This is a genomic window from Mesorhizobium sp. M0816 (assembly GCF_040320005.1).
Classification (GTDB): domain Bacteria; phylum Pseudomonadota; class Alphaproteobacteria; order Rhizobiales; family Rhizobiaceae; genus Mesorhizobium.
The window spans coordinates 111,902-165,235 of record NZ_JAMYOT010000009.1; the positions used below are offsets into that span (position 1 = coordinate 111,902).

Annotated in this window: 60 protein-coding genes and 1 pseudogene (2 of these 61 only partly in view); 31 read left to right on the forward strand and 30 right to left on the reverse strand. The window is 63.1% G+C overall.

All coding sequences use genetic code 11. From position 1 onward, the window contains the following. The 3 genes in view from NKI17_RS16145 to mdh are tightly spaced (at most 41 nt apart) and all read right to left on the reverse strand, a layout consistent with a single transcriptional unit that may run on beyond the window. Nucleotides 1-118 carry the 5' end (the start) of a hypothetical protein gene (locus tag NKI17_RS16145; protein WP_352570012.1) on the reverse strand. It extends 374 nt beyond the left edge of the window, so only the first 118 of its 492 coding nucleotides appear in the window; its start codon is at nucleotides 116-118; the stop codon falls past the left edge of the window. After that, nucleotides 118-1,314, reverse strand: coding sequence for an ADP-forming succinate--CoA ligase subunit beta (gene sucC / locus NKI17_RS16150; protein ID WP_352570013.1), 1,197 nt, complete (start codon nucleotides 1,312-1,314; stop codon nucleotides 118-120). Before sucC ends, NKI17_RS16145 begins: the two co-directional genes overlap by 1 nt. 41 nt (nucleotides 1,315-1,355) lie before the next feature. Then, nucleotides 1,356-2,324 carry a malate dehydrogenase gene (gene mdh / locus NKI17_RS16155; protein WP_023679796.1) on the reverse strand — a complete coding sequence of 323 codons (969 nt, stop codon included), beginning with the start codon at nucleotides 2,322-2,324 and terminating at the stop codon, nucleotides 1,356-1,358. A gap of 232 nt (nucleotides 2,325-2,556) precedes the next feature. Between mdh and NKI17_RS16160 the strand changes: the two genes are divergently transcribed. After that, nucleotides 2,557-2,985 (forward strand): GNAT family N-acetyltransferase, encoded by a 429-nt coding sequence (locus NKI17_RS16160; RefSeq protein WP_352570014.1) that lies wholly within the window; start codon nucleotides 2,557-2,559, stop codon nucleotides 2,983-2,985. Between the two features lie 34 nt (nucleotides 2,986-3,019). On the opposite strand, the gene zapE is transcribed toward NKI17_RS16160, so the two are convergent. Beyond that, nucleotides 3,020-4,222: a cell division protein ZapE gene (gene zapE, locus NKI17_RS16165; RefSeq protein ID WP_352570015.1), complete on the reverse strand. Its 1,203-nt coding sequence runs from the start codon at nucleotides 4,220-4,222 to the stop codon at nucleotides 3,020-3,022. A 142-nt stretch (nucleotides 4,223-4,364) separates the two neighbouring features. Next, nucleotides 4,365-4,904 carry a protease inhibitor Inh/omp19 family protein gene (locus NKI17_RS16170; protein WP_023679800.1) on the reverse strand — a complete coding sequence of 180 codons (540 nt, stop codon included), beginning with the start codon at nucleotides 4,902-4,904 and terminating at the stop codon, nucleotides 4,365-4,367. Nucleotides 4,905-5,208: 304 nt separating this feature from the next. Here NKI17_RS16170 and NKI17_RS16175 point away from each other — a divergent pair, with 304 nt between their 5' ends. After that, nucleotides 5,209-6,219 (forward strand): MBL fold metallo-hydrolase, encoded by a 1,011-nt coding sequence (locus NKI17_RS16175; RefSeq protein WP_352570016.1) that lies wholly within the window; start codon nucleotides 5,209-5,211, stop codon nucleotides 6,217-6,219. Here the strand turns inward: NKI17_RS16175 and NKI17_RS16180 are convergent. Beyond that, on the reverse strand, nucleotides 6,216-7,475 hold the full coding sequence (locus tag NKI17_RS16180) for a flavin-containing monooxygenase (protein ID WP_352906326.1): 1,260 nt from the start codon (nucleotides 7,473-7,475) through the stop codon (nucleotides 6,216-6,218). The genes NKI17_RS16175 and NKI17_RS16180 overlap by 4 nt on opposite strands. A gap of 238 nt (nucleotides 7,476-7,713) precedes the next feature. On the opposite strand from NKI17_RS16180, the gene NKI17_RS16185 reads away from it, so the two are divergent. The 7 genes from NKI17_RS16185 (at nucleotide 7,714) to NKI17_RS16215 (ending at nucleotide 13,747) form a co-directional block, all read left to right on the forward strand. Then, nucleotides 7,714-7,875, forward strand: coding sequence for a DUF1328 family protein (locus tag NKI17_RS16185; protein WP_031195454.1), 162 nt, complete (start codon nucleotides 7,714-7,716; stop codon nucleotides 7,873-7,875). 74 nt (nucleotides 7,876-7,949) lie between these two features. Further along, nucleotides 7,950-8,834, forward strand: a complete 885-nt coding sequence (gene dapF, locus NKI17_RS16190; protein WP_352570018.1) for a diaminopimelate epimerase — start codon at nucleotides 7,950-7,952, stop codon at nucleotides 8,832-8,834. Continuing rightward, the gene (mtaB, locus tag NKI17_RS16195) at nucleotides 8,834-10,135 is read left to right on the forward strand and encodes a tRNA (N(6)-L-threonylcarbamoyladenosine(37)-C(2))-methylthiotransferase MtaB (RefSeq protein WP_031212717.1); all 1,302 of its coding nucleotides are present in this window, start codon (nucleotides 8,834-8,836) and stop codon (nucleotides 10,133-10,135) included. The genes dapF and mtaB overlap by 1 nt, the downstream gene beginning before the upstream one ends. A gap of 11 nt (nucleotides 10,136-10,146) precedes the next feature. Beyond that, on the forward strand, nucleotides 10,147-11,736 hold the full coding sequence (gene ftsY, locus NKI17_RS16200; RefSeq protein WP_352906327.1) for a signal recognition particle-docking protein FtsY: 1,590 nt from the start codon (nucleotides 10,147-10,149) through the stop codon (nucleotides 11,734-11,736). Nucleotides 11,737-11,796: 60 nt separating this feature from the next. Beyond that, complete coding sequence (locus tag NKI17_RS16205) at nucleotides 11,797-12,462, forward strand: septation protein A (RefSeq protein ID WP_023679806.1); 666 nt, start codon at nucleotides 11,797-11,799, stop codon at nucleotides 12,460-12,462. Between the two features lie 90 nt (nucleotides 12,463-12,552). Further along, nucleotides 12,553-13,173, forward strand: coding sequence for a pyridoxamine 5'-phosphate oxidase family protein (locus NKI17_RS16210; protein ID WP_352456344.1), 621 nt, complete (start codon nucleotides 12,553-12,555; stop codon nucleotides 13,171-13,173). Nucleotides 13,174-13,213: 40 nt separating this feature from the next. Next, nucleotides 13,214-13,747 (forward strand): NADPH-dependent FMN reductase, encoded by a 534-nt coding sequence (locus tag NKI17_RS16215; protein WP_352692123.1) that lies wholly within the window; start codon nucleotides 13,214-13,216, stop codon nucleotides 13,745-13,747. 106 nt (nucleotides 13,748-13,853) lie between these two features. On the opposite strand, the gene NKI17_RS16220 is transcribed toward NKI17_RS16215, so the two are convergent. Both NKI17_RS16220 and NKI17_RS16225 read right to left on the reverse strand, forming a co-directional pair. Further along, entirely contained in the window at nucleotides 13,854-14,063 is a 210-nt protein-coding gene (locus NKI17_RS16220) for a tautomerase family protein (protein WP_352623539.1), read from the reverse strand. 32 nt (nucleotides 14,064-14,095) lie between these two features. Next, complete coding sequence (locus NKI17_RS16225) at nucleotides 14,096-15,013, reverse strand: SMP-30/gluconolactonase/LRE family protein (RefSeq protein WP_352623541.1); 918 nt, start codon at nucleotides 15,011-15,013, stop codon at nucleotides 14,096-14,098. 263 nt (nucleotides 15,014-15,276) lie between these two features. Between NKI17_RS16225 and NKI17_RS16230 the strand changes: the two genes are divergently transcribed. Then, a complete protein-coding gene (locus NKI17_RS16230) occupies nucleotides 15,277-15,444 on the forward strand; it encodes a hypothetical protein (RefSeq protein WP_023721879.1) in 168 nt (55 codons plus the stop codon). Between the two features lie 88 nt (nucleotides 15,445-15,532). Here NKI17_RS16230 and NKI17_RS16235 read toward each other — a convergent pair whose 3' ends face one another. The 5 genes from NKI17_RS16235 to ccmA all read right to left on the reverse strand — a co-directional run bounded on the left by NKI17_RS16235 (nucleotide 15,533) and on the right by ccmA (nucleotide 18,212). Continuing rightward, the gene (locus NKI17_RS16235) at nucleotides 15,533-16,108 is read right to left on the reverse strand and encodes a DsbE family thiol:disulfide interchange protein (RefSeq protein ID WP_352450188.1); all 576 of its coding nucleotides are present in this window, start codon (nucleotides 16,106-16,108) and stop codon (nucleotides 15,533-15,535) included. Then, on the reverse strand, nucleotides 16,105-16,272 hold the full coding sequence (gene ccmD / locus NKI17_RS16240; protein ID WP_352593774.1) for a heme exporter protein CcmD: 168 nt from the start codon (nucleotides 16,270-16,272) through the stop codon (nucleotides 16,105-16,107). The genes NKI17_RS16235 and ccmD overlap by 4 nt, the downstream gene beginning before the upstream one ends. Before the next feature lie 155 nt (nucleotides 16,273-16,427). Then, the gene (locus NKI17_RS16245; RefSeq protein WP_352906329.1) at nucleotides 16,428-16,751 is read right to left on the reverse strand and encodes an Imm50 family immunity protein; all 324 of its coding nucleotides are present in this window, start codon (nucleotides 16,749-16,751) and stop codon (nucleotides 16,428-16,430) included. Beyond that, nucleotides 16,751-17,416: a heme exporter protein CcmB gene (ccmB, locus tag NKI17_RS16250; protein WP_352593799.1), complete on the reverse strand. Its 666-nt coding sequence runs from the start codon at nucleotides 17,414-17,416 to the stop codon at nucleotides 16,751-16,753. The genes NKI17_RS16245 and ccmB overlap by 1 nt, the downstream gene beginning before the upstream one ends. A gap of 196 nt (nucleotides 17,417-17,612) precedes the next feature. Beyond that, nucleotides 17,613-18,212: a heme ABC exporter ATP-binding protein CcmA gene (ccmA, locus tag NKI17_RS16255; RefSeq protein WP_352593772.1), complete on the reverse strand. Its 600-nt coding sequence runs from the start codon at nucleotides 18,210-18,212 to the stop codon at nucleotides 17,613-17,615. A 282-nt stretch (nucleotides 18,213-18,494) separates the two neighbouring features. Between ccmA and acnA the strand changes: the two genes are divergently transcribed. Then, the gene (gene acnA / locus NKI17_RS16260) at nucleotides 18,495-21,185 is read left to right on the forward strand and encodes an aconitate hydratase AcnA (protein WP_023679816.1); all 2,691 of its coding nucleotides are present in this window, start codon (nucleotides 18,495-18,497) and stop codon (nucleotides 21,183-21,185) included. Nucleotides 21,186-21,246: 61 nt separating this feature from the next. Here acnA and NKI17_RS16265 read toward each other — a convergent pair whose 3' ends face one another. After that, nucleotides 21,247-21,927: a ceramidase domain-containing protein gene (locus tag NKI17_RS16265; RefSeq protein ID WP_023679817.1), complete on the reverse strand. Its 681-nt coding sequence runs from the start codon at nucleotides 21,925-21,927 to the stop codon at nucleotides 21,247-21,249. A gap of 175 nt (nucleotides 21,928-22,102) precedes the next feature. On the opposite strand from NKI17_RS16265, the gene NKI17_RS16270 reads away from it, so the two are divergent. Together NKI17_RS16270 and NKI17_RS16275 are read left to right on the forward strand one after the other, a co-directional pair. Then, complete coding sequence (locus NKI17_RS16270; RefSeq protein WP_031212721.1) at nucleotides 22,103-22,852, forward strand: DUF1223 domain-containing protein; 750 nt, start codon at nucleotides 22,103-22,105, stop codon at nucleotides 22,850-22,852. Between the two features lie 613 nt (nucleotides 22,853-23,465). Then, nucleotides 23,466-23,852, forward strand: a complete 387-nt coding sequence (locus NKI17_RS16275) for a DUF2794 domain-containing protein (RefSeq protein ID WP_352906330.1) — start codon at nucleotides 23,466-23,468, stop codon at nucleotides 23,850-23,852. A 4-nt stretch (nucleotides 23,853-23,856) separates the two neighbouring features. On the opposite strand, the gene NKI17_RS16280 is transcribed toward NKI17_RS16275, so the two are convergent. From NKI17_RS16280 to NKI17_RS16295, 4 genes are all read right to left on the reverse strand, one after another. Continuing rightward, nucleotides 23,857-24,426, reverse strand: a complete 570-nt coding sequence (locus NKI17_RS16280) for a GNAT family N-acetyltransferase (protein WP_352906331.1) — start codon at nucleotides 24,424-24,426, stop codon at nucleotides 23,857-23,859. A 110-nt stretch (nucleotides 24,427-24,536) separates the two neighbouring features. Then, a complete protein-coding gene (locus NKI17_RS16285) occupies nucleotides 24,537-25,316 on the reverse strand; it encodes a Bax inhibitor-1/YccA family protein (RefSeq protein ID WP_254817871.1) in 780 nt (259 codons plus the stop codon). 218 nt (nucleotides 25,317-25,534) lie between these two features. Next, complete coding sequence (locus NKI17_RS16290; protein ID WP_352906332.1) at nucleotides 25,535-28,084, reverse strand: ABC transporter permease; 2,550 nt, start codon at nucleotides 28,082-28,084, stop codon at nucleotides 25,535-25,537. Next, nucleotides 28,084-28,794: an ABC transporter ATP-binding protein gene (locus NKI17_RS16295; RefSeq protein WP_352456355.1), complete on the reverse strand. Its 711-nt coding sequence runs from the start codon at nucleotides 28,792-28,794 to the stop codon at nucleotides 28,084-28,086. The genes NKI17_RS16290 and NKI17_RS16295 overlap by 1 nt, the downstream gene beginning before the upstream one ends. 107 nt (nucleotides 28,795-28,901) lie before the next feature. Between NKI17_RS16295 and NKI17_RS16300 the strand changes: the two genes are divergently transcribed. The 4 genes from NKI17_RS16300 (at nucleotide 28,902) to NKI17_RS16315 (ending at nucleotide 31,038) form a co-directional block, all read left to right on the forward strand. Further along, complete coding sequence (locus tag NKI17_RS16300; RefSeq protein WP_352593769.1) at nucleotides 28,902-29,546, forward strand: arylesterase; 645 nt, start codon at nucleotides 28,902-28,904, stop codon at nucleotides 29,544-29,546. A 137-nt stretch (nucleotides 29,547-29,683) separates the two neighbouring features. After that, a complete protein-coding gene (thpR, locus tag NKI17_RS16305) occupies nucleotides 29,684-30,280 on the forward strand; it encodes an RNA 2',3'-cyclic phosphodiesterase (protein ID WP_352456356.1) in 597 nt (198 codons plus the stop codon). A gap of 6 nt (nucleotides 30,281-30,286) precedes the next feature. Beyond that, the gene (locus NKI17_RS16310; protein WP_023679826.1) at nucleotides 30,287-30,583 is read left to right on the forward strand and encodes a 4a-hydroxytetrahydrobiopterin dehydratase; all 297 of its coding nucleotides are present in this window, start codon (nucleotides 30,287-30,289) and stop codon (nucleotides 30,581-30,583) included. Nucleotides 30,584-30,675: 92 nt separating this feature from the next. Next, nucleotides 30,676-31,038 carry a YkvA family protein gene (locus tag NKI17_RS16315; protein ID WP_031212728.1) on the forward strand — a complete coding sequence of 121 codons (363 nt, stop codon included), beginning with the start codon at nucleotides 30,676-30,678 and terminating at the stop codon, nucleotides 31,036-31,038. 45 nt (nucleotides 31,039-31,083) lie between these two features. Here the strand turns inward: NKI17_RS16315 and NKI17_RS16320 are convergent, their stop codons facing one another. Continuing rightward, nucleotides 31,084-31,692: a methyltransferase family protein gene (locus NKI17_RS16320; RefSeq protein WP_352906333.1), complete on the reverse strand. Its 609-nt coding sequence runs from the start codon at nucleotides 31,690-31,692 to the stop codon at nucleotides 31,084-31,086. A 359-nt stretch (nucleotides 31,693-32,051) separates the two neighbouring features. Between NKI17_RS16320 and NKI17_RS16325 the strand changes: the two genes are divergently transcribed. The 3 genes from NKI17_RS16325 (at nucleotide 32,052) to NKI17_RS16335 (ending at nucleotide 34,535) form a co-directional block, all read left to right on the forward strand. Then, the gene (locus NKI17_RS16325) at nucleotides 32,052-32,558 is read left to right on the forward strand and encodes an invasion associated locus B family protein (protein WP_023721899.1); all 507 of its coding nucleotides are present in this window, start codon (nucleotides 32,052-32,054) and stop codon (nucleotides 32,556-32,558) included. 268 nt (nucleotides 32,559-32,826) lie between these two features. Further along, nucleotides 32,827-34,059: a dual-specificity RNA methyltransferase RlmN gene (gene rlmN, locus NKI17_RS16330; protein ID WP_352782786.1), complete on the forward strand. Its 1,233-nt coding sequence runs from the start codon at nucleotides 32,827-32,829 to the stop codon at nucleotides 34,057-34,059. Next, nucleotides 34,056-34,535 carry a hypothetical protein gene (locus tag NKI17_RS16335; RefSeq protein ID WP_023679832.1) on the forward strand — a complete coding sequence of 160 codons (480 nt, stop codon included), beginning with the start codon at nucleotides 34,056-34,058 and terminating at the stop codon, nucleotides 34,533-34,535. Before rlmN ends, NKI17_RS16335 begins: the two co-directional genes overlap by 4 nt. Here NKI17_RS16335 and NKI17_RS16340 read toward each other — a convergent pair. After that, nucleotides 34,507-35,148, reverse strand: a complete 642-nt coding sequence (locus NKI17_RS16340) for a LysE family translocator (protein ID WP_352570033.1) — start codon at nucleotides 35,146-35,148, stop codon at nucleotides 34,507-34,509. The genes NKI17_RS16335 and NKI17_RS16340 overlap by 29 nt on opposite strands. 168 nt (nucleotides 35,149-35,316) lie before the next feature. Between NKI17_RS16340 and NKI17_RS16345 the strand changes: the two genes are divergently transcribed. Continuing rightward, nucleotides 35,317-36,540: an argininosuccinate synthase gene (locus NKI17_RS16345; protein WP_352570035.1), complete on the forward strand. Its 1,224-nt coding sequence runs from the start codon at nucleotides 35,317-35,319 to the stop codon at nucleotides 36,538-36,540. A gap of 76 nt (nucleotides 36,541-36,616) precedes the next feature. Here the strand turns inward: NKI17_RS16345 and NKI17_RS16350 are convergent. From NKI17_RS16350 to NKI17_RS16360, 3 genes and pseudogenes are all read right to left on the reverse strand, one after another. Further along, nucleotides 36,617-36,889 (reverse strand): annotated as a pseudogene (locus NKI17_RS16350) (IS5 family transposase); the annotation flags it as partial. Nucleotides 36,890-36,966: 77 nt separating this feature from the next. Continuing rightward, nucleotides 36,967-37,389 carry a DUF4279 domain-containing protein gene (locus NKI17_RS16355; protein WP_352906334.1) on the reverse strand — a complete coding sequence of 141 codons (423 nt, stop codon included), beginning with the start codon at nucleotides 37,387-37,389 and terminating at the stop codon, nucleotides 36,967-36,969. Between the two features lie 113 nt (nucleotides 37,390-37,502). After that, nucleotides 37,503-38,303, reverse strand: a complete 801-nt coding sequence (locus NKI17_RS16360; protein ID WP_352906401.1) for a lytic murein transglycosylase — start codon at nucleotides 38,301-38,303, stop codon at nucleotides 37,503-37,505. A gap of 185 nt (nucleotides 38,304-38,488) precedes the next feature. Here NKI17_RS16360 and NKI17_RS16365 point away from each other — a divergent pair, with 185 nt between their 5' ends. The 7 genes from NKI17_RS16365 to rpsP all read left to right on the forward strand — a co-directional run bounded on the left by NKI17_RS16365 (nucleotide 38,489) and on the right by rpsP (nucleotide 45,398). Continuing rightward, nucleotides 38,489-39,736 carry a flavin monoamine oxidase family protein gene (locus tag NKI17_RS16365; protein ID WP_023680727.1) on the forward strand — a complete coding sequence of 416 codons (1,248 nt, stop codon included), beginning with the start codon at nucleotides 38,489-38,491 and terminating at the stop codon, nucleotides 39,734-39,736. Nucleotides 39,737-39,826: 90 nt separating this feature from the next. Further along, the gene (locus NKI17_RS16370) at nucleotides 39,827-40,921 is read left to right on the forward strand and encodes a zinc-binding metallopeptidase family protein (RefSeq protein WP_023680728.1); all 1,095 of its coding nucleotides are present in this window, start codon (nucleotides 39,827-39,829) and stop codon (nucleotides 40,919-40,921) included. A gap of 63 nt (nucleotides 40,922-40,984) precedes the next feature. Next, complete coding sequence (locus tag NKI17_RS16375) at nucleotides 40,985-41,587, forward strand: DUF1236 domain-containing protein (RefSeq protein WP_352906335.1); 603 nt, start codon at nucleotides 40,985-40,987, stop codon at nucleotides 41,585-41,587. Nucleotides 41,588-41,738: 151 nt separating this feature from the next. Continuing rightward, nucleotides 41,739-42,707 (forward strand): CPBP family intramembrane glutamic endopeptidase, encoded by a 969-nt coding sequence (locus NKI17_RS16380; RefSeq protein ID WP_352906336.1) that lies wholly within the window; start codon nucleotides 41,739-41,741, stop codon nucleotides 42,705-42,707. 309 nt (nucleotides 42,708-43,016) lie between these two features. Next, nucleotides 43,017-44,618, forward strand: a complete 1,602-nt coding sequence (gene ffh, locus NKI17_RS16385; protein WP_352624822.1) for a signal recognition particle protein — start codon at nucleotides 43,017-43,019, stop codon at nucleotides 44,616-44,618. Between the two features lie 7 nt (nucleotides 44,619-44,625). Then, complete coding sequence (locus NKI17_RS16390) at nucleotides 44,626-44,952, forward strand: chorismate mutase (protein WP_352450211.1); 327 nt, start codon at nucleotides 44,626-44,628, stop codon at nucleotides 44,950-44,952. A 50-nt stretch (nucleotides 44,953-45,002) separates the two neighbouring features. Next, nucleotides 45,003-45,398 (forward strand): 30S ribosomal protein S16, encoded by a 396-nt coding sequence (gene rpsP, locus NKI17_RS16395; RefSeq protein ID WP_352906337.1) that lies wholly within the window; start codon nucleotides 45,003-45,005, stop codon nucleotides 45,396-45,398. A gap of 72 nt (nucleotides 45,399-45,470) precedes the next feature. On the opposite strand, the gene NKI17_RS16400 is transcribed toward rpsP, so the two are convergent. Together NKI17_RS16400 and NKI17_RS16405 are read right to left on the reverse strand one after the other, a co-directional pair. Then, nucleotides 45,471-45,734 (reverse strand): YMGG-like glycine zipper-containing protein, encoded by a 264-nt coding sequence (locus NKI17_RS16400; protein WP_023680734.1) that lies wholly within the window; start codon nucleotides 45,732-45,734, stop codon nucleotides 45,471-45,473. Nucleotides 45,735-45,925: 191 nt separating this feature from the next. Next, the gene (locus NKI17_RS16405; protein ID WP_023680735.1) at nucleotides 45,926-46,336 is read right to left on the reverse strand and encodes a DoxX family protein; all 411 of its coding nucleotides are present in this window, start codon (nucleotides 46,334-46,336) and stop codon (nucleotides 45,926-45,928) included. A 260-nt stretch (nucleotides 46,337-46,596) separates the two neighbouring features. On the opposite strand from NKI17_RS16405, the gene NKI17_RS16410 reads away from it, so the two are divergent. Next, nucleotides 46,597-47,004 (forward strand): ACT domain-containing protein, encoded by a 408-nt coding sequence (locus NKI17_RS16410; protein WP_352906338.1) that lies wholly within the window; start codon nucleotides 46,597-46,599, stop codon nucleotides 47,002-47,004. Nucleotides 47,005-47,400: 396 nt separating this feature from the next. On the opposite strand, the gene NKI17_RS16415 is transcribed toward NKI17_RS16410, so the two are convergent. Continuing rightward, entirely contained in the window at nucleotides 47,401-48,435 is a 1,035-nt protein-coding gene (locus NKI17_RS16415) for an aspartate-semialdehyde dehydrogenase (RefSeq protein ID WP_023680535.1), read from the reverse strand. A gap of 105 nt (nucleotides 48,436-48,540) precedes the next feature. Further along, nucleotides 48,541-48,690, reverse strand: a complete 150-nt coding sequence (locus NKI17_RS16420) for a hypothetical protein (protein WP_023680534.1) — start codon at nucleotides 48,688-48,690, stop codon at nucleotides 48,541-48,543. Between the two features lie 201 nt (nucleotides 48,691-48,891). On the opposite strand from NKI17_RS16420, the gene NKI17_RS16425 reads away from it, so the two are divergent. Together NKI17_RS16425 and NKI17_RS16430 are read left to right on the forward strand one after the other, a co-directional pair. Then, on the forward strand, nucleotides 48,892-50,724 hold the full coding sequence (locus tag NKI17_RS16425) for a DEAD/DEAH box helicase (protein ID WP_352906339.1): 1,833 nt from the start codon (nucleotides 48,892-48,894) through the stop codon (nucleotides 50,722-50,724). An 88-nt stretch (nucleotides 50,725-50,812) separates the two neighbouring features. Then, nucleotides 50,813-51,529, forward strand: coding sequence for a DUF805 domain-containing protein (locus NKI17_RS16430; protein ID WP_352906341.1), 717 nt, complete (start codon nucleotides 50,813-50,815; stop codon nucleotides 51,527-51,529). Between the two features lie 20 nt (nucleotides 51,530-51,549). Here NKI17_RS16430 and NKI17_RS16435 read toward each other — a convergent pair whose 3' ends face one another. The 3 genes from NKI17_RS16435 to NKI17_RS16445 form a co-directional block, all read right to left on the reverse strand. After that, nucleotides 51,550-51,906, reverse strand: a complete 357-nt coding sequence (locus tag NKI17_RS16435; protein ID WP_352906342.1) for a hypothetical protein — start codon at nucleotides 51,904-51,906, stop codon at nucleotides 51,550-51,552. Nucleotides 51,907-51,913: 7 nt separating this feature from the next. Beyond that, entirely contained in the window at nucleotides 51,914-53,017 is a 1,104-nt protein-coding gene (gene leuB / locus NKI17_RS16440; RefSeq protein WP_352782314.1) for a 3-isopropylmalate dehydrogenase, read from the reverse strand. Nucleotides 53,018-53,108: 91 nt separating this feature from the next. Then, on the reverse strand, nucleotides 53,109-53,334 hold the 3' portion of the coding sequence (locus NKI17_RS16445; protein WP_352782312.1) for a VOC family protein. Its footprint extends 128 nt past the window's final position; only the last 226 of its 354 coding nucleotides appear in the window; its start codon lies beyond the right edge, outside the window; the stop codon is at nucleotides 53,109-53,111.

Below are 53,334 nucleotides of genomic sequence, written 5' to 3' on the forward strand. Positions count from 1 at the left end.
TCATGAAGAGACTGACCCTCTTGCCGATCCAGGCGGGCGACTTCGAACTATCCGCGGCCGCAGCAGCGCTGGCCCAAAGGGCCATGCCGGTCAGCGCTAGGGCCAGCATCCGCTGCATCAGACGCCCTTCACCGCCGCGACGATCTTCTTGGCTGCATCGTCGAGATCGTCTGCCGACACCACGTTCAGCCCGCTGTCGTTGATGATCTTCTTGCCGAGCTCGGCATTGGTGCCTTCCAGCCGCACCACTAGCGGCACTTGCAGGCCGACCTCCTTGACCGCGGCGATCACGCCCTCGGCGATGATGTCGCATTTCATGATGCCGCCGAAGATGTTGATCAGAATGCCTTTGACCGCCGGATCCTTGGTGATGATCTTGAACGCCGCCGTCACCTTTTCTTTCGACGCGCCGCCGCCGACATCGAGGAAGTTGGCCGGCTCGGCGCCGTAAAGCTTGATGATGTCCATCGTTGCCATGGCAAGGCCGGCGCCGTTGACCATGCAGCCGATATTGCCGTCGAGCGCGACATAGGCGAGGTCGTATTTCGACGCCTCGATCTCCTTCTCGTCCTCTTCGGTGGTGTCGCGCAATTCGAGCACGTCGGGGTGGCGAAACAGCGCATTGTTGTCGAACGACACTTTGGCGTCGAGAACGCGCAGCCGGCCGCTCCTCATGACGATCAGCGGGTTGACCTCGAGCAGGCTCATGTCCTTCTCGACAAAGGCCTTGTAGAGGATGGGGAACAGCGTGGCGCCATCCTTGGCGGCGTCGCCGTCGAGCTTCAGCGCCGCGTTGAGCTTCTTCACGTCGTCGGCCGTCACGCCCTTTTCCGGGTCGATGGCTACGGTGATGATCTTTTCCGGCGTGTCGTGGGCGACCGCCTCGATGTCCATGCCGCCCTCGGTCGAGACGACGAAGGCGACGCGCCCGACCGAGCGGTCGACCAGGATCGACAGATAGAGCTCGCGCTCGATGTCGGCGCCGTCCTCGATATAGAGCCGGTTGACCTGCTTGCCGGCCGGGCCGGTCTGCTTGGTGACCAGCGTGTGGCCGAGCATCTCATTGGCATTGGCGACGACCTCGGCCACCGACTTTGCCAGCCTGACACCGCCCTTGGCATCGGCGCCGAGCTCCCTGAATTTGCCCTTGCCGCGGCCGCCGGCATGGATCTGGCTCTTGACCACATAGAGTGGGCCGGGCAGCGCCTTGGCGGCAGCTTCCGCCTCGCTCGCCTTGAACACCGGCACGCCCTCGGCCACGGGTGCGCCAAAGCCTTTCAGCAGCGCCTTGCCCTGATACTCATGGATGTTCATGCGCTATGTCTCCAGCTTGCTTGGCGGGCTTGGTTACCGGCTTACTTGGCCGCGAGATGCGGAGCGATCTTGACGCAGGCGTCGCACAGGCCCTGCACCGCCGCGACCGAATTGTCGAACATCTTCTGCTCGTTCTTCGCGAGCTCGATCTCGATGATCCGCTCGACGCCGCCGGCGCCGATCACCACGGGAACGCCGACATAGGTGTTCTTGACGCCATATTGGCCGGAGAGATAGGCAGCACAGGGCAGCACCCGCTTCTTGTCCTTGAGATAGGCTTCGGCCATGGCAATGGCCGAAGCTGCCGGCGCATAAAAGGCAGAGCCGGTCTTGAGCAGGCCGACGATCTCGGCGCCGCCGTCGCGGGTGCGCTGCACGATCTGGTCGAGCCGCTCCCTCGAGGTCCAGCCCATCTTGATGAGGTCGGGCAGCGGGATGCCGGCAACCGTCGAATAGCGGATCATCGGGACCATGGAATCGCCGTGGCCGCCGAGCACGAAGGCAGTGACGTCCTCGACCGAGACCTTGAATTCCTCGGCAAGGAAATAACGGAAGCGCGAACTGTCGAGCACGCCGGCCATGCCGACGACATGGCTCTTGGGCAGGCCGGAAAACTTCTGCAGCGCCCAGACCATGGCGTCGAGCGGATTGGTGATGCAGATGACGAAGGCTTTCGGCGCGTATTTCTTGAGGCCGGCGCCGACCTGCTCCATCACCTTCAGATTGATGCCTAGAAGATCGTCGCGGCTCATGCCGGGCTTGCGCGGCACGCCGGCGGTGACGATGCAGACATCGGCGCCCTCGATGCCGGCATAGTCGTTGACGCCGGTCAGCCTCGAGTCGAACCCATCGACCGGCGACGACTGCGCGATGTCCAGTCCCTTGCCTTGCGGGATGCCTTCGGCGATATCGAACAGCACGACGTCGCCGAGATCCTTGAGGCCGACCATGTGGGCGAGGGTGCCGCCGATCATGCCCGAGCCGATGAGCGCTATCTTGTTGCGTGCCATGTCAGGATATTTTCCCTTTGACTATGACGGCGCCCAAATCCTTGACGATTTGATGACGGCGTCGGAGGAAGAGGCCGGAATGCTGCGGAACCGCGAAATTCGCCGCACGCAATAGCCCCGGCCGCACAAAAATTCAAACGATTATTTTGGAGTGAATAATTTCAATCGGTTAGAAACAATGGGAATTACGTAAACGTCAAAATTATGAAGCCGACTAGAGGAATTCTACACAATGGCACTGGAAATCAGAAGGCTGTTTCCTGGCGATGACGCCCTTGTGATGCGGGTTGCCGGCGAAGTCTTCGACGAGCCGGTCAGGCCGGATCGGCTCTCTGCCTATCTCGCGGAGCCCGGTCATTTCATGGTCGTGGCCCTCGCCGACGGCATCGTCGTTGGCCAATGCGCAGCCGTCATCCACTGCCACCCGGACAAGGTGAGCGAACTCTACGTAGACGAGGTCGGCGTGGCGCCGGCCTTTCAACGCCAGGGCATTGCGACGAGGATGCTCGGCGCCATGTTCGCACTCGGTCGCGAGCATGGCTGTGAGGAGGCGTGGGTCGGCACCGAGCCGGACAATGTTGCTGCTCGCGCACTTTACGAGTCGCGAAAAGAGCCGCATGGGCCGGCGGAGGGGTTCGTCATGTATGTTTATCGATTATAGGCGCCGGCGGCAGCGCCCCCTTCGGTACTATCCCTCACGCCTGTGCCTGCCGTGCCTCCGTCGATGATCCCTGCGCCCTCTGCCTCTTCGCCCAGTCCTCCAGCCAGTCGTGGCTCTGCATCTCGATCAGCCGCGATGCGGTGCGCTCGAACTCGAAGACTTCGTTGCCGCGCTTGGCCGTATAGAGCTGCGCCGGCGGTGCCGCGGCGCTCATCACCAGCCGTACATGATGATCGTAGAGCGTATCGACCAGCAGGATGAAGCGCTTGGCTTCGTTGCGCTTGCCTTCGCCGAGCACCGGCACATGGTCGATGAAGATGGTCGAGAAACGGCTGGCAATGCCAAGATAGTCGCGGGCGCCGAGCGGCCTCTCGCAGAGATCGGCGAAGGAAAAACGCGCCGCCTCGCCGGCAGCACGCGGCACTACGACGTGCCGGCCCTTCACCGTCAGCATCGTCTCGGCCGTCGGCCTGCCATGCGTCATCACCGCCCACGCTTCGTCGAGCGCATGGTCGGCGGCGGCATCGGCCGGGGTGACGTAGACCGGCATGCGGCTGAGCTTGTCGAGGCGGTAATCCTTATCGGCATCAAGCGCCAGCACCTGCGCGTGGCGCTCCAGGATAGCGACAAACGGCAAAAACAACTGACGGTTCAGGCCGTCGCGGTAGAGATCCTGCGGCGCGACATTGGAAGTGGCAACCAGCACCACGCCATTGGCAAACAACGCCGAAAACAACCTTGACAGGATCATCGCATCGGCGATGTCGGTGACGGAGAACTCGTCGAAGCATAGCACCCAGGCTTCCTCGGCCAGCGCGCGCGCCACCGGCGGGATCGGGTCGTCCTCCTTGGCCGTGCCGTTCTTGCGAGCCTGCCGGTGCTTCTGGATGCGGTCCTGCACGTCGGCCATGAAGTCGTTGAAATGTACCCGGCGCTTGCGCCGCACCGGCAGCAGCTCGAAGAACATGTCCATCAGCATGGTCTTGCCGCGGCCGACGCCGCCATGGATATAAAGGCCCTTGACCGCCTCGTGCACCTCGCGCTTGCGGGCGAACAACCACCCCAGCGCGCTTGATTTCTGCGCCAGCCGCTTTGCCGATATCTCTTCGATCAGCCGGTCGAGCGCAGCGGCGATCCGCTCCTGCGCCGGATCGCGCCCGATGGCGCCCGTCTCGACCAGATGGTCGTAGCGCTGCTTGACGGTTGCATGGGTCTGGAGGCCGTCACGCAGATGCATTGGTCACGTCGTTCCGGAGCAATTCCAAGAAAAGTGTGTAGCGGTTTTCTGTCCGGAATTGCGTAAAAACAAAAGAGGCAATTCCAGGAAAAGTGTGTAACGGTTTTCCGTCCGGAATTGCGTAACAATGGGGGCCGTTCTCTTACCTTGTAAGCGAGATCGGCAGGCCGTTGGAAGTCTGGCCGTCGAATTTCTCGCCGCCCGAGGAATAGAGCCGTGCCAGCGTGCCGCCATTCTCGTCAAAGAGCGTCAGCTGTTTGCCGGCGACGTTCCAGGATTTGATGCCATCGAGCGGCGCCGGGCAATGCAGCGGTCCGGCGCGGTAGCCCGAACCGAATTTGGTCTGCGGCGTCGCCACCTGACAGCTCTGGCCGGACACGCTTGCCTTCCACACACCGGCGACGCTGGACGCGGTCAGATCGGCCGCACCGGCCGGCGCCGTCCCATCGGGCGGCAGCGAGGCGACCTGCGTGTTCTGCGGCGCGGTCGGAAATTTCGACGGGTCGGCCGGGCCGGGTGTCGCCGGTGGCGGCAGCTGGTTTGCAGTCACCTTGCCGGCGGGCGCAGCTTCCAGCGGCGCCGGCTGCTGCTCGTCCATCGATGAGAACCGTGAGGTTGAACAGCCGCTCGCAACGAGCACGGCCAGCGATACGGCCAGCAGGCCGGTTTTCGAAAATTTCATTCTTCAACCTCCGTCGGATCGGGCTGGGGGTGCCGTCCGCGCAATGTCCCCCTCACCAAGATGGAGAAGGTGGCGAAATTTCAACCCGATATGGTTAAAATACGGTTTGCGCCGGTAATGTTGCAAATTTGTCGCAAAATGCACATTGCCTGAACTTGCGTTACGCCTTGGCCGTTTGGCCGACACCTCCGGTTGATTCGATACGGCGCGCTGGCGCCAAATCCTTGGCGTTCACCTCAAATGCTTGTGCGGGCCGGCTCCGGCATTATCTCTTGGGATCAGCAAACTGCAGGGAGCCGATTTCTTGGCCGCGAGAAAGAGAGCCGCCAACCGCTATTACAGCGGGCCGCCCAGCGATCATTTCGACGGCACCTTGTTCTTCAATCCCAACGGACGGCCGCCGGGTCGCTTTGCCGATCTGTTGAAATGGCAATTGAGCCGCGAGCGCTCGAAATGGCCGGCGGCGGATCCGAGCCCGTTTCCACCGGCAAGACCGGTCGAGCGCATCGATGGTTCTGCGCTGCGCCTCACCATGGTCGGTCATTCCTCGCTGCTCGTCCAGACAGCCGGCCTGAACATCCTGACCGACCCGGTCTGGTCGCGGCGTGTCTCGCCGCTCTCCTTCGCCGGTCCGAAACGCGTCAATCCGCCGGGCATCGCCTTTTCGCATTTGCCGCCGATCGACCTCGTGCTGGTCAGCCACAACCATTACGACCATCTCGACCTCGCCACGCTGAAGCGCCTGAAGACAAGACACGACCCGCTGCTGCTGACGCCGCTCGGCAACGACACGATCATCGGCGCTGCCGTGCCCCGTATGCGGCTTTCCGCGCATGACTGGGGCGACCGGGTCGATATCGGCGATCGCGTCGCCGTCTACGTCGAGCCGGTGCACCACTGGTCGGCCCGCGGTACTCGCGACCGGCGCATGGCGCTGTGGGCGGGTTTCGTCGTCGAGACACCCGACGCAAAGATCTATTTCGCCGGCGATACCGGCTTCCACGGTGGCATCAATTACCGGCTGATGGCGCAAAAGCACGGCGGGTTCCGCCTCGCCATCCTGCCGATCGGCGCCTACGAGCCGCGCTGGTTCATGGCGCCACATCACCAGGATCCGGAGGAGGCGGTGCAAGGCATGCTTTTGTGCAACGCCGCCTATGCCGCCGGCTGTCACTGGGGCACGTTCCGGCTCACCAACGAGCCGATCGATGAGCCGCCCAGAAAGCTCGGCGAAGCGCTCGATGCTGCCGGCCTGCCGCGGCAACGTTTTCGCGCCTTGCGGCCGGGCGAAGTCTGGGACGTGCCGGCGGTCTAGCCCGGCGACCGGCCTGACGGCGCAGGCGACCCCAAGGCTTCCATACACCTGGCTATGTGGGCGGCGTCGCGGCCTACATATGAGAGAAGGCCGGAGCCAAAGGTATGCATCCAATGGAGGCCAAGAAAATACAGGCCAGGAAAAGCCGTCACGCCACGCTGTTGAACGGGTGCACCGCGCGAATCGAAAATTGGCAAATCTATCCAGTTGTAGTCGAAGAGGTATCCCGTCCCCCAGATAACCGAGCTGACGTTCTCGCTGCTGATATCCATTGACCGGGCACCGCCGACTTCCGCCAGGATTGGGGTTACTGAATGTTCATTGCCATCGCTGATATGGTCCGAGACTTCACGTTTCTCTGCCAACGCCTCCGCAGCGGAAACAAAATCGTCATAGGATTTGTCGGCTTCAGCTAATATCTGGAAGGCATCAGCGGCCACCAACAGTTTTCCATCGGCGCATCCGAGCACACGTCCCAGCACCGTTCCGCCATCGCGGGCAAAACGGCGGACGTTCATATCGTAACCGCCGTTGACACCGGTTACGACCGTCGAGGGGGGATACCGCTGCTCCGGGAAACTGTCGATGGTGATCTCGAAACGTCCCATTTTGTCGAACCACCACAAAACATCCTTGCCGCGATAGCGCCGAGGCACCCGACGATGGGGGCTGACCGAAAGATAGACATTGCGCCCGGATTGCTGGAGCTCATCGGCTATCTGGCTTCCAGATGCGCCGCTGCCCACCACCAGCACCGCTCCGGGGGGAAGTTCGTCGGGGCTGCGGTAGTTCGAGGCGTGAACCTGGTAAACGGATCGAGGCAAATCCCTTGCGGCCGCCGGTACCATCGGACGCTGGAACGGGCCCGTCGCCACTACGACATTGCGGGCTCTCATGCTGCCGGTGTTTGTCTCCAATGCATAATCGCCGGTATCCCTGTGCCGGAGCCTCGTGACCTCGACACCCTGGCGAACCGGAGCTGCAATTTTGGCCGCATAGTGCTCGATGAATCGCGTGACAGCGGTGTGATGGGCGAACCCCTCCGGTTCGGGGCCCTGATAAGAAAGCCCAGGAAGCTCTATTGCCTGGTTGATGAATTGAAATCGGAGCGAATCCCAACGCTCCGTCCGCCAGCGTTCGGCAATACGAGCGCGTTCCAACACAACATGCTCACGTTCATGTTGTTGAAGATAGTAGCTCATGGCGAGCCCCGCCTGGCCGCCACCAATAATGATTGTGTCCCAACGCTCGGTCATTGGAAATTTTACCAAGCCGTCGAGACTCAAATATGCAAGTCCCGACTTTCCTATCCGCCGGCCGCAGCTCATGTGCCAGCGAACACGTCGTTTGGATCATTCAATACTATGACACATTGCATCCGTAGCTGCATATCCCAGCCGGGTTCTCCGACCCGCCCCAGCCACCGCCGGCGGAACCCAAGGCCTCGCTGAAGCGTTTGTACGTGTTCAAACCTGTCGGCTGCGAGGTAATCTCATGATCAGGTGGATCATCATTCTTTTGATTATCGCGGCCGCGGCGAGCCTGCTCGGCATGCCGGCACTGGCCGGAGCCGCCGCCACCGGCGCCCGCATCCTCATCGGCATCGTGCTGATCATCTTCCTGCTGATCGTGCTTGGCGTCTTCGCGGTGACCTGAAAATCACGCCGCGCTGGTAATTTCTGCCGCTATCCGCCATATAGGCGCCAAACCGGCAAGAGACCTTTCGATCGATGGCAAGCGCGGCCCCTTTCGCCAAGATGAACGGCATCGGCAACGAAATCATCGTTGCCGATATGCGTGGCCGTGCCGATCGCGTGACGCCTGCGGCAGCCGTCGCGCTTAATGCCGATGCGGCGACCAGGTTCGACCAGATCATGGCAATCCACGACCCCAGGACGCCGGGCACCGCCTTTTTCATCGACATCTTGAATTCCGACGGAACCAGGGCGCAGGCCTGCGGCAACGGCATGCGTTGTGTCGTCCAGGCGCTCGCCGCCGAGACCGGCCAGAAGACATTTGCCTTTGAAACAGTCGCCGGCATCCTCAATGCCGAGGAACATGCCGACGGAATGATCTCGGTCGACATGGGCAGGCCGCGCTTTGGCTGGCAGGACATCCCGCTGGCCGAGGAATTCCGCGACACCCGCATGATCGAGCTGCAGATCGGCCCGATCGATGCCCCGGTGCTGCATTCGCCCTCGGTCGTCTCGATGGGCAATCCGCACGCCATCTTCTGGGTCGACCGCGACGTCTGGTCGTACGAGCTCGAGCGCTTCGGCCCGCTGCTCGAAAACCATCCGATCTTCCCCGAGCGCGCCAACATCACCATCGCGCAGGTGACTTCGCCGGAGACCATGGTCATCCGCACCTGGGAGCGCGGCGCCGGCCTGACCAAGGCCTGCGGCACGGCTGCTTGCGCCGCTGTGGTCGCCGCGTCCCGCACCCGGCGTACCGGCCGCGGCGTCACGCTGATGACGCCCGGCGACGGCTCGCTGCATGTTTTGTGGCGCGACGACGACCACGTCATCCTGACCGGTGCCGCCGAATGGGAATTTTCCGGCAGCTTCGATCCGTCGACCGGGGCGTGGGCGCGCGACACCGAAAGCGCCGCCTGATGGCTCCTCTTGGCAACAAGGGTATCGAGGTCGTCACCTTCGGCTGCCGGCTGAACACCTATGAATCCGAGGTGATGCGGCGTGAAGCCGAAAGTGCGGGCCTCGGCGGGCTCGAAGGCGGTGCCATCATCTTCAACACCTGCGCCGTCACCGGCGAGGCTGTACGCCAGGCCAAGCAGTCGATCAGAAAAGCCCGCCGTGAGAACCCGGCTGCCCGCATCATCGTTACCGGCTGCGCCGCGCAGACCGGCCCGCAGGATTTCGTCGCCATGGACGAGGTCGATCTCGTCCTCGGCAATGAGGAAAAGCTGAAGGCGCATTCCTATCGCGCGCTGCCGGATTTCGGCGTCAACGACACTGAGAAGGCGCGCGTCAACGATATCTTTTCGGTGCGCGAGACGGCCGCCCACATGGTCGACGCCATCGAGGGCCGGGCGCGCGCTTTTGTCCAGGTGCAGAACGGCTGCGACCACCGCTGTACCTTCTGCATCATTCCCTACGGTCGCGGCAATTCGCGCTCGGTGCCTATGGGCGCCGTGGTCGAGCAGATCAAGCGACTCGTCGGCAATGGTTATGCCGAGATCGTGCTGACGGGCGTCGACATGACCAGTTTCGGCGCCGATCTGCCGGGCGCACCGAAGCTCGGCAAATTGGTCAAGACCATCCTGAAGCAGGTGCCAGACGTGAAACGCCTGCGGCTTTCCTCCATCGACTCGATCGAAGCCGACGACGATCTGCTGGACGCCATCGCCACCGAGCCGAGGCTGATGCCGCATCTGCATCTATCGCTGCAATCGGGTGACGACATGATCCTGAAGCGGATGAAGCGCCGGCACAGCCGCGACCAGTCGATCCGCTTTTGCGAGGATGTGCGCAAACTGCGCCCCGGCATTGTTTTCGGCGCCGACATCATCGCCGGCTTCCCGACCGAGACGGACGCCATGTTCGAAAACTCGCTGGAGATCGTCGAGGAATGCGGCCTGACGCATCTCCACGTCTTCCCGTTTTCGCCGCGCCAGGGCACGCCCGCCGCGCGCATGCCGCAGCTCCGCCGCGACGTCGTCAAGCAACGCGCGGCACGCCTGCGCGCCGCCGGCGAGGCCGCCTATCGCCGCCATCTTGCCTCGCTCGCTGGAACGCATCAGTCGATCCTGGTCGAGCGTGACGGCCTTGGCCGCACCGAAGGGTTTACGCTGGCCGCGGTCTCTGCCGGCGCTCCGGGCGACATCGTCGAGGCTGATATCGCCGGCCATGACGGTATCCGACTGATCGCCGCGCCGCTTGCCGCCCGCGCCGCCTGAGAGCGCAAGACATGGCTGGTTTTTTCAAGAAGATATTTTCGTTCGGCAAGAAGGAAGTCGTCGAGGAGCGGCCCGACGAGACCGCACCGCTGCCGCCGATCAAATGGGACGAACTGGAGGCGCTGAAACCGGCCGCCGAGCAGGCCGTCCCGGAGTTTTTGAAACGCGAAGAGTCGCGACCCGAAGTCGAAGCCGTACCTCCACCGCCAGTCGAACCAGAGTTGCCTCCGGCACCCCAACCGGCGCCGGAATCGCAGAAGCCTGAGCCGCCGCCGACCGTTCCACCCGAGCCGGAAACGCCTGCTGAGGAACCGGAGGAGATCCGGGCCGAGCCGCAGCAGCCAGAAATCGTCCCCTCCCAGCCAGAACCTGCACCCGTCGAAGTGCCGGTAGTGCCCACCGAGGCTCCCTCAGCAGCGCCAGCGCGCGAAGTCCCGCCCGCCGAAATACCGCCCCCGATCCGCCAGCCAGCGCCGGCCGAGACGAAACCGATCTTGACCGAGATCGCGCCCGAACCGGAGGTCGTGCCGGCGCCCCACCCTCCCATCGAGGGGGAGGTAACGCCCGAGCCAGAAGCCGTTCCGCAACCATCGCCGGAGCCAAAGCCCGCCCCCGGCAAAGTCACCGTGACCAAGAAGGTCGAGCAGAAAGCCGAGCCGCAGAAGGCGCCCGAACCGGCGCCGAGGCGCTCCTGGTTCCAGCGCATGCGAGACGGGCTTGCCCGCTCTTCCAAGGAGTTGTCGGGCAACATCGCCGGCGTCTTCACCAAGCGGAAACTTGACGAGGACACGCTGCAGGACCTGGAGGATGTGCTGATCCGCGCCGATCTCGGCATGGAGACGGCTTTGCGCGTTACCGACGCGCTCTCCGCCAGCCGCTACGGCAAGGACGTCTCCGACACCGAAGTCCGGGCCATCATGGCGGCCGAGGTTGAGAAGGTGCTGACCCACGTCGCCATGCCGTTGGAGCTCGACCTCAGCCACAAGCCGCATGTCATCCTGGTGGTCGGCGTCAACGGCACCGGGAAGACCACGACCATCGGCAAGCTCGCCGCAAAGCTCACCGATGGCGGCCTCTCGGTGATGCTCGCCGCCGGCGACACCTTTCGCGCAGCCGCGATCGAGCAGCTGAAGATCTGGGGCGAGCGTACCAACTCGCCGGTCATTGCCTCGAAGCTCGGCGCCGATGCCGCCGGCCTCGCCTACGATGCATTCGAGCGCGCGAAGGAGGCCGGCTCCGACGTGCTGATCATCGACACCGCCGGGCGGCTGCAGAACAAGACCGAACTAATGGCGGAACTGGAAAAGATCGTCCGGGTGCTGGGCAAGCTCGATCCGGAAGCGCCGCACACCGTGCTGCAGACGGTCGATGCCACCACCGGCCAGAATGCGCTCAACCAGGTCGAGATCTTCCGCAATGTCGCCGGCGTCAACGGCCTGGTGATGACCAAGCTGGACGGCACGGCGCGCGGCGGTATTCTGGTGGCGATCGCGGCAAAGCATAAATTGCCGGTCTATTTCATTGGCGTCGGCGAACAGGTCGACGACCTCGAACCCTTTTCCGCAAGCGAATTCGCCAGGGCGATCGCTGGCGTGGCTTGACGAGCATGATCCCAAAAAGTTGCAGGCTTTTTGGATTGAATCATGCGTAAGAAGGACCCTATGAGCCCACCCATCCTCGAACGCGACCTGTCCGATCCGCGCCGCAAGGCATTGAACCCCGGCCTGAAATTCCTGCTCGAACTCGGGCCTGGCCTGGTGTTCTTTTTCACCACCATCCGCGGTGCGTGGCTTGTCGGGAAGTTTCCGATACTCGGCCATATCGGCGAGCCTATCCTGATTGCCACAGCGTTCTTTATGGTGGCGACGGCGCTATCGCTCAGCGTTTCGTGGATTTTGACGCGCAGCTGGCCGATCATGCCGTTGGTCTCGGCCATCGTGGTGTTTGTGTTTGGCGCGCTGGCGCTGTGGCTGCAGGACAAGACCTTCGCTTTCATGAAGCCGACAATCATCAACAGCCTGTTCGGCATCACGTTGCTTGGCGGGTTGGCGTTTGGCAGATCGCTGTTGGGCTATGTCTTTGATTCCGCCTTCAATCTCGACGCCGAAGGCTGGCGCAAGCTCACTTTCCGATGGGGGCTCTTCTTCCTTTTTCTGGCTGCGCTGAACGAGGTCGTGTGGCGCAACTTTTCTGAGGAAGCCTGGCTTTATTTCAAGGTCTGGGGCACGATTCCCATTACCCTTGTCTTCACGTTAAGCCAAATGCCGTTGATCCTGCGCCATTCGCTCGAGGACAAGACCGGCAAGGAAGAGAAGGCCGGCAAATAGAGCAATTCCAGGAAAGTGTGTAGCGGTTTTCCCGGGAAAAGCGCGTAGCGCTTTCCCTAGGGAATTGCGTCAGAATAAGAGGAGAGGGGCATGGAATTCATCACCACACGCGACGAGTTGAGGACGATCTACAAGACGCCTCGGCCGACTGACGGCTCGATCCGCAAGGAACTGAAGGCATTGGACGGCCACTGCCGTTCCTTCATCGGCAAGAGCCCTTTCGTGCTGATCGGCTCGTCCGACGGCGCCGGCAATGCCGATGTGACGCCCAAGGGCGACAGGCCGGGCTTCGTAACAGTGCTCGACGAAAAGACCATCGCCATCCCCGACCGTCCCGGCAACAACCGGCTCGACACGCTGGAGAACATCCTTCTCAATCCCTCGATCGGGCTGCTCTTCCTCATTCCCGGCATGAACGAAACGCTGCGTGTCAATGGCGATGCCCGCATCACCGTCGATGCGGCATTGCGTGAGCGGCTGGCGGTCGACGGCAAGGCACCGCAAAGCGTCGTCGTGGTGACGGTCAAGGCCGCCTATATGCATTGCGCCAAGGCCTTCATGCGCTCCGAACTGTGGAAGCCGGAGAGCTGGTACGACCGCGCGACGCTGCCGACGCTCGGCCAGATCCTGCGCGACCAGCTGGCGCTCGCCGATTCGGCCGAGGCGACCGACCGCTGGCTGGACGAGGAATACAGGGAGACCATGTGGTAGCGTGATCGGCAACGAATCGCCCAAGCCGGTCTCCATTCCTTTGCTGAACATCCTCGCCATCTCCGGCAGCCTGCGCGCCGCCTCGACCAATTCGGCCCTGGTCGCGGCGCTCGCGCGAAACGCGCCGCCGGGTTGCCATGTCGGCGTCTTTGACGGGCTTGGGCGGCTGCCGATCTTCAACCCCGACGACGAAGGCGAGCGGACGCCGCCGCAAGCAGCAGTGCTGATCGATGCGGTCACCGCCGCTGACGGCGTCATCGTTTCCTGCCCGGAATATGCCCACGGTGTGCCAGGCGGCCTGAAGAACGCGCTTGACTGGCTGGTGTCGCGCGATGCCGCCGTTGGCAAGCCAGCCATGCTGGTGCATGCCTCGCGGCGCTCGCTGTTTGCCCGCGCCGCACTGGTCGAGGTCATGCGGACAATGTCTTTCGCGCTCCATGAGGAAGCAGCGCTCGAAATCGCGCTGCTCGGTAAGAGGCCGCCGGAGGTGGAGGATATCTTATCGCAGCCGGAAAACCGGCTGACGATGCGCGATGCCCTATCCGCCTTCGCGGAGTTCATCCGCTCGCGGTGAACGCCGGACCGTGCTTTCGCCATCCCAGGGTCTCCGCGACGGAGTTTCGCTCCTGCTCCGCCCTGGGATGACGACGCTAGGAGCTGCGGCCAATCTGTGCCGGGAACTATCCCTTGCCCCTCCGCGTCTCGACGTCGGTCTCGCCGACGAACCAGTCGCGTGCAGCGACCTCCTCGAAGACTATCCAGACGTCGTTGTTGGTCAGGCCGGTGACGCCGGTGATGGCCGCCGTCACCTGGGCGGCGATCGCGGCCTTTTTGCCGGCCGGGTCATCGGCAATCACCTCCTTGACCAGGCGGATATTCACGAATGGCATGGTTCCCTCCCTTGCATATGCTTGGCGGCCGCTCAGTAGGTTTTGGCGCCGTTGACCATGAGCCGGACCATGTAGAGCGAGGTCGTGCCGGCGATATAGAGGCAGTTCAGCTTGTTGCCTCCGAACACGCAATTGGCGACGACTTCCGGTACCTTGACCTTGCCGATCAGCGTCCCGTCCGGATCGTAGCAGTGGATGCCGTCGGCGGCGCTGGTCCAGATGCGGCCGTCCGCATCCAGCCTGAAACCGTCGAACAGGCCAGCGGTGCAGTCGGCAAAGACCTTTTCGCCTGAGACCGTCTTGCCGCCCTGGTCGACATTGAACACCCGGATGTGCGCCGGGTTTTGCGCACCATGCGTGCGGCCGGTGTCGGCGACATAGAGCTTGCTCTCGTCAACCGAGAAGGCGAGCCCGTTGGGCCTGACCATGTCGGTGATCACGGCCTCAGTCTCGCCGGTGCCGGGATCGACTCGGTAGACATGGCAGGCGCCGATCTCGCTTTCGGCCTTGTCGCCCTCGTAATCGGTATCGATGCCGTAGCTTGGGTCGGTGAACCAGATCGAGCCGTCGGACTTGACCACCGCGTCATTGGGCGAGTTCAGCCGCTTGCCGCGCCATTTGTCGGCGATGGTGACTACCGACCCGTCATGCTCGGTGCGGCTGACGCGGCGGCCGGAATGCTCGCAAGTAACCAGCCGGCCTTGCCGGTCGACCGTGTTGCCGTTGGAATTGCCGGACGGCTGACGGAACACGCTGACGCTGCCGTCGGTCTCGTCGTAACGCAGCATGCGATTGTTCGGGATGTCGGACCAGACCACATAGCGCCCGGCCGCGAACCAGGCCGGTCCTTCCGCCCATCGGCAGCCGGTAAACAGCCTGTCGACCTGTGCATTGCCGTTGAATAGCCGCGAAAAGCGCGGATCGAGAACTTCGTAGAATTCGCTGGCCATGGTTCCTCCCGGTAGCAGTCGCTTGGCAAGGCGCGATCAAGCCAGCCCACGATCGATATGGCAAGATCGATGATGCGTCAGAAGCATTATGGAAGCGAATGCTGGCCCGGACGGCAGGTCACATCCCGTTAACCGGCTATGCGCCCAGCGCAATGGTGCATTGCAACATCTTATTTTTGCAATGCACCATAACTATGTCATGCTCCGTATCGATCAAGGGAGGAACAACTGGCCGCGAAACGCGGCACAAAAGGAAACTCGCTATGATCATCGACAGCCTCATGAGCCGCGCTCGCGCCAGCATCGCCAAGCGCCGGCATTATAACCGCCTCGTCGCCGAAATCGACAGCTTCAGCAGCCGTGACCTCGCCGATATGCGCGCCGACCGCAGCGAAATGCTCTACCAGGTCCACAAGCAGATCTACGGCTGAGTCTTCGGTCGACCTACCACGTTCGTCATCCTTGGGCGTAGCGACGCAAAGCGGAGCAAAGACCCTAGCATGACGAAACGGCGGGCCATCAGCCCGGCATGGCCAGCGCCTTCTCGATTTCGGGTAACAGCAGCGTCCGCGCCGAGTCCGGCGTCAGCGGCCCTACATGCTTATAGGCGATCTTGCCATCCTTGCCGATGACGAAGGTCTCCGGCACGCCGTAGACACCCCAGTCGATCGCCGTGCGTCCGGCCTGGTCGACGCCGATCGCCTGGAATGGGTTGCCGAGATCGCCAAGGAACCGACGGGCGTTTTCCGGCTGGTCCTTGTAGTTCAGCGCCGCCATGACGAAGCGTCTGTCCTGCGACAGCGCCAGCAGCACCGGATGCTCTTCGCGGCACGGCGCGCACCAGGACGCGAAGACGTTGACCAGCGTCACCTTGCCGGCGAACTGTTTTGAATCGAGGCCCGGCAAATTGGTGCCTTCGAGCGCCGGCAGGTTGGTCTGCGGCGCCGGCAGGCCGATCAGCGCTGATGGCACTTCCGACACGTCGCGCCCGGACAAAAGCTGCGCCAGGAACAATCCCGCCAGCCCGAGAAAGACCAGCAGCGGCAGCAGCACGATCAGGCGGCGGCGCGCCGGTGTTTGGGTTTCCGTGCTCATGATTTTACTGCCTTATCGGAGCGCCGGCGCACGCCGGATGCCTCCAGCTCGGCAAGCTCTCGCTTGCGGCCGCGCTGGTCGAGCAGAATCCAGCCGATCAGCCCGGCCAGCACCAGGGCCGTGATCGCATACGCCGCCGTGACATAAAGGGCGTGAACGCTCATTTTCCCGATCCAAGGCTTCTCACGGCGGAATTCATAGCCTCACCGGCTGTTTGTCGCAATGAACGGGTCTGCGGCAGATTTGCGGTTATCGCAAGCCGAAGGTCACTGCGAACGCAAAACACCTGATATGTTTTTGATACGCATGTATTGGCACGTCAGAGACAGCCTGACAGCCCCTTCGCAGGTAAGCAGGATTCTACCGGCGTCATCCCACATCCTGATTGCACTCCAGCCATGGCTCCGGAACTGCGAAGGCTAATCGATTCGACCGCGATGAACTCAAGCCCGAAAGACACGGCATTGAACGCCGCCCATTTGGCGGGGGGCCGGTAGGGGAGGACGGTCGAGATGAAGGAAAGGTACATGCTAGGCCCGTCACGATTGATTTCGGCCTTGGTGACCTCGACGGAAGACAGGTCCGGATAGTTGCCGTAGATTGTCTGGAGAAAGATCGGGTTCTCTATGCGCAGCGGCCACATCAATCCGTTCCGTGCCGTAGCGCCAGCGCCGCCGCCACAGGGCCGAGCACGGCAAGAAACAAGGTCAGCGCGGCAAGAATGAGGAAGGGCTGCAGGAATGGATCGGGGTCCGCCACCGCGCCATAGCTTGCCGATACGCCGAAGATCAGCACGGGAATGGTCAGCGGCAGCACGAGCACTGAGATCAGCAGCCCGCCACGCGGCAACGCCACTGCCACCGCTGCACCGGCAGCACCGATGAAGGTGATCGCCGGCGTGCCGACCAGAAGCGTCAACGCCGTGGCGCCGATGCCGGTCGGCTCCATGTTCATGAATAGGCCGAGCAAGGGAGCGGCGATGACCAGCGGCAGCACGCTTCCCGCCCAATGCGCCAGGCATTTCGTCAGAACGGTCAAGGCCAGCATGTGCCGGTCGTTGCCAAGCACCAGAAGATCGAGCGAGCCGTCCTCGCGGTCGGCCTGGAACAGCCGGTCGAGGCCGAGCAGGCAGGCCAGCAAGGCGGCGATCCACAGGATCGCCGGGCCGATGCGGGCCAGCAGCTTCAGCTCGGGACCGACGCCGAAGGGGATGGTCGCGATAACGGCGAGAAAGAAAATCACGCCGGTAAGCGCCCCGCCGCCGGCGCGGATACTCAGGCGGATGTCGCGCAGGAAGAGGGCTAGCATGATGTGAGATGCTTTCGCCTGGGCACCCCCCTCTGTCCTGCCGGACATCTCCCCCTCAAGGGGGGAGATTGGCTGTCACGACTGCCTTCGCCAATCTCGATCGTTGAAAGATGGGCGCAGCAACGAAGCTGCCAATCTCCCCCCTTGAGGGGGAGATGTCCGGCAGGACAGAGGGGGGCGTGAAGGAATGCCAACATCAGCCGGTCATCCTCAATTCCTTTCCCTCGATCCCCAGCGGCAAATGCGTCGCCGCAACCACGATCCCCCCACTCTCGAGGTGCTTCCCCATCAATTCGCCGAATCTCTCCTCCGAAGCCTTGTCCAGCCCTGCCGTCGGCTCATCGAGCAGCCACAACGGCCGGTGGCTGACCAGCAGTTTTGCAATCGCCGCTCGCCGGCGTTGCCCGGTCGAGAGGTAGCCGAACGGCAGATGGCCGATACCGCCCAGCCCGACAGTCTCCAGCGCCTCTTCAACACCCGCGGAACCGGCGCCCGAAAAATCGCGCCAGAAGCGCAGGTTTTCCGTAACGCTCAGCGCCGTCTTCATCGCGTTGAGGTGGCCGAGATAGTGACACGCCGAGGCGGCCGACGGAAAGTCTTCGCCACCACCTTCGAACCGCACACGGCCTGCCGCCACTGGCAACAGTCCGGCGACGATCCTGAGCAGCGTCGATTTGCCGGCGCCGTTCGGCCCGGTGACGACCAGCGCCTGGCCATCCCCCAGCGCGAATTCGATGCCGGAAAATACCGTCTCGCCGCCGCGTTCGCCGCCCAGATTTTCGGCGATCAGCCGCATCCGTCCCCCTTCGCCGAAAGTTCAGGTGCGGCTTCGGTGCGCCGCAGCAAAAATGGCGAATCCGTGTCTAGAACTATTCCAGAAAATTCTCTATATCCGCATCATCCGTGCCAGCGGTCGGCACGGGAACCGAATTTGCGCCGAACCAGCGCGCGTGCCGCCTTGAACGGCCCGGACGCTTGGGAACGGATAGCGGAAATGGCCGTACCCGCACCTTTGCGCGTGATTTGCATGCCCACTGGCGTCCGTTCCCTTCCGGCAACCGACAGTTAGGGATCGCACGTGTCCAAATCACTCGACAGCTTCAATTGCCGCCGCACGCTGACCGCCGGCGGCGCCGAGTACATCTACTATGACCTTGTCGAGGCCGAAAAGAACGGCCTCACCGGCATCGCCCAATTGCCCTATTCGATGAAGGTGCTGCTGGAGAATCTGCTGCGCAACGAGGACGGCCGTTCCGTCACCAAGGAGAGCATCCAGGCGGTCGCCGGCTGGCTGACTGACCGGGGCACCGCCGGCGTCGAGATCGCCTATCGCCCGGCTCGCGTGCTGATGCAGGATTTCACCGGCGTTCCAGCCGTGGTCGACCTTGCCGCCATGCGCGACGCCATGGCCTCGCTCGGCGGCGACCCGCAAAAGATCAATCCGCTGGTGCCGGTCGATCTAGTCATCGACCACTCGGTCATCGTCGACGAATTCGGCACGCCACTGGCTTTCGCCCGCAATGTCGAGCTTGAATATGAGCGCAACGAGGAACGCTACAAATTCCTGAAATGGGGCCAGCAGGCGTTCCGCAATTTCCGCGTCGTGCCGCCCGGCACCGGCATCTGCCATCAGGTCAATCTTGAGTATCTCGGCCAGGTCGTGTGGACCAACAGCGAAGATGGCGAGACCACCGCTTATCCCGACACCTGCGTCGGCACCGATTCGCACACCACGATGATCAACGGCCTTGGCGTGCTCGGCTGGGGCGTCGGCGGTATCGAGGCGGAGGCCGCGATGCTCGGCCAGCCGGTCTCCATGCTGCTGCCGGAAGTCATCGGCTTTCACCTCACCGGCAGGTTGAGGGAAGGCGTGACCGCCACCGACCTGGTGCTCACCGTCACGCAGATGCTGCGCAAGAAGGGCGTCGTCGGCAAGTTCGTCGAATTCTTCGGGCCGGGCCTGTCCAACATGACGCTGGCCGATCGCGCCACCATCGGCAACATGGCGCCAGAATATGGCGCCACCTGCGGCTTCTTCCCGGTCGACAGCGAAACCATCCGCTATCTCACAATGTCCGGTCGCGACGAAAGCCGCATCGCCCTGGTCGAGGCTTATTCGAAGGCGCAAGGCTTGTGGCGCGATGCCGGCTCTGCCGATCCGGTCTTCACCGACCTGCTGGAGCTCGATCTCGGCAGTGTCGTCCCGTCGATGGCCGGCCCGAAGCGGCCTGAAGGCCGGGTCGCACTTGAAGACATTCCGGCCGGCTTCGCCAAGGCCATGGAGACCGAATACAGGAAGGCCGCCGAAATCGACAAGCGCTATGCCGTCGAGAGCACGGACTACGATCTTGGCCATGGCGATGTGGTCATCGCCGCCATCACCTCCTGCACCAACACCTCGAACCCGAGCGTGCTGATCGGCGCCGGGCTGTTGGCGCGCAACGCCAACCGGCTCGGCCTCAAGCAGAAGCCGTGGGTCAAGACCTCATTGGCGCCGGGCAGCCAGGTCGTCGCCGAATATCTCGAGAAATCCGGCCTGCAGAAGGAGCTCGACCAGATCGGCTTCAACCTGGTCGGCTTCGGCTGCACCACCTGCATCGGCAATTCCGGCCCGTTGCCGGCGCCGATCTCCAAGACCATCAACGATAAGGGCTTGATTGCTGCGGCAGTCTTGTCCGGCAACCGCAATTTCGAAGGCCGCGTCTCGCCCGACGTGCAGGCGAACTATCTCGCCTCGCCGCCGCTGGTCGTCGCCCACGCGCTGGCCGGGACCGTGACCAAAGATCTGACCACCGAGCCGCTCGGCGACGATCGCAACGGCAGTCCGGTCTATCTCAAAGACATCTGGCCAAGTTCGGTCGAGATCCAGGAATTCATCGAGAAGAACGTCACGCGCGAATTGTTCGCCCGCAAGTATGCCGACGTCTTCAAGGGCGACGAGTACTGGCAGAATGTCAAGGCGCCGGAAGGCCAGACCTATGCCTGGGACGACAATTCGACCTATGTGCAGAACCCACCCTATTTCGCCGGCATGAAGTCAGGCTTCGGCAAGATCGGCGATATCAAGGGCGCGCGTGTGCTCGGCCTGTTCGGCGACAAGATCACCACCGACCACATTTCGCCGGCCGGTTCGATCAAGGCGGCCTCGCCGGCCGGCAAGTATCTCACCGACCACGGCGTCGGCGTCGCCGATTTCAACCAGTACGGCACACGCCGCGGCAATCATGAGGTAATGATGCGCGGCACCTTCGCCAATATCCGCATCCGCAACCATATGCTGGGCGAGAACGGCCGCGAGGGCGGCTACACCATCCATTACCCCTCGAAAGAAGAGGAATCGATCTACGACGCCGCGATGCGCTACAAGAAGGAAGGCGTGCCGCTGGTCATTTTCGCCGGCGTCGAATATGGCAACGGCTCGTCGCGTGACTGGGCGGCCAAGGGCACCAATTTGCTGGGCGTCCGCGCGGTCATCGCCCAGTCCTTCGAGCGCATCCACCGCTCCAATTTGGTCGGCATGGGCGTGATCCCCTTCGTCTTCGAGGAAGGCACCTCATGGGCCTCGCTCAACCTCAAGGGCGACGAACTGGTCGAAATCGACGGACTGAGCAACATCAAGCCGCGGCAGAAGATGATCGCCAGGATCACCTACGGCGACGGCAGCGTCAAAGAGGTTCCGATCATCTGCCGCATCGATACGCTGGACGAGCTCGACTACTTCAAGAATGGCGGCATCCTGCAATACGTGCTGCGCGATCTGGCCGCTTAAGGGAGTAGGGCAATAAGGGAGTAGGGCAGTAGGGTGAAGCAAGGAGAAGCGACTTATTCCCCTACTGCCCTATTCCCCCAATTCCCGGCTTTCCAAACCGCGCTGTCGCCGCCAGCAGCACGCCGAGCATCAGCCCGTTGAATATGTGCCACAGGAAATGCGTGCCGAGCGGAAAGCCGCCGCAGACCAGCGGATCGATCATCCTGCAGATGACCGACACGACGAAGATCGCCGAACCCGCCAGATTGTACCAGCCGGCGCGATTGCCGCTGGCCGCCACCCAGGCGCCGAAGAAGGCGAGCGCCAGAAACGGCGGCAGATAGCCGGTCGTCCCGTTCGACGCCTGGCGCAGCCAGTCCGGCACGGCAAAGGTCACCAGCCCGGCAACGGCGTAAAAGGCAACGAAAATGGCGATCGCCTTGCCCCATTTCATGCCGAGAAAACGTCGCAGGTTGAACAGCGTGTAGGCCAGCGTGAACCCTGCAATGGGCAGCACGTCGGCCAGGATCATTGCCCTTGTGGCAAAGGTGTGGAACAGCGACGAGCCGACGCCGATCGCCACCACCCACCAGGCCAGCACTTCGGCGAAGGTGCCGGTGCCGCGCTTGCGCACCTGCCAGACACCCCATAGCCCGGCGGCAAAAAAAGCCAGATTGCTCAGCGCATTGAGCGGTTCGGCCCAGAATTCCGGCCCCGTCCGTTCGCAATAGAGGTCGACCGGCGCCAGGAGAGATTGCCACATGCTGATTGCCGCCCGAATCGCTTCCATCGTGAAGTGCAAGTCCACCTATTGCGCCCTTGCCAGCGGTTGCAACGGCAAAATTTCACCGCAACGTGACTTCCCGTTGACTGCCGCTTCTGCCACATATTTCGACAACCAGAACAAAGCCGGCGTCACCGGCGGGATCGGAACGGCCATGCCATCTCGAAGACCATTGCGGCTTGCGGCCCTTGCGCTGGCCCTCTCGGCGTTTGCCGGCACGGCCCTTGCCGAGCCAGCTGACAAGCCATTAGGCGTCGTCGAGCTCTTCACCAGCCAGGGATGCAACTCCTGTCCGCCGGCCGACGAACTCTTCGCCGAGCTTGCCGCCAAGGAGGACATCGTCGCGCTCGCCTATCATGTCGATTATTGGGATTACCTCGGCTGGCAGGACACGCTGAGCCGCAAGGAAAATACCGAGCGGCAATACGAGTATATGCGCGCCTTCGGCAGTCGTTCCGTCTACACCCCGCAAGCCGTCATAAACGGCCGCAGCCATGTCAACGGCGCCAGCCGCGAGGAAGTCGACGGCGCGCTGGCCCGCATGGAGAGGGTCGGCGAAGGCATGCGCGTCGGCATCAAGGTCAGCCGGACCAGCGATCGCGTCATGATCGATGCCGGCGACGCCGTGACCGGCCCCACCGACGCGCATGTCGTCATCGTCTATTTCAACCCGCCACAGACGATAAAGATCGGCAAGGGCGAAAACAGCGGCCGCAGCATGACCTACTGGAACGCCGTCTCCACCATCCAGACCGCCGGCATGTGGCACGGCAAGGCGCAGCGCTACGAACTGCCGATGAGCGAGATCGCCAAGAAGGGCGGCTGCGCCGTGCTGCTGCAGTCGGTCGGCAAGGACGGCATGCCCGGGCCGATCCTGGGTGCAGCCTTTATCCGCAAGCCTTAAGCGGGGACCTCTCCTTCTCCCCTTGTGGGAGAAGGTGGATCGGCGCGCAGCGCCGAGACGGTTGAGGGGTGCTGGAAGAATTGAGGCGGCGGCGATTTCAAGGAAATTGCCAAGCGGGAACACCCCTCATCCGTCGCCTTCGGCGACACCTTCTCCCACAAGGGGAGAAGGGAGAACCGCGCTCAACCTTCTGATGGCAGCCAATCCGGACGGATCGCACCGCCACGGCTCCGGCCAATAAAAAACCGGCGTCAGCTTGCTTCTGACGCCGGTCATTTAGGTTTTGGGATCGTCGCACCCGATCTTTCCAAGGAAAAACCGAGGTTGGTTCGATCCGACGCAGACCCGTGGGCGGGGGGCTTGGGGTTTACGAGCCGGTGCCGGACCGAACCGTCTCAGGCAACACCGGTAAATTCGTCGGACATTGGGGCATGAGCACGGATAAAAAAAGGCAGGATTGTGGCGAAGCATCACCAATTCCAACAGGCGTTTCGCAAACGTGACTGGACGCTGGAGAAACCGCGCGGTGCTGGCCTTGCCCGGCCGGGCCTTGCAATTCGGCAACGAAAGCGCCAACTTTGGTCGGCGTACGATTCATTGCGAGGATCCAGGCATGACTGATCGCAGCAGCGGGACGGAGGATGGGGACGCATCCGCAATATTGATCCCGCTGCATGAGGCAAGACGCGAACGCCTCGACCAGCCGGTGCGGTTCGACCGGCGCGAACTGGACCAGATCCTCAGGCTCTACGGCCGTATGGTTGCCGCCAATGAGTGGCGCGACTATGCCATCGACCATCTCGCCGACCGCGCCGTTTTTTCCGTCTTCCGCCGCACCAGCGAAGTGCCGCTTTTCCAGATCGTCAAGGATCCGAAGCTGGCGCGCCGGCAAGGCGCATTCGCCGTCATCGCCGCCGGCGGACGCATCCTCAAGCGTGGCCAGGAACTCGGCCGGGTGCTTGGCGTGTTCGACCGAACGCTGAAGCTGGTCGACGCGTAACCCCTTACTTTTGCTGGCGGAACTTCCGCTCGGGCAGCGATTGCGGATCGGGCGGGACCGACGCCCCGCCATTGATCGGCAACTGCATAAACACCGTGTCCAGCCAGCGTCCGTGCTTGTAGCCGGAGCCTTCCAGGCGGCCGGAATGGTGAAAGCCGACCTTCTCATGCAACTGCACCGAGGCGCTATCGGGCCGGCCGTCGCCGATCACCGCGATGATCTGGCGAAAACCCGCCGCCTTAGCCGCCTCGATCAGCCCTTGCATCAGCTTGAGCCCGACGCCCTGCCCCTTGGCATCGGGCGCGACATAGACGGAATCCTCAACCACGAAGCGGTATGCTGGCCGCGGCCGGAAGGCGCCGGCATAGGCATAGCCGACCACGGCGCCGGCCTTTTCCGCCACGAGATAGGGAAAGCCGTCCGCCATCAGGCTGTCGAAGCGCGCGCCCATCTCGGTGCGGCTTGGTGGCTCGAGTTCATAGCTCGCCGTGCCATTCGTCACCGCGTCGGCATAGATTTCCGTGATCCGGTCGAGATCGGCCGACGTCGCGGCCCGCAAGGTGATGCTGCTCATAATTTAGGCACGTCGTTCATCTGCCCTATATCACAGCAATAGCCGGCACAAAAGAAAAGAGCGGCCATTGGGCCGCCCTTTCCAAACTCGCTGGTCCAGGAAAACCGTATTTAGCGACGGTCGCCCATGAACTGCAGCAGAAACATAAATAGGTTGATGAAGTCGAGATAGAGCCTCAATGCGCCCATAATCGCCTTGCGGCCGGCGACATCAGTCTCGTCGCCCTCGAAGTACATCTCCTTGATGTTCTGCGTGTCGTAGGCGGTGAGGCCCGCGAAGATCAGCACGCCGATCGCCGAAACGGCGAAGGAAAGCGCCGACGACTGCAGGAAGATGTTGATCACCATCGCGATGATCAGGCCGACCAGGCCCATGACCAGGAACGACCCGAACGCCGAGAGATCGCGCTTGGTCGTGTAGCCGTAGAGCGACAGCCCGCCAAAGGCGGCGGCGGTGGCGAAGAAGGTCTGCGAGATACTGGCGGTGGTGTAGACCAGGAAGATCGACGACAGCGACAGGCCGACGAGGCCGGCGTAGACCCAGAACGTCGTCTGCGCGGCCGAAACGCTCATCGACTGGACGCGGAACGACAGGAACATCACCGCTGCCAGCGGGGCGAAGATCACCAGCCATTTCAGCGGCGAGCCGAAGATCGCGTAGCCGAACGAGGTCAGCATCTCGCCGCTTGGCAACGTCGCGACGGCCGAGGCGGGATCGCTGGTGGTGGCCAGCATGATTGTGCCGACCGCGGCAAGGCCGGTGATGAGGAGGCCAAGCCCCATCAGATTGTAGACCTTGATCATGTAGGCCCGCAGGCCCTGGTCGATGGCAGCATCGACGCCGGCGCCGGGCACGGCGCGCGTCTGATAATTGCGAACGGGATCAGCCATGGAAATCCTCATATTGCTTCTGCCCCGTCCGGTGTCAGGTCCTTTGAACCCAGGCGCCGCTGGCGGGGCTCCAGCATGCCTGCGCCGAAATATGATGGTTCTTGGCGTAAAGGACAAGACCGTAACCAAGCGTAATGCTCCGTGAAGTGCCAGAGATACGGTTTTATTGGCCTTCACGCCCGGAACATTACCGAGATTTAATCAAAAACGGCTCTGGCTCAAAGATTCCGCAGCACCGGCGCCGCCTTGTGGCCAAGCACCCGCCACGTGCCGGCAAGGCCGATGCCGACCGTGACCACCAGCGAAAAGCCGATGGTCGCCACCGCCACCTCGGGCATGAAGTGCGATGGCAGCGTCATGATGCGCGCGACGACGAACCACGCCGCCACACCGCCCGCCGCCAGCGCGAAGATCGCAGTGGCAAGGCCGATCAGCATGTATTCCAGCGAAAACGCGGCGATCAGCGTTTTCCTGGTCGCACCCAGGGTCTTCAGCACCACCGCGTCGTGAATGCGAGCCCGGTTGCCGGCGGCGAGCGCCCCGGCCAGCACCAGCACCGAGGCGATCAACGCCACGCCCGCTGCTGCCCTGATTGCTGTGCCGAGCTGCGCCACCAGCCGGTTGACGATTTCGAGCGCGTCCTTGACCCTGACCGTCGTCACCGCGGGAAAGGCACGCGTGACGACGTTGAGAAGATGCGCATCGTCGGCTGCCGACGCATTCGTCTCGGTCAGCGTCGCCAACCAGCCATGCGGCGCACCGGCGAATGTGTTGGGCGAGAACACCATGACGAAATTGATGCCCATGGTTTCCCATTCGACCTGGCGGAAATTGGCGATCTTGGCCGTGATGTTGCGGCCGAGCACGTTGACGGTGATGGTGTCGCCGAGCTTCAGCCCGATCTCTTTGCCTTCCTCGGCGGAAAACGAGACCAGCGGCTCGCCGGCATAGTTCTCCGGCCACCAGCTGCCCTCGGTCAGCGTCGCATTCTCCGGCAGCTTTGCGTCATAGGTCAGGCCGCGATCGCCGCGCAGTACCCAGGCGCCTTCGGCCGGAACCTTGACCTTGTCGACATCGACGCCGTTGAGCGCCATCACCCGGCCGCGCAGCATCGGCACCTTGATCAGCCTGCCTTGCGGTGCCTCTTTGCCGACCAGCGCGGAGAAGGCATCGACGTCACCGCTCTGGATATCGACGTAGAAGAAGTTCGGTGCCCTTTCCGGCAGGCTGCCCGAGATCTGCCGCCTGAGATTGCCGTCGATCAGCGCCAGCGTCACCAGCAGCGTCAGCCCGAGTCCCAACGACAGCACCACGGACGGCGTCAAGGCGCCAGGCCGATGGATGTTGCCGATGGCGAGCCTGAGTGCGGTCGAGCGCACGCGCGGGCTTTTCTTCGCCGCCCACTGCACCAGCGAGCCGACCACACGCAGCACCAGGAACGAAAAGATCGTGGCGCCAACGAAGATCGAGGCAATACGGCGGTCGCCGGAAAACAGGATCGCCAGTACCGCGAGCAGCAGCGCGATGCCCAATGCCGCGGCGATATAGAGCGGGCGGGGAAAACCGCGGCCCTCGAAACCCATTTCGCGAAACAGCGCCGTTGCCGGCACGTCGCGTGCGCGGCCGAGCGGCAGCAAGGCGAAAGCCAGCGTCACCAGCAGCCCGAACAGCGCTGCCATGCCGAGGGCGCCGGGATAGAACCCACCTTCCGCCGGCACTGGAATGACCGATTGGAGTGCCGCGCTGGCCGCGAACGGCATCAGCGCGCCAAGCACAAGGCCTAGCGTGATGCCGAGTGCTGCGATCATCAGGATCTGCACCAGATAGACGGCAAAGACGAACCCGCCCGAAGCCCCCAGGCTCTTGAAGGTGGCGATGACGCCGCGCTTGCCGTTGAGATAGGCACGCACGGCATTGGCCACGCCGACGCCGCCGACCACCAGCGCCGTCAACCCAACCAGCGTCAGGAATTGCGAAAACCGCTCGATATTCGAGGACAGCGCCGGCGCTGCGTTGCTGCGGGTGCGGATCGACCAGCCGGCCTGCGGGAACTGGTTTGCCGCCTGCTCCTGGATCGCCTTGATCTGTGCCTCAGTGGTGCCGCCGGGCAGGCGGACCTTATAGGCGTTCTCGACCAGGCTGCCCGGCTGGATCAGGCCGGAAGCGGCAAGCCCGTCGGTCGACACCATCAGCCGCGGCGCAAAACCGAAGCCATCCGACACTGCATCCGGCTCGTTGACCAGCCTGGCGCGCAGCTCGAATGTCGCGCTGCCGAGCTTTAGCCGGTCACCGATGCCAAGGTTCAGCCGCTCGAACAAGAGGTCCGGGGCGGCGGCGCCGAAGACGCCGGATTTTTCGCCGAACAGATCCTCTCGCGACAGCACCGGCTCGGTCTCCAGCGCATCATAGAGCGGATAGGCGCCGTCGACCGCCTTGGCCTCGACCAGCGCCTGGTCGGAGCCGTCCTCGAGCCTCGCCATCGAGCGCATATTGGCGCTGTGCGAAACCGTGCCAAGCCGGTCGAGGAAGCTGCGTTCGGCTCTGGTCGGATCGCGCTGGTTGAGCTGGAAGCGGAGATCACCGCCGAGCAGCGTCTGGCCCTGGTCGGCAACACCGGCGGAAATAGCCTGCGCCACCGAATTGACGCCGCCGATCGCAGCGACGCCGAGCGCGATGCAGGCAAGGAAGATCAGGAAGCCGGACAGCCCGCCACGCATTTCGCGCAGCGAAAACCGAAAGGCGAGCCTCAGCGTTTGCGCCAGCGGCATCACGCGGTCACCTTGCCAGCCCTGGTGGCCGGCTTAGGCGCGTCTTCGATCAGCCCCGACCGCATCGACACCTGGCGCGAGCAGCGCGCCGCGAGTACAGGGTCATGCGTGACCAGCACCAGCGTCATGCCGCGTTCGGCCGCCTTGGCAAACAGCAGGTCGGCGACGTGCCGCCCCGTTGCCTGGTCGAGATTGCCGGTCGGCTCGTCGGCGATCAGGATGCGCGGCGACGGCGCCAGCGCCCGGGCGATCGCCACGCGCTGCTGCTCGCCGCCAGACAATTCGCCGGGGTAATGGGTGACGCGATCGCTGAGACCGACCGCCGCCAGCTCGCGCGCCGCCACGCCGAATGGATCGACATGGCCGGCAAGCTCCAGCGGGACCGCAACGTTTTCCAGCGCCGTCATATTGGGGATGAGATGGAAAGACTGGAACACGATGCCGATGTTTCGTCCCCGAAACGATGCGATCTGATCTTCGCTTTTGCCGTTGAGCAGCTCGCCGGCAATTCGGACCGTGCCCGAATCGACCCTTTCAAGTCCGGCCAAAACCATCAGCAATGTCGACTTTCCCGAACCTGAAGGTCCAACGATGCCTGTCGCTTCGCCGCCCGCCACATCGAGGCTGACGCCCTTCAGCACATGGACCGAGGATGCACCTTCGCCGAGCGTCAGCGATACGTCTTTCAGCGAAATGACGGCTTCTTCCAAAATCAAATCGTCCTATATGGGGGATGAAGGCTAGTGCATCCGATGCTCGACAAAGACGAAAACCTGCCTTCGCCAACAGATGTTCCTGGTCATATGGGGCCTGCCGCATGGCTTTCAAACACACCTTTGCCGCAGCCTTCGCCCTTTTCCTCGCCATTTGCGGCGCCATTTCGTCGGCGCGCGCCGAACCGTTCACCATTGTCGGTTTCGGCGACAGCTTGATGGCGGGTTATGGCCTCGGGCCAGGTCAGGGCTTCACCGAGAAGCTGCAGGCGGCGCTGCGCGCCAAGGGCTACGATGTCACGGTCGCCAACGCCGGCGTCTCCGGCGATACGACGAGCGGCGGCCTGTCGCGGCTCGACTGGTCGGTGCCGGACGGCACGCAGCTGGTCATCCTGGAGCTCGGCGCCAATGACATGCTGCGCGGCGTTTCGCCCGCCATAGCGGAAAAGAACCTAGACGCCATGCTGGCAAAGCTGCAGCAGCGCAAGATCGCTGTGTTGCTGGCCGGAATGCGCGCGGCGCCCAATCTCGGCGCCGACTACCAGAACGCCTTCGACGCGACCTTTCCGCGATTGGCTGAAAAATATGGCGTGCCGCTCTATCCTTTCTTTCTCGAGGGCATCGCCGGTCAATCCGTCCTGCAACTCGAGGACGGCCTTCATCCAAACGCCCGAGGCGTCGACCGCATCGTCGAGGGTATCCTGCCCAGTGTGGAGAAGACCATTGAAGCGGTCCGGGGCAATTCCTGAAGGCGAGGGTTCGCCGTCGCAACACCTTCCGCAGGGGAAGCTTTTAGGCAGGCCTGCGACCAACAAACCCCTTGCCCCGTTTGAATATCGATGATTCGCTAGGGGCAAGAGTTCGATTCGAGGACAGGAGGCTTCCCATGCCGCGTCTTTTTACCGCCCTCGAGATACCGCGTGATGCCGCTCTTTCGCTGTCCCTGCTCAGGGGCGGCCTGCCCGGAGCCCGCTGGATCGACGTCGAAAACTATCATCTGACGCTGCGCTTCATCGGCGATGTCGAGGGCCATGTCGCCGACGAAATCGCCAATGCGCTTGACCGTGTTCACCGCCCGTCCTTCCCTCTGACGCTGTCCGGCGTCGGCGCCTTCGGCCAGAAGAAGCCGCATGCGGTGTGGGCCGGGGTCGCCGCTTCGCCCGATCTTTCCGCATTGCAGGCCGAGATCGAGCGCATCTGCCAGCGGCTCGGCATCCCGGCCGACCCGCGCAAGTTCATGCCGCATGTGACGCTGGCCCGCCTGCGCAATTCGAGCCCGCTCGATGTCGCCCAGTATCTGTCGGCACGCGGCAATTTTTCGACGCTGCCGTTCCGGATCGGCCGCTTCGTGCTGATGTCGTCACGCGATTCGGTCGGCGGCGGGCCTTACGTCGTCGAGGAGGCCTGGCCGCTTTCAGGTGCTGACAACCGCGTCGCCAGCCGTTTGGTCGGCGCCGCCGACGCTTCGCGGATCATGCGGTAGACGGACATGGCCAGGGAGAAACTAGCAAAAGAGGCGATCCGCGCCGAACTTGCCGGCCTCGACGGCTGGTCGCTGGCCAAGGATGGTGGCTCGATCACCCGCAGCTTCACCTTCAAGAATTTCTCCGAAGCCTTTGCCTTCATGACCCGCGTTGCCCTGGCCGCGGAGAAGATGGACCACCATCCCGACTGGTCGAACGTCTACAAGACGGTAAACGTGACCCTCAACACGCACGACGCCGGCGGCCTGACCGCGCTGGATTTCGATCTGGCCAGGAAAATGAACCGCTATTTCGGCGGCTGAGCCTATCTGCACCTTGCAGCGAGGTTCGGCTTTCACCACATTTTGCCTCGCGGTCACGCGTGAAGTCACGCGACGGCCGCAAGGAGAGGTTGATGGCGCAAAAATCCGGTTTTGATTTCTTCGGCCTCGGCAGCAAGCCGGGCAACGAGAGCGAAGTGCGCGAAAAGTTCTGGCGTACGGCGAAGAAGGCCGCCCGGCAGATCCCGTTCATGGAAGAGGTGGTCGCCGCCTATTACTGTGCCATGGACAAGAAGACGCCGCTGCGCGCCAAGGGCACCTTGCTTGCTGCGCTCGGCTATTTCGTGCTGCCGACAGACGTCATCCCCGATTTCATCCTTGGGCTAGGCTTCACCGACGACATCGCCGTGCTGACCGCCGCGATTACCGCCGTCAGCGCCCACATCACGCCGGCGCACCGGCTCGCCGCCAGGCAGGCCATCGCCGACAAGAGCTGAGCCGGTGCGGCGCAAAAAATCGCGTGAGAACCGACTTTCCGGCCGTCAAACCCACCGCCGCACCCGCGCCTTGTAGGCGCGATAGGCATCTCCGAACTTCCGCTCGAGATAGCGCTCTTCCGGCGCGATAACGCCGGTATTGATCACCCACAGCAGTGGGATGACGAGCGCATTAGCCCAAAGACTTCCGGCCGCGACGCCGAGGCCCAGATAGACGAGGGTCGTTCCCAGATAGAACGGATTCCTGGTCCGCCGATAGATGCCGTCGACGACCAGCGCCGTCGTCGGCAAGGTCGGTGGTATGTTGGTGCCAGCGGCCTGAAAGCGGCCCGCCGCCATAAAGATGAACACGAAGCCGCACACCGCGAGCACAGCGCCAGCCAGATAGCGGGCGAGCGCCTGCCCGGCCATGACCGGGAGCGGCACGAGCACCTCAAGCACGGTTGCCGCCACCAGGAAGCCGAGGAAGATCAAAGGTGGCAGCGCAATGACCCCGGCCACGTCGGGGGCGCCCGATCCGCCCGCCGTCTCCCCGGCATCCGACCGGCGCACCGCGCCACCGGCCGCCCGCCGCATGGCGACACGAACGCCGAACACAATCGCCAGGGCGACTGTGCCGCCCGCCAGGATCAGAACTGTCTCGGAAATGGCCATGGCCAATCTCCCGTAAGCCGCCAGGGAGGGCACCCTGGCCGAGCGCCGTGGCGGCGAACGCAGACATGGTACCGCCTGCAGGGAAATTCGTCACGCACCTCAAAAAGCGAGAATCGCCGCAAGACCTAGCTGCTTGAAAAGTCAAACTCTTGCCGTTTTCGTGGCCTCCAAGTCGCGGCAGGAACATTGCGTCAGCCGCTTTTTCGAGCGGCAGCGCGAAGACGGCGGCGGTTTCCTGGCGTGAACATCCTTTTCTCAGGGGAATTTCACCGTTTGGTAACCCAGATTAAATCAAAATGAAGCGACGGGCAGGACGCCGAGCCGGCCTGCCGCCGCACCAGTGGAATACGGGAAAAGCGATGCGCGGATTGATTGCTATAGTTTCCAGCCTGGCCCTGGTGGCCTTGACGGCGCCCGCGCTGGCGCAGTCGGCAACCAAGATCGGCCAGCATAATGCCTGGGGCACCTACAGTTATCAGGCGTCGGGCGGCGGCAAGGTCTGCTATGTCCTGACGGTGCCAACCGACAAGCAGCCGCCGACGCTCGATCACGGCGACATGTTCTTCTTCGTCAGCCAGCGGCCGGGGCAGCAAGTGTCCTACGAGCCGCAATTCATCGCCGGCTATACCTTCCAGGAAGGTTCCAAGGCCACCGTCACCATCGACAAGAAGTCTTTTTCGATGTTCACGCGCGGCAAGTCGGCCTGGGTCGAGAACGCCGCCGAGGAGCCGGTGCTGATCGCCGCGATGAAGACCGGCACCGACATGAAGGTGTCGGCCAAGTCCGGCCGCGGCAACACCACCACCTACGTCTTCTCGCTGAAGGGCATCTCGGCGGCGCTGGCCTCGATCGCCAAGTGCAAGTAGGCGGTTAGGCGCAGTCTTCCCTTCTCCCCTTGTGGGAGAAGGTGGATCGGCGCGCAGCGCCGAGACGGAAGAGGGGTGTTGGACGGAACGCCGTCGGCGCCAAGCTGGAACACCCCTCATCCGACCGAGCTACGCTCGGCCACCTTCTCCCACAAGGGGAGAAGGGAAGACCACCGGCATGACTCCGCCATCAAGCTGTGCTATGCGCCGCGCTTCATTTCGGGCACGATGCTGTATTCGGCCGCAAATCGCTTATATTGGCGCAACAATGACCCTTTCATTCGATCTTACCGCCGAAGGCGCGCGTGACGCGTTGCGCACCCGCACGACGCCTGAAAAACCGTCGCTGATCGGCTTGACGCGAGCCGAACTTGGGGCCGCCCTTGTCGCCGCCGGCATCGTGCCGGAGCGCCAGGCGAAAATGCGCGCCCAACAGCTCTGGCATTGGATCTATGTGCGTGGCGTTTCCGACTTTGCCGGCATGTTCAACATCTCCAAGGATCTGCGCGCCGAGCTCGACAGGCATTTCACCGTCGCCAGGCCCGAAATCGTCGAGGAGCAGATCTCCTCCGACGGCACGCGCAAATGGCTGTTTCGCTTTCCGCCGCGCGGCGCCGGCCGGCCGGTCGAGATCGAGACCGTCTACATTCCCGAAGAAGGCCGCGGCACGCTCTGCATCTCTTCGCAGGTCGGCTGCACCCTGACCTGCTCCTTCTGCCACACCGGCACGCAGAAACTGGTGCGCAACCTGACCGCCGAGGAAATCCTCGCCCAACTTTTGACCGCCCGCGACCGGCTCGGCGATTTCCCCGACCGCGATACGCCGGACGGCGCCATCGTGCCGGCCGAAGGCCGCAAAGTATCCAACATCGTCATGATGGGCATGGGCGAGCCGCTCTACAATTTCGAGGCGGTGAAGAAGGCGCTGCTTATCGCATCCGACGGCGACGGGCTTTCCCTGTCGAAGAGGCGCATCACGCTCTCGACCTCCGGCGTCGTGCCCGAAATCTTCCGCACCGGCGAGGAGATCGGCGTGATGCTGGCGATTTCGCTGCACGCCACCAATGACGATTTGCGCGATCTCTTGGTGCCCATCAACAAGAAGTATCCGCTGAAGGATCTGATCGCTGCCTGCCGCGCCTATCCAGGCCTGTCGAACGCCAAGCGGATCACCTTCGAATATGTGATGCTGAAGGACGTCAACGATTCCATCGACGACGCCAAGGCGCTGATCAAGCTGCTCAAGGGCATTCCGGCCAAGATCAATCTGATCCCGTTCAACCCGTGGCCGGGCACCAACTACCAGTGCTCGGACTGGGAAACGATCGAGAAATTCGCCGATTACATCAACAATGCCGGCTATGCCTCGCCGATCCGCACGCCGCGCGGCCGCGATATCCTCGCCGCCTGCGGCCAGCTCAAGTCGGACTCCGAGCGCATGCGCAAGGTCGACCGGCTGGCGCTGGAAGCGATGATGATCGCGGGGCATGGCGAGGCGTGAATCGCGTCGGCGCCTATCTGATCCGCTTCGCCGTCATCCTTGTCGGCTACGGCGTTGCTTCGCTGGCGGCCAGCGCCTTCCTTAACATCATGTTCCTGGCGTCTCTTGGGCTGATAACGGACGAGACGCAACCGGCGGCGCAGGCGTCGCTGTGGTTTTCAATCCCCTTCGTCGCGCTGTTCGTCGCCTATTTCGCCTTCATGCCGGCCGCCATCGCCATCCTCGTCTCCGAGATCCTTGGCCGGCGTGACTGGCTGTTCTATGCGCTGGCGGGTGCTGTGGTCTCGGCGGTCTTCCTTGGCTTCGTCCACCAGACGGCCGATGCCAATTTCGAGGTTACCAATACCAGCGTCATGCTGGCGGTGATCGGCTGCGGCATGGTCGGCGGTATTTTCTACTGGCTGAGCGCCGGGCGCTCGGCCGGAAGCTGGCGTCAGATCGGACGCCCTATTTCGCCTGGGCCGTCAGGATCTTGAGCGCGAAGGCCGAAAAAACTCCGGCAAACAGATAGTCGACGACGCGGGTCACACGCGGGCTGGATTTCATCGCGGCCGAGAATTTTTCCGCCGCCAGCACCATCGGCGCCGTCACCGGGATCGCCAGCACGACGAACATCGCGCCGAGGAAGAACAGCTTTCCCGGCGCGTCGGGATCATGCGCGGAGACGAATTGCGGCAGGAAGGTCATGAAGAACAGGATGATCTTCGGGTTGAGCAGATTGACCCCGAGCCCCGCCGCCCAGCTGCGGAACAGCGAGATCTGCGGCCCGCTCTTCTTCTCCGGTGAAAACGCCGACCCTTTTGTGATCGCCTGCCATGCCAGGAAGACCAGATAGCCGGCGCCAAAAATCTTCAGCACGAAGAACGCCATCGGCGAGGCGACGATCAGCGCCGAGACGCCGACCACCACCAGCGTGGTGTGGATCAGCGTGCCGCACAAGGCGCCGGCCATCGAGGCAAAGCCGGTGGCACGGCCCTGGCTCAGCGTGCGCGACACGAACAGCGTCATGTCAGGCCCGGGCGTGATCGCCAGGATCAAGGTGGCGATGGAGAACTGGATAAGCGTCGTACTGTCGGGGATGAAGGACATGGCTCGTCTCGTGGCGGCAAAAGACGGCGCAGCCATACCGCAAGAGCCGTGTCCTCGCCAGCCTCTTGGAGATGAGGCATTTGGTCCAGGCATCGTTCGTCCCTTGCGCTGGCCTAAAACGCCGTGATACCTCGCCCGCGAAGAACCCCTGTCGCGGAACTGCCCACCATGTCGAAAGCAAAAGCCGCCAAGAAAGTCGTGCTCGCCTATTCCGGCGGCCTTGACACCTCGATCATCCTGAAATGGCTGCAGACCGAGCTCGGCGCCGAGGTCGTGACCTTCACCGCCGATCTAGGCCAGGGTGGCGAACTGGAGCCGGCCAGGCGCAAGGCCGAGATGATGGGCATCAAGGATATCCGCGTCGTCGATGTCCGCGAGGAGTTCGTATCCGATTTCGTCTTCCCGATGTTCCGCGCCAACGCTGTCTATGAAGGCACATATCTGCTCGGCACCTCGATCGCCCGGCCACTGATCTCGAAACATCTTGTCGAGATCGCCAGGGAGACCGGCGCCGATGCGATCGCCCATGGCGCCACCGGCAAAGGCAACGACCAGGTGCGTTTCGAGCTGTCGGCCTATGCGCTCAACCCCGACATCAAGGTCATCGCGCCGTGGCGCGATTGGTCGTTCAAGTCGCGGACCGATCTCATCAACTTCGCCGAGCAGCACCAGATCCCAGTGCCGAAGGACAAGAAGGGCGATGCGCCTTTCTCGGTCGACGCTAACCTGCTGCATTCGTCGTCCGAGGGCAAGGTGCTGGAAGACCCGTGGAGCGAGCCGCCGGAATTCGTCCACCAGCGCACCATCTCGCCGATGGATGCGCCGGATGAGGTCACCGAGATCGAGATCGAATTCCTCAAGGGCGACCCGGTTGCGCTCAATGGCAAGAAGCTGTCGCCGGCAACGATGCTGGCGGCGCTGAACGATCTCGGCCGCGACAACGGCATCGGCAGGCTCGACCTGGTCGAGAACCGTTTCGTCGGCATGAAATCGCGCGGCGTCTACGAGACCCCCGGCGGCACCATCCTGATCGCCGCCCATCGGGCGATCGAATCGATCACGCTCGACCGCGGTGCGGCCCACCTCAAGGACGAGTTCATGCCGCGCTATGCCGAGCTGATCTACAACGGCTTCTGGTTCGCGCCCGAGCGCCTGATGCTGCAGGCAATGATCGACAAGAGCCAGGAAGACGTCGAAGGCACCGTGCGGCTGAAGCTCTACAAGGGCAACGTCATGGTCACCGGCCGCAAGTCGAGGAAGACGCTCTATTCCGACGCGCTGGTCACCTTCGAGGACGACCGCGGCGCCTACGACCAGAAGGATGCCGAAGGCTTCATCCGCCTCAACGCGCTCAGGCTGAGGACACTGGCGGCGCGTAACCGCCAGCGCTGACATCCGAACAGCGGGCTGGGCGCTCTACCGATCTCGTGAAAGCTGAAAACGATCCGAGAAAACTAGGACGTAGACACATTACTTGCACCGTGCCGTCATGGGCCTCGGTAATGACGTCCATCAGCCGATCCCAGACACCTGCTTTCCGCCATCGAACGAAGCGGTTGTAGCAAGTGGTGCGAGGGCCGTAGCGCTCGGGCAGATCGCGCCATGGCGCACTCGATCGCAGCACCCAGAAGATGCCGTTCAGCACGCGACGGTCATCGACACGCGGCACGCCTCGCGGCTTGTTGGGCAAAAGCGGCTCGATGACGCGCCATTCGAAGTCGGTCAGATCGTATCGGCTCATGCCCTTATGAATCAGACTCCGCTCAAATTTGGAACCAGCCAGTCGGCAAACGACCCAATGCGGGACAGGACGCCTGCTCACACCTCACTTCCATGTTGGTGAGCTTCGTCCTCAACAAAAAGGTCGAGGCTCCAGCCAACACCGCAATCCGCGAGCACCCTCATCGCAGACGGCTCAAGCCAAATGCCGCACTGTCCGTGGTAGGGCTGATAGAACCCGCCGTAGATAGTTATCTGCTTTGGCCGCACTTCCTGCCGCAGCCGTGCGAAGGCCTCCTCCCGACCTCGCATCTGCTCGATCAGGTAGTTGACCGCATTCTCGTGCTCGGCCCCACTCCGGAGCCTTTGCCGCGGACCATCGAGGCTCCATCCATTCTTCTTGCGCGGGGAACCGTTACGCATCGGGTCGCCCTTGCGGACTATGCGTGTCGGTTCGAGGCTTAGGATCGCAGTCACCCTCTCGGGGTCCGCATCGAAATCAACGATCGAGAGCGAGATCATCGCCTGTCCTAGCTAGGTTCCAAAGGGCAAGGCAAGCCCTGCGCTGTTGCGAGACTCTTCATGCTCGCCTCGCGCTTCCAACCGAGACCAGTCATTTTTGCGTTTATGTCCTGTCAGTCGGCATCGATCGCTGTGGCCATGCGGGCGATGGCCTGTTGATAGACGCTCGCGGAATTCCAGCCAGCGATTGCGCCCATATTCGCCTGCGCGCTCGCGCCGGCCCGCCAACCATGACTCTTGAGGAAGTTGGCGGTGGAAGCCAACGCAGTGCTCTTGTCGCGCAGATTTTTGTTTCCGACACCATACGTCAAAACATTTCCGGGCAGGAACTGCGTGTGGCCGATCTCGCCATGCGCGGCACCGACCGACGAGGCGCTCAACGCTCCGCGATCAACCAGCTTCAGGGCCGCAATGGCATGCGGGTAGAAGAACTCCGGACGGCGACAGTCATAGGCCAGCGTTAAAATGGCGGAGACCGTATTCTGGCTGCCCATGGCGGAACCGAAGCCGGTCTCCATGCCCCAGATGGCGAGCAACACGCCCGGCGACACGCCGTAATTCCGTTCGATCTTGTCGAACAGCGCAGCATTGGCCTTCTTCAGCGCACGGCCCCTGGCAATGATCGCGGACGCGCCACGGCGCTTCATGAAAGCTTCCACCGAGCCGCTGAAAGCCTTATGGATGGCGCGGTCGACGGAGATCGTCTTTGTCGCATAGGTTGCGCGAGCCAGAGCGGCCAGACCCTTCGAGCCGACACCGTCGGCCTTCGCCTCCGCGGCGAACTCCGGTTTCCATGCCTCGAAGCCGGCGCCGTTCTTGCCACAGCTGGCCGTCGCCTGCGCGCCCGTCGCCAGCGCAAGCACCGCCACCACCGTGGCCACTACAAACATCTTCCCCTTGGCAAGAAATGCCATGCTGCTCTCCTGGTTGCCTGAATCACGTTCCCAATTGCGAACTTGCCTGCGAAACACCTGCTTGTCACTGCCCCGGCGCCACGCCGATGCACTCAATACAGCAGGAACCTCAAATCCACCACACTGGCGGACGCCCGGGAATTTGCCTACGATCAAGTAATTATTGTGGCGGGGACAGAATAAGCATGGAAGACGTTGATGTCGTGATCATCGGCGCCGGTTCAGCCGGGCTTTCGGCTTCCAAGACCCTGCGCGCTGCCGGTTTTTCCTTCAAATTGTTGGAAGCGGTGAACCGCATTGGCGGCCGCGCCTGGACCAGCGACCAGCATTTCGGCGTGCCGTTCGACATCGGCTGCGCCTGGCTGCATGCCGCGGACCGCAATCCCTACTTTCCCGAGGCGAAGGCCGCTGCCTGGACGCTTCATCACCACGACATGAATGTCGATCATCTCTATTACCGTGAGCGAAAGGCAAGCGAAGCCGAGGAGGCGGCGATGAAGGTGGCCGACGCAAGGCTGTTCGAACTGGTGGCGGCACATCAGGTGAGGGAAGGCGACGACGACCGCCTTTCGGCATTGCTCGCCAAGGGACACGCGCCGCGCGCCGCCGCAACCTTCGCCGGGCCGATGGATTTCGGCGCCGACGAGGACGAGATATCGATCCGCGACTTTCAGGCCGCCGCCGATCTCGATCCGAACTATTTCACCAGGGAAGGCTTCGGTACGCTGGTTGCCCGCTTCGGTGCCGATGTGCCAGTGGAACTGTCGACCCCGGTGCGCAAGATCGTCTGGGATGGGCCGGGCGTAGCCTGCGTCACCGATCGCGGTACCATCTGCGCCAAGGCGGTCATCGTCACTGCCTCCCCGGCAGTGCTCGCCTTCGAGGAGATTGCGTTCTCGCCTGCACTCCCCGATGCGCATTTCGCCGCCTTCTTCGACCTGCCGATGGGCATGCTGACCAAGCTGCCGGTCGAAATATCCGGTACAAGACTCGGCCTGGAGCCGTTCGACGATTTGCTGATCGAGCGGTTGGCCCGGCACGACATCTACTTCCTCTGCTTTCCCTTCGACCTCGATTTGATGGTCGGTTTCGTCGGCGGCGATTTCGCTTGGGAGATGTCGGCGGCGGGCGAGGCGGCTGGCATCGACTTCGTCGTCGACCGGCTCTGCGGCATCTTTGGCGGCGACATACGAAAGCATGTCGGACGCGCAATGATGACCAATTGGGGCGCTGAGCGGTTCGTGCGCGGCGCCTATGCGGCGGCGCGGCCCGGCCGCTCGCAAGCGCGCGCCACGCTGATGCAGCCCGTGGCGGAAAAGATCTTCTTCGCCGGCGAGCATTTGGCCGGTCCGCTGATGCAGACCTGCGGCGGCGCCAGATTGTCGGGCGAGGCAGTGGCCAAGGAGGTCGTCGCCCAGCTTGCGGCAAAATAGCATCGGCCGGCAGGAACGTGGGCAGCTGACAGGCGTTTGGCGTTCTCCTGCTCGTATCGTCCTCCGCATTTCGAATGATTTGAGACGCCAATGAAGCTTTTCGACTGCCCGCATTGCGGCCACCGTCTCTATTTCGAGAACGCGCAATGCCTGAACTGCGCCAGCCTCGTGCTCTACGATCCCGAGCATGCACGCTTCGCGCTGTCCGGCGCCGACGTCTTCCATTGCACCAATGCCGACGAATGCGCCTGCAACTGGATGGCGGAGCCCGGCCACGCCTTCTGCCGCGCCTGTGCGCTGAACCAGTTGATCCCGGATCTGTCGGTCGACGGCAACCGCCGCCGCTGGATCCGTGTCGAGGCGGCAAAGAAGCGTGCCGTCTATTCGCTGCTCGCCTTCGGCCTGCCGGTCGCACCCAAGCAGGAAGTTGGCGACGAGATCGGTCTCGCTTTCGATTTTCTTGCCGATCCGATCGGCGGCGGTCCGGGCGGCGAACGTATCCTGACCGGTCATGACAACGGCCGGATCACGCTCAACGTCGCCGAGGCGGATTCGGCAGAGCGCGAACGGCGGCGCGTCGAGATGGGCGAGAACTACCGCACGCTGCTCGGCCATTTCCGCCATGAGCTCGGCCATTATTACTGGGACCGCCTGATCCGCGACGATTCGCAAAAGCTTGCCGGTTTTCGCGCTTTGTTCGGCGACGAGCGCGCCGGCTACGAACAGGCGCTGAAGACCTATTATGCCGATGGCGCGCCGCCCGACTGGCAGCAGCGCCATATCTCGGCCTATGCGACGTCGCACCCATGGGAGGACTGGGCCGAGACATGGGCGCATCACATGCACATCACCGACACGCTGGAGATGGTGCATGCCCTGAATTTCCCGCTCGGCCGGCTGGAAACCGTTGAAGCCAACGAGCTGCCGCGCGCCGATACCGGCGGCAAGCTGCAGCCGGCACCATCGGAACCCGCCTCCAGGCCAGAGCCTTTCGAAAGGATTCTCGACCGCTGGCTGGTGCTGTCGGAGGCGTCCAACTCGATCAACCGCTGCATGGGCCTGCCCGATCTCTATCCCTTCGTCATCTCGGACGTGGCGGCGCAAAAACTTGCTTTTGTTCACGAGCTTTTGACCGACCTGCCGAAAACGACTGGAACAAATCGTGAGCCGGCCGAAGCCTTTTAGCCGGAACGCATGCGGCTTTGCTTCGTTTTCCGTGCCAAGGGACTGTGAAACGGAGAGAAGACCATGAAACGCATATTGTTTCCGGCGGTGGTCGGAGCGCTCATAGCGATGTCGGGCTCTGCATTGGCCGACACCGCCGTCTCGGCCATCACTGATCTCAATGTACGCGCCGGCCCCGGCCCGCAATATCCGGTGATCGGCGTGCTCGCGGCCGGCCAGTCGGCGACGCTCGACGGCTGCATCGCCAACAGCAAATGGTGCACTATCGCCGAGGCTAACGGCCAGGGCTGGGTCTATTCCGACTATGTGACGGCCGATTTCGGCGGCAGCCGTGTGGTCCTGACACAGCGTCCGGCCAGCGCCGACATTGCCGTCGTGACGCCGCCCGCCGATAGCGTCGAGTATTCCGACAGCTATACCGGAGCAATCGTCGCCGGCGAGGCGATCGAGCCTATCCGGAGACCGCCGGCCGAGATCCGTACCTATGTCCGTACGCATCGGCTCGATCCGGTCTATCTCGAGGGCGAGGTGGTCACGGGCGCGACGTTGCCCGACACCGTCGAGCTACGCGAGATTCCGGACTATGACTACCGCTACGTCTACGTGAACGGTCAGCCGGCGCTGATCGATCCGGACACAAGGCGCATCATGTACGTCGTGCGCTGACGATACAAACAGGGCGGTCGCCCTGCAGTGGCGGCGGCCGCTCACAAACCTCGATATCGCCACAGGCCGGCATTGCCGATGCAATACCGGTTTCCACATTGGGGCCGATGTTCTAGATCTTGCGAGCCGAAGCACCAGCCAGCGAGCCCGCGTGACGATCGACCCCACCGCCTTCCAACAGTACCGGCACACCGCCAACAACAAGACCACTTTGCCGCGGCTTCTGCTTGGAGCGGTGGTCGTCATACTGTTCTGGCTCGGAACCACTGCCGCCGTGCTGTTCGGCGGCACCTATGCCTTTGCTGTTTGGCAGGCATCGTCTGGCACCGCCCCGCCAAGTGGAGGAGCGGTGCAGGATTTCATGGCCTCTCCTGCGGGCATCCTCGCGGCGCTGGCTTCATTTGCCGGAATCTGGCTCGGCCTTTGGGCTGCCATGCGCTGGATCCATCGCGAGAAGCTGACAGCCCTGATTGGCGTCAGCCGGCGCATTTCTTGGTCGGGGTTCCTGAAAGGACTGACCGCGGTGCTGATCACCTCGCTGCTTTCCGAGATCCTGCTTTATGGTTTGCAGCCCGACATCGCCCGCGGCGCGATCGGCCTGTCCGCGTGGCTTTCGTTCCTGATCCCGATCGCCGCCCTGACCTTTCTGCAGACCTCGTCGGAGGAGATGCTGTTTCGCGGTTATCTGCTCAGGGGCCTGGCCAGCCGGTTCCGGAACCCTTTCATCTGGGCGCTGCTGCCGGGATTGCTGTTCACCTCCCTGCACTGGAGCCCAGGTTCGAGCGCTGCCATCAATGCCTGCGTGCTGGCCTCGATCGCCGCCTTTGCGCTGCTGCTGACGCTTCTGGTCTATGCCACCGGCAATCTCGGTGCCGGCTTTGGCGCCCATCTCGGCAACAATCTGACCGGCTTCCTGCTGATTTCGCACCAGCAAAGCTATAATTCCTTCGCCCTGTTCAACGCCAAGCCGCTCGAAGCCGCCGGCTGGACGACTTCAGACGCCGTCCTCATCGCTTCGATCGGCATCGTCAGTAGCCTGTTGACCGTTCTGCTGCTTTTACATCCGCGCTCACCGCTGAAGGTCGAGCCGGATATGGCGCGCGCCGGCAGCGTGCGCTGATGTGCATTGCCTGGTCGTCCTGAGCTATTTGACGCAAAGCTTGACCAAAGCTTGACTCTGCGGCCGATTTCCTGTCTACACGCCGCGAATTCCGCGACGAGTATTCCTCCGAGCAAACCGACCGGGACGCCGAAACCTCTTTGAGGTGAAGTGCTGTAAATCGATCCCGGAGGCCAACACCCGGCAGCGCTGTGCGCCCCCGGGTGCTTTTTGGCTTTGGGCTTTGCCCAGACCGGCTTTTGCTTGGACAGTTGGCGCGAACGCATTACCTCTCGGGCATCATCCGGGTGCCAGGGAAAAGGAAAAAGAATGTTTGAATCGCTACAGGAACGTCTTGGTTCGATCCTGAACGGCCTCACCGGCCGCGGCGCCTTGTCGGAGGCTGATGTCTCGGCGGCGCTGCGCGAGGTGCGCCGTGCGTTGCTTGAGGCCGACGTGGCGCTGGAAGTGGTGCGTTCCTTCACCGACAAGGTGCGCGAGAAGGCCGTCGGCGCCGCCGTGGTCAAGTCGATCAAGCCCGGCCAGATGGTCGTCAAGATCGTCCATGACGAGCTGGTCGAGATGCTCGGCGCCGAGGGCGTCGCCATCGACCTCAATGCACCGGCTCCGGTCGTCATCATGATGGTCGGCTTGCAGGGTTCCGGCAAGACGACGACCTCGGCCAAGATCGCCAGGCGCCTCGCCGACCGTCAAAACAAGAAAGTCTTGATGGCCTCGCTCGACACGCGGCGTCCCGCCGCGCAAGAGCAGCTCCGCCAGCTCGGCGAGCAGGTCAAGGTCGCCACATTGCCGATCGTCGCCGGCCAGACGCCGGTCGATATCGCCCGCCGCGCCGTGCAGGCGGCCAAGCTCGGCGGCCATGACGTCGTCATCCTCGACACCGCCGGCCGCACCCATATCGACGAGCCGTTGATGGTCGAGATGGCCGACATCAAGAAGATGTCGTCGCCGCACGAGATCCTGCTGGTCGCCGATTCGCTGACCGGCCAGGACGCCGTCAATCTGGCAAAAAGCTTCGACGAGCGCGTCGGCATCACCGGCCTCGTGCTGACCCGCATGGACGGCGACGGCCGCGGTGGTGCGGCGCTCTCGATGCGCGCCGTCACCGGTAAGCCGATCAAGCTGATCGGCACCGGCGAAAAAATGGACGCGCTGGAGGAATTCCACCCCAAGCGCATCGCCGACCGCATCCTCGGCATGGGCGACATCGTCAGCCTCGTCGAAAAGGCGGCCGAGAACATCGACGCCGAACAGGCCGCGGCGATGGCCAGGAAGATGCAGTCGGGCAAGTTCGACCTGAACGACCTCGCCGGCCAGCTTCAGCAAATGTCGAAAATGGGTGGCATGGGTGGCATCATGGGCATGATGCCCGGCATGGGCAAGATGAAGGACCAGATGGCCGCCGCCGGGCTCGACGACAAGATGTTCGGTCGCCAGCTCGCCATCATCTCGTCGATGACCAAGGCCGAGCGCGCCAACCCCGATATTCTGAAGCACTCGCGCAAGAAGCGCATCGCCGCCGGCTCGGGTACTGACGCGGCCGAAATCAACAAACTGTTGAAGATGCATCGCGGCATGGCCGACATGATGAAGGCGATGGGCGGCAAGGGCAAAGGCGGCGGCCTGATGCGCGGCATGATGGGCGGCCTCGCTTCCAAGATGGGGCTCGGCGGCATGATGCCTGGCGGCGCAGGCGGCATGATGGGCGGCGGCATGCCGGATCTCTCCAAGATGGACCCCAAGCAGCTCGACGCCTTGCAGAAGCAGGCGCAGGCGGCCGGGCTCGGCGGCATGAAGGGCCTGCCCGGTGGTCTTCCCGGTGGCGGTGGCCTGCCCGGGCTGCCCGGCGGCATGAAACTTCCCGGCCTGCCGGGCGGTGGCGGGCTGCCTGGCCTCGGCAAGAAGAAGTGAGGGCGCCATGAACGAAGAGAAGGACATGGCGGACGCGCGTGCGGCGCTGGCCAATTATCGCGCCTCGATCGACAATATCGACGCGGCGCTGATCCACATGCTGGCCGAGCGCTTCCGCTGCACCAAGGCAGTCGGCGTGCTGAAGGCGGAACATGGCCTGCCGCCTGCCGACCCGGCGCGCGAGCAGGAGCAGATCGCCCGTCTTCGCCAACTGGCGAAGGACGCCCATCTCGACCCGGATTTCGCGGAGAAATTCCTGAACTTCGTCGTCCGCGAAGTGATCCGCCATCACGAGCAGATCGCCGCATCCAACGGCGTAGCGAAAACCGGCTGAGGACCAGCCACCAACCGATCAACCAAATCAGAGCTTTTAGGAGAAAAGAAATGCCACTGAAAATCCGATTGGCCCGTGCGGGCTCGAAGAAGCGTCCCTATTACCATGTCGTCGTCGCCGACGCGCGTTCGCCGCGCGACGGCCGTTTCATCGAGTCGCTCGGCTCGTGGAATCCGCTGCTGCCCAAGGACGGCGAACGCGTCAAGGTCGACGCCGAGCGTGTCAAGCATTGGCTGTCGCACGGCGCCCAGCCGACCGACCGCGTGCTGCGCTTCCTCGACGAGGCCGGCCTCGCCAAGCGCGAAGCGCGCGCCAACCCGAAAAAGGCCGAGCCCGGCAAGAAGGCGCAGGAGCGCGCAGCGCTGCTGAAGAAGGCGCAGGAAGATGCGGCAGCCGCTGTTGCCGCCGCTGCAGCAGCGCCGGCCGAGGCCGCGACCGCCGAATAAATCATCTCCACAACCACGAAACGGCGGGCCCTGCCCGCCGTTTTGCTATTGCATCCATATGATGCGGCCCGATCAATAGCCTTCCGGGCAACTCGCAACGTAGACACGACCGTTACGATCGCGATAACGGCATTGGCCGCTTTCGCTGGCACGGCCGATCAGTGCACCGGCCAAAGCGCCGGCCGCACCGCCGATCACCGCGCCCTTGGTCGGGTTGCCGGCCACAGCAGCGCCGACCGCCGCACCGCCCAGGCCACCAACTGCCGCGCCTTGCTCAGTACGGGAGCAGGCACCGAGCGGGACCAGCAAGGCCATCAAGATCATCACCTTTTTCATTGTCGTTCCTCTCCAACAGGGTGCCGTCCTCGCCGCTGCACCCCCTAACTCGCAACCAGGCGATTTGATCCAAAGAAGAAGATCGGCTGCCGCCCGGCGGCGCTCAATTTGATCCAAAGAGTAGAAAGGCGGCGGCAGACCGCGCCCGCTCTGGCGGCGTGGCCACCATCGAACGGCTTTCGAAATCGCCGCTATTGGCTGAACGGGAACAACGCGCGCACCCTTGGATCGCGCAGATACAGGCCACCCCAGAGGACGGCGCCGAGATAGACGCCGAACAGTATGTGCGAGAACAAAGGGCTGCCGATACGCACATGCGTGGCGACTGCGCCGCCGAGATAGGCGGTGAGCAGGATGGCGCCGAGCACCGAGGTGCGTGGCAGCGCGTAAAGCGCTGTCGAGACCAATCCAATGGTGCCGAGCATGCGCGAGACATTGGCATCGGCCGGCCAGCCGAGCTGCACCATGGTCTGGGTGACGATTTCGAGCGGCGGTAGCTTGATGACGCCGTCGAAGATCATGAACAGCACGATGACGGCGCTGAGCACGCGGCCGGCCCACAGGGCACGCGGTGAGACGGGTGCTGCCTGAGACATGGTCATTGATGTTCCCTCCGGTCGTTGTGAGCACTGGCTCCTTCGCCAGCTCGAACCAAGGACGCGGCCCATGACGGCGATCCGACACGCCTCCAGCTCTTTTTCGGCTCCGGGGGACGGCGACCTTGGATGTGCAAGTTCAGTCAGCAACGAACCTGGCCAAGTCCACCTTGCGGGGTGAGGTGGAGGGCGTTATTGAAAACCGTAGAGGTGTCTTCCGAGCGCTCGACGGCAACCACCGCCTGATCGCACAACGAAAGCAACCGATGGCCGGAGAGACCGACCTGAAACAGTTGCTGGCGGCAATGACGCCGGAATTGCTTGCCGGCGTTCATGTCTTCACCACGTTGCCACCCGATGCGCCCGTTCCCGACAGGCTCCACCCGGTGATGCTATTTCGCGAGCGCGAGGGCACGACGCTGATCGTGCTTGAAGACCATGCCAAGGCCGCTGGACTGAAAACCGTGTTCCGCTGCCGGATGCTGACGCTGAACATCCATTCGTCGCTGGAAGCGGTCGGCTTCCTCGCCGCCATCACCGCGCGGCTGGCCACCGCCGGCATCGGCGTCAATCCGGTCTCGGCCTTCTACCACGATCATCTGTTCGTGCCCGCCGACTGGGCGGAGGAGGCGCTGGAGTTGCTGTTGGACCTAGCGGAGGAGAACCGGCTGTGACGCCGTCGCCTTGCTGCCTATTTGAGACGCCTGTGCCCCTCATCCGCCTGCCGGCACCTTCTCTCCCTGTGAACGGGGAGAAGGGCGCTAACGGCCGAAGGCCGAGCCCGCGACTGCGGGCCGCCGGCCTTCCGGCGCCCCCGCGGAGGCCAGCCGCGTAGCGGCGATACGGCCGTGAGCGAAACAACCGCCGAAGGCCGAGCCTGCGACCGCAGGCCGCCGGTCGTCCGGCGCCCCCGCGGAGGGCCAGCCGCGACAGCAGCGATACGGCCGTGAGCGGAAAAGCAAGCTGAGCAAAAATCGCGGCCGAAGGCCGAGCCTGCGACCGCAGGCCGCCGGTCGTCCGGCGCCCCCGCGGAGGCCAGCCGCGCTAGCGGCGATACGGCCGTGAGCGAACTATGCCGCCTTCTTCTTCGGCTGGATCAGCCCGCGCTCGACCAGCAGCTCGGCGATCTGCACCGCATTGAGTGCCGCGCCCTTGCGCAGATTGTCGGAGACGATCCACATCGACAGGCCGTTGTCGATGGTCGAATCCTCGCGGATGCGCGAGATGAAGGTGGCGTCCTCGCCGGCCGATTCCAGCGGCGTGATGTAGCCGCCGTCCTCGCGCTTGTCGATGACCTGGCAGCCCGGCGCCTCGCGCAGGATCTCGCGCGCCTCATCGGCGGTGATCGGCTTCTCGAACTCGATGTTGACCGCTTCCGAATGGCCGATGAACACCGGCACGCGCACGCAGGTCGCCGTCAGCTTGATCTTCGGGTCGAGCATCTTCTTGGTCTCGGCCACCATCTTCCACTCTTCCTTGGTGAAGCCGTCGTCGAGGAAGACGTCGATATGCGGGATGACGTTGAAGGCGATACGCTTGGTGAACTTCTTGACGTCGACCTGGTCGGCGACAAACACCGCGCGCGTCTGCGTGAACAATTCGTCCATGCCTTCCTTGCCGGCGCCGGAGACCGACTGGTAGGTGGCGACGACGACGCGCTTGATGGTGGCCGCGTCATGCAGCGGCTTCAGCGCCACGACCAGCTGCGCCGTCGAGCAGTTCGGGTTGGCAATGATGTTCTTGCGCGTGAACAGCGAGATCGCATCCGGGTTCACTTCCGGAACGATCAGCGGCACGTCCTGGTCGTAGCGGAAGGCCGACGAATTGTCGATGACGACGCAGCCCTGCTTGCCGATCTTCGGCGACCATTCCTTGGAGACGTTGCCGCCGGCCGACATGATGCAGATGTCGGTATCTGAAAAATCATATTGGTCGAGCGCTCTGACCTTCAGCGTGCGGTCGCCGAACGACACTTCCGTGCCCTGGCTGCGCCGCGAGGCCAGCGCCACCACCTCGCTCACCGGAAAGCCGCGCTCTTCGAGTATGTTGAGCATTTCCCGGCCCACATTGCCCGTGGCGCCGACGATCGCAACCTTGAAACTCATCGAAATCTCCTGTCCCTCTCCGCTCGTTTTCTGGAGAAAACCCGCCGGCCGATGCGGGTTCAACCCCCGGGCCGGACCCGGGAGAGGGTGGTTAGGCCAAGGGAATCAGACCGTTTTGGTGGTCGTTTTGCCGGTTTTTTTGAGCAAGAACGTGATTTTGCTGGAACGAGGAGACGCAGCGACGCGCCCGGCCCAATGGTTCGCATTGGGGCCGGGGATGTCGAAGGCAGAAGGCGCCATCAAAAGGCCGCGCATCGAAAACTATCCCGTTCGGTGCCGGCTTTTACGCGGTTTACGTCTAGAGTCAATCGCAACCAGGCCGACCCGCCCGCCCTGTACAATGACGGCGGCACCAAGTACGAACGAGCATCGTCTGGCTCGTGGCGCCCGTCTGTGGCGCTTGCCGACATTTGACCCGTCGCCGGGTATTCAGAATCCGAATTTCGAAAGAGCAAGATGTCCAATTTCGAAGCTATTGTTCCCGCGCTGGCAAAGGCGCTGGAAAAACGCGGCTATGTCGAGCTGACGCCGGTGCAGAAGGCCGTTCTCGAGCTTGGCCAGGCCGATGCGCTGGTTTCGGCCCAGACCGGCTCCGGCAAGACCGTCGCCTTCGGTCTGGCTTTGGCGCCGACCCTTCTCGATGGCGCGGAGCGCTTTTCCCACGCTGCGGCACCCCTGGCGCTGGCCGTGGCGCCGACGCGGGAGCTGGCCCTGCAGGTAACGCGCGAGCTGGAATGGCTCTACGAACTGACCGGCGCCACGGTGGCGTCCTGCGTCGGCGGCATGGACATGCGCACCGAACGGCGCGCGCTGGAGCGCGGCGCCCATATCGTCGTGGGCACGCCCGGCCGCCTGCGCGACCACATCACCCGCAATTCGCTCGACATGTCGGCGCTCAAGGCAGTGGTGCTCGACGAGGCCGACGAGATGCTCGATCTCGGCTTTCGCGAGGATCTGGAATTCATCCTCGATGCCGCACCCGCCGATCGCCGCACGCTGATGTTTTCCGCGACCGTGCCGCGCTCCATCGCCACGCTGGCCAAAGGCTACCAGCGCGATGCGGTACGCATCTCGGCCTCCGGTGAGGAAAAGCAGCATCTCGACATCGAATACCGGGCGCTGAGCGTCGCCCAGGCGGATCGCGAAAACGCCATCATCAACGTGCTGCGCTATTACGAGGCCAAGAACGCGCTGGTGTTCTGCAACACGCGCGCCGCCGTCAACCATTTGACGGCGCGCTTCAACAATCGCAACTTTTCCGTCGTGGCGCTGTCCGGCGAGCTTAGCCAGAACGAGCGCAGCCACGCGCTGCAGGCGATGCGCGACGGCCGCGCCAAGGTCTGCATCGCCACCGACGTCGCGGCACGCGGCATCGACCTGCCCAATCTCGAGCTGGTGATCCATGCCGACCTGCCGACCAACCCGGAGACGCTCCTGCACCGAAGCGGACGCACGGGTCGTGCGGGACGCAAGGGCGTCAGCGCGCTGATCGTGCCCAATAGTGCCCGCAGGCGCACCGAGCGGCTGCTGCAAAGTGCCGGCCTTGCGGCAACGTGGGCGAGCCCGCCGTCGGCCGACGACGTGATACGGCGCGACGACGAGCGCATTCTCGCTGATCCGGTCTTCAGCGAGCCTATGAAGGATGAGGAGCGCGGCTTCGTCGAGGCGCTTCTCGATCAGCACGGGCCCGAACAGGTTGCTGCCGCATTCGTGCGGATGTGCCGCTCCAGCCACTCGGCGCCGGAGGATCTTCTCGACGTGGCAGCGTTCACGCCGTCGGGCGAAAAATTTGCGCGCCGGGACGAGACACCGAGCCGCCGCGACGATTTCGGCGACAGCGTCTGGTTCTCGCTGTCCGTCGGACGCCGGCAGAATGCCGAGCCACGCTGGCTGATCCCGATGCTGTGCCGGACAGGCGGCATTTCCAAGCGCGAGATCGGCGCCATCAAGATGCAGCCGGAGGAAACCTTCGTGCAGATCGCGGCGGACTGGGCCGAGCGTTTCCTCGCTGCGATCGGCCCCGACCGGAAGCTGCAGGGCAACATTGCGGTCAAGCGGCTGGACGGCACGCCGGATTTGTCGCGGGCCGGCTATCAGGAACCACGACCCGACAAGAAGCCGCACCGCGGCAAGCGCACCTTCGATCAGAACACGCCCAAATTCGAGAAGCGCGCACCGGCCGACCAGCGCCCGGCATTCGAGGCGAAGCCCTGGGGCGGGAAACCGGCCAAGGCGAAGTTCGAAGGCGGACCTGCGAAACACAAGAAATCGAAGAAACGGCCGGGGTAAATAGCCAGAACTCTCCATTTCCGCACGCCTCTTGCGGTCTGCCGGAACTTTGCACAGTCTGGGGCGGGGAAATGGGGGTGGGCAGGACATGCGCGGCGAAGTTCTTCATTACGACGAAGACCAGGGTTTCGGCTTCATCACCGGAGCCGACGGCAACCGCTACACTTTGGCGCGCGAAGATTTGCGCCGCGAAGCATCGGTTGCCGGAGGTACGACCGTCGAATTCCAGCCGGCTGGCGGACGGGCACGCGATGTTTTTTCGATCCGCGCCCAACCTGCCAGTGCGCCCGCCGACGCCTCCACTGCAACCGCCGCCCCAACTCAGGCCGGCAATGCGCCCGCGGCACGTCAGCCGCAACATTTCGGCCGTTCCGCTGAACAAAGTCCGGCCGAATCGGCTGGCCTGTGGAGCTACTTCTGGCGGGGTCTGACCGAGAATTACTTCAACTTCGCCGGCCGTGCCCGCCGCAAGGAGTATTGGGGCTATTGTCTGTTCTGGACGATCGCGCTGATCGTGGTCATAGGACTCGGCGTCTTTATCGACGACGCCATGGGCAATCTCGACAACAGTGAATTGCCGGCAGTGACGGTCGGCCTTTCCGGTCTCTTCCTGCTGGCGACAGCCCTGCCGTGGTTCGGGCTCAACGTGCGTCGCCTGCACGATACCGGCCTGACCGGCTGGCTCTTTCTGCTTTTCCTGGTCCCGACCTTCGGCAGCCTGATCATCCTGGTCTTTGCGCTGATCCCGACCCAGCCGCGCGAAAACCAGTGGGGTCCGGTGCCGGAGGGGATCAAGACCGCATAACCTCACCTGAGTTGGTTCTGCTAAAGCTGCTTGTGTTCGCTCAAGGCGATGCGTTCGATGATCTTGAAGTCCTTCGCGGAATGACCACGAAGGGTCTTCTTGTGGGTCTGGATCGTTTCCGTCCCGACAACCTCGAATGTAGACCCTTCATAGGCGATTTCGCAGTCGACCACCCTATCCGGCCAAAGCCAGATCAAGAGACACAACTCGTATTGATCGGGAATGACTTCTAGCAGGTAGAAATCGCTCTTTTCGACCTGATATCGGTCGCAGATGAACTGCAGCAATGGCGCGAGGTGTTGATCGCCGCGAAACTCAGCCTGGCGTTGGTGCTCGCCGAGAAGATCCCTTTCAATGGCGCGCTGCACCTCACCCATACACCTGTCACCCCAAAAATTTGGCGATGATCGCGCCGCCCATCTCAGCGGTGCCGACCTCGGTCATCCCCGGCGAATGAATATCCCTGGTGCGCAAGCCCTGATCGAGCACGGCGGCGATCGCGCCTTCCAGCCGGTCGGCCTCTTCAACCATGCCGAAGGAATAGCGCATGCACATGGCGAAGGAGGCGATCATGGCGATCGGATTGGCGATGCCCTTGCCGGCGATGTCGGGCGCCGAGCCGTGCACCGGCTCGTAGAGCGCCTTGCGCTTTTTTGTCTTCGCATCCGGCGCGCCGAGCGAGGCCGACGGCAGCATGCCGATCGAGCCGGTCAGCATGGCGGCGATGTCGGACAGCATGTCGCCGAACAGATTGTCGGTGACGATGACGTCGAACTGCTTCGGCCAGCGCACCAGCTGCATGCCGCCAGCATCGGCCAACATGTGATCGAGCTTGACGTCGGCATACTTGGCCTTGTGCGTCTGGGTGACGACCTCGTTCCACAGCACGCCCGACTTCATCACGTTGCGCTTTTCCATCGAGGTGACGTGATTCTTGCGCGTGCGCGCCAATTCGAAGGCAACGCCCGAAATGCGCTCGATCTCGAACGTATCGTATATTTGGGTGTCGATGCCGCGCTTCTGGCCGTTGCCGAGGTCGATGATCTGCTTAGGCTCGCCGAAATAGACGCCGCCGGTGAGCTCGCGCACGATCAGGATATCGAGCCCCTCGACCACCTCCTGCTTCAGCGAGGAGGACGCCGCCAGCGCCGGATAGCAGATTGCCGGCCTGAGATTGGCAAACAGCTCCATGTCCTTGCGCAGCCGCAGCAGACCCGCCTCCGGGCGCACCTCGTAAGGCACGGCATCCCATTTCGGTCCGCCGACGGCGCCGAACAGCACCGCGTCCGACGCCATTGCCTTGGCCATGTCGGCATCGGAAATCGCCGCGCCATGCGCGTCATAGGCGCAGCCGCCGACAAGGCCCTCATCGGTGACGAAATCGCTGCCGAGCTTATCGTTCATGGCGGCGATCAATTTCTTCACCTCGGCCATCGCCTCGGGGCCGATACCGTCGCCGGCAAGCAGGAGAAGATTTTTCGAAGCCATGAGAACCGTTCCAATCGTTTAGCGCATGAACGCGGCCTTGCTAAAGGCCAAGCGGGTTCTGCGCAAGCCCGCGCTTTGCCGCCCGGTGTCGCTACCGGTGCGAAAGGATATTGACCAGCCTGCCGAACGGGTCGCATACGAAGAAGCGCCGCACGCCCCAGGGTTCGTCCGCCGGACCGTATTCGATGGCAAAGCCGGCCTTTCTCATGCTTTCAAGCGCGGCATCGACCTCGTCGACTTCGATAGAGATGTCCGGAACCGGCGTTCCTGATCCCCCTTCGGCCATGAAGCTGACCTGCACGGACATCGTCTCTTGC

Excerpts from the sequence above, each read along its gene's own strand:
- sucC (WP_352570013.1), bottom strand. The coding sequence starts at position 1,314 with ATGAACATCCATGAGTATCAGGGCAAGGCGCTGCTGAAAGGCTTTGGC.
- mdh (WP_023679796.1), bottom strand. The coding sequence starts at position 2,324 with ATGGCACGCAACAAGATAGCGCTCATCGGCTCGGGCATGATCGGCGGC.
- NKI17_RS16160 (WP_352570014.1), top strand. The coding sequence starts at position 2,557 with ATGGCACTGGAAATCAGAAGGCTGTTTCCTGGCGATGACGCCCTTGTG.
- zapE (WP_352570015.1), bottom strand. The coding sequence starts at position 4,222 with ATGCATCTGCGTGACGGCCTCCAGACCCATGCAACCGTCAAGCAGCGC.
- NKI17_RS16170 (WP_023679800.1), bottom strand. The coding sequence starts at position 4,904 with ATGAAATTTTCGAAAACCGGCCTGCTGGCCGTATCGCTGGCCGTGCTC.
- NKI17_RS16180 (WP_352906326.1), bottom strand. The coding sequence starts at position 7,475 with ATGACCGAGCGTTGGGACACAATCATTATTGGTGGCGGCCAGGCGGGG.
- NKI17_RS16185 (WP_031195454.1), top strand. The coding sequence starts at position 7,714 with ATGATCAGGTGGATCATCATTCTTTTGATTATCGCGGCCGCGGCGAGC.
- dapF (WP_352570018.1), top strand. The coding sequence starts at position 7,950 with ATGGCAAGCGCGGCCCCTTTCGCCAAGATGAACGGCATCGGCAACGAA.
- mtaB (WP_031212717.1), top strand. The coding sequence starts at position 8,834 with ATGGCTCCTCTTGGCAACAAGGGTATCGAGGTCGTCACCTTCGGCTGC.
- ftsY (WP_352906327.1), top strand. The coding sequence starts at position 10,147 with ATGGCTGGTTTTTTCAAGAAGATATTTTCGTTCGGCAAGAAGGAAGTC.
- NKI17_RS16205 (WP_023679806.1), top strand. The coding sequence starts at position 11,797 with ATGAGCCCACCCATCCTCGAACGCGACCTGTCCGATCCGCGCCGCAAG.
- NKI17_RS16210 (WP_352456344.1), top strand. The coding sequence starts at position 12,553 with ATGGAATTCATCACCACACGCGACGAGTTGAGGACGATCTACAAGACG.
- NKI17_RS16220 (WP_352623539.1), bottom strand. The coding sequence starts at position 14,063 with ATGCCATTCGTGAATATCCGCCTGGTCAAGGAGGTGATTGCCGATGAC.
- NKI17_RS16225 (WP_352623541.1), bottom strand. The coding sequence starts at position 15,013 with ATGGCCAGCGAATTCTACGAAGTTCTCGATCCGCGCTTTTCGCGGCTA.
- NKI17_RS16230 (WP_023721879.1), top strand. The coding sequence starts at position 15,277 with ATGATCATCGACAGCCTCATGAGCCGCGCTCGCGCCAGCATCGCCAAG.
- NKI17_RS16235 (WP_352450188.1), bottom strand. The coding sequence starts at position 16,108 with ATGAGCACGGAAACCCAAACACCGGCGCGCCGCCGCCTGATCGTGCTG.
- ccmD (WP_352593774.1), bottom strand. The coding sequence starts at position 16,272 with ATGAGCGTTCACGCCCTTTATGTCACGGCGGCGTATGCGATCACGGCC.
- NKI17_RS16245 (WP_352906329.1), bottom strand. The coding sequence starts at position 16,751 with ATGTGGCCGCTGCGCATAGAGAACCCGATCTTTCTCCAGACAATCTAC.
- ccmB (WP_352593799.1), bottom strand. The coding sequence starts at position 17,416 with ATGCTAGCCCTCTTCCTGCGCGACATCCGCCTGAGTATCCGCGCCGGC.
- ccmA (WP_352593772.1), bottom strand. The coding sequence starts at position 18,212 with ATGCGGCTGATCGCCGAAAATCTGGGCGGCGAACGCGGCGGCGAGACG.
- NKI17_RS16265 (WP_023679817.1), bottom strand. The coding sequence starts at position 21,927 with ATGTGGCAATCTCTCCTGGCGCCGGTCGACCTCTATTGCGAACGGACG.
- NKI17_RS16270 (WP_031212721.1), top strand. The coding sequence starts at position 22,103 with ATGCCATCTCGAAGACCATTGCGGCTTGCGGCCCTTGCGCTGGCCCTC.
- NKI17_RS16275 (WP_352906330.1), top strand. The coding sequence starts at position 23,466 with ATGACTGATCGCAGCAGCGGGACGGAGGATGGGGACGCATCCGCAATA.
- NKI17_RS16280 (WP_352906331.1), bottom strand. The coding sequence starts at position 24,426 with ATGAGCAGCATCACCTTGCGGGCCGCGACGTCGGCCGATCTCGACCGG.
- NKI17_RS16285 (WP_254817871.1), bottom strand. The coding sequence starts at position 25,316 with ATGGCTGATCCCGTTCGCAATTATCAGACGCGCGCCGTGCCCGGCGCC.
- NKI17_RS16290 (WP_352906332.1), bottom strand. The coding sequence starts at position 28,084 with ATGCCGCTGGCGCAAACGCTGAGGCTCGCCTTTCGGTTTTCGCTGCGC.
- NKI17_RS16300 (WP_352593769.1), top strand. The coding sequence starts at position 28,902 with ATGGCTTTCAAACACACCTTTGCCGCAGCCTTCGCCCTTTTCCTCGCC.
- thpR (WP_352456356.1), top strand. The coding sequence starts at position 29,684 with ATGCCGCGTCTTTTTACCGCCCTCGAGATACCGCGTGATGCCGCTCTT.
- NKI17_RS16310 (WP_023679826.1), top strand. The coding sequence starts at position 30,287 with ATGGCCAGGGAGAAACTAGCAAAAGAGGCGATCCGCGCCGAACTTGCC.
- NKI17_RS16315 (WP_031212728.1), top strand. The coding sequence starts at position 30,676 with ATGGCGCAAAAATCCGGTTTTGATTTCTTCGGCCTCGGCAGCAAGCCG.
- NKI17_RS16320 (WP_352906333.1), bottom strand. The coding sequence starts at position 31,692 with ATGGCCATTTCCGAGACAGTTCTGATCCTGGCGGGCGGCACAGTCGCC.
- NKI17_RS16325 (WP_023721899.1), top strand. The coding sequence starts at position 32,052 with ATGCGCGGATTGATTGCTATAGTTTCCAGCCTGGCCCTGGTGGCCTTG.
- rlmN (WP_352782786.1), top strand. The coding sequence starts at position 32,827 with ATGACCCTTTCATTCGATCTTACCGCCGAAGGCGCGCGTGACGCGTTG.
- NKI17_RS16340 (WP_352570033.1), bottom strand. The coding sequence starts at position 35,148 with ATGTCCTTCATCCCCGACAGTACGACGCTTATCCAGTTCTCCATCGCC.
- NKI17_RS16345 (WP_352570035.1), top strand. The coding sequence starts at position 35,317 with ATGTCGAAAGCAAAAGCCGCCAAGAAAGTCGTGCTCGCCTATTCCGGC.
- NKI17_RS16355 (WP_352906334.1), bottom strand. The coding sequence starts at position 37,389 with ATGATCTCGCTCTCGATCGTTGATTTCGATGCGGACCCCGAGAGGGTG.
- NKI17_RS16360 (WP_352906401.1), bottom strand. The coding sequence starts at position 38,303 with ATGGCATTTCTTGCCAAGGGGAAGATGTTTGTAGTGGCCACGGTGGTG.
- NKI17_RS16365 (WP_023680727.1), top strand. The coding sequence starts at position 38,489 with ATGGAAGACGTTGATGTCGTGATCATCGGCGCCGGTTCAGCCGGGCTT.
- NKI17_RS16370 (WP_023680728.1), top strand. The coding sequence starts at position 39,827 with ATGAAGCTTTTCGACTGCCCGCATTGCGGCCACCGTCTCTATTTCGAG.
- NKI17_RS16375 (WP_352906335.1), top strand. The coding sequence starts at position 40,985 with ATGAAACGCATATTGTTTCCGGCGGTGGTCGGAGCGCTCATAGCGATG.
- ffh (WP_352624822.1), top strand. The coding sequence starts at position 43,017 with ATGTTTGAATCGCTACAGGAACGTCTTGGTTCGATCCTGAACGGCCTC.
- NKI17_RS16390 (WP_352450211.1), top strand. The coding sequence starts at position 44,626 with ATGAACGAAGAGAAGGACATGGCGGACGCGCGTGCGGCGCTGGCCAAT.
- rpsP (WP_352906337.1), top strand. The coding sequence starts at position 45,003 with ATGCCACTGAAAATCCGATTGGCCCGTGCGGGCTCGAAGAAGCGTCCC.
- NKI17_RS16400 (WP_023680734.1), bottom strand. The coding sequence starts at position 45,734 with ATGAAAAAGGTGATGATCTTGATGGCCTTGCTGGTCCCGCTCGGTGCC.
- NKI17_RS16405 (WP_023680735.1), bottom strand. The coding sequence starts at position 46,336 with ATGACCATGTCTCAGGCAGCACCCGTCTCACCGCGTGCCCTGTGGGCC.
- NKI17_RS16410 (WP_352906338.1), top strand. The coding sequence starts at position 46,597 with ATGGCCGGAGAGACCGACCTGAAACAGTTGCTGGCGGCAATGACGCCG.
- NKI17_RS16415 (WP_023680535.1), bottom strand. The coding sequence starts at position 48,435 with ATGAGTTTCAAGGTTGCGATCGTCGGCGCCACGGGCAATGTGGGCCGG.
- NKI17_RS16420 (WP_023680534.1), bottom strand. The coding sequence starts at position 48,690 with ATGCGCGGCCTTTTGATGGCGCCTTCTGCCTTCGACATCCCCGGCCCC.
- NKI17_RS16425 (WP_352906339.1), top strand. The coding sequence starts at position 48,892 with ATGTCCAATTTCGAAGCTATTGTTCCCGCGCTGGCAAAGGCGCTGGAA.
- NKI17_RS16430 (WP_352906341.1), top strand. The coding sequence starts at position 50,813 with ATGCGCGGCGAAGTTCTTCATTACGACGAAGACCAGGGTTTCGGCTTC.
- NKI17_RS16435 (WP_352906342.1), bottom strand. The coding sequence starts at position 51,906 with ATGGGTGAGGTGCAGCGCGCCATTGAAAGGGATCTTCTCGGCGAGCAC.
- leuB (WP_352782314.1), bottom strand. The coding sequence starts at position 53,017 with ATGGCTTCGAAAAATCTTCTCCTGCTTGCCGGCGACGGTATCGGCCCC.